The 57,671-nt window shown below is 47.4% G+C and carries 38 protein-coding genes (1 of these 38 cut by a window edge); 16 read left to right on the top strand and 22 right to left on the bottom strand.

Annotated elements, in window-relative coordinates; translation table 11 throughout:
• Positions 1 to 245 precede the first annotated feature (245 nt).
• Both queG and QUB33_RS03055 read left to right on the top strand, forming a co-directional pair.
• Entirely contained in the window at positions 246 to 1,181 is a 936-nt protein-coding gene (queG, locus tag QUB33_RS03060) for a tRNA epoxyqueuosine(34) reductase QueG (protein ID WP_333347050.1), read from the top strand.
• A 172-nt stretch (positions 1,182 to 1,353) separates the two neighbouring features.
• Positions 1,354 to 1,992, top strand: a complete 639-nt coding sequence (locus QUB33_RS03055) for an HAD-IA family hydrolase (protein ID WP_333347047.1) — start codon at positions 1,354 to 1,356, stop codon at positions 1,990 to 1,992.
• A 151-nt stretch (positions 1,993 to 2,143) separates the two neighbouring features.
• Here the strand turns inward: QUB33_RS03055 and QUB33_RS03050 are convergent, their stop codons facing one another.
• Both QUB33_RS03050 and QUB33_RS03045 read right to left on the bottom strand, forming a co-directional pair.
• Positions 2,144 to 2,971 (bottom strand): SWIM zinc finger family protein, encoded by an 828-nt coding sequence (locus QUB33_RS03050; RefSeq protein ID WP_333347044.1) that lies wholly within the window; start codon positions 2,969 to 2,971, stop codon positions 2,144 to 2,146.
• Between the two features lie 212 nt (positions 2,972 to 3,183).
• Positions 3,184 to 6,525: a DEAD/DEAH box helicase gene (locus QUB33_RS03045; protein WP_333347041.1), complete on the bottom strand. Its 3,342-nt coding sequence runs from the start codon at positions 6,523 to 6,525 to the stop codon at positions 3,184 to 3,186.
• 448 nt (positions 6,526 to 6,973) lie between these two features.
• Here QUB33_RS03045 and QUB33_RS03040 point away from each other — a divergent pair, with 448 nt between their 5' ends.
• Positions 6,974 to 9,127, top strand: coding sequence for a polyribonucleotide nucleotidyltransferase (locus QUB33_RS03040; protein WP_333347038.1), 2,154 nt, complete (start codon positions 6,974 to 6,976; stop codon positions 9,125 to 9,127).
• Positions 9,128 to 9,485: 358 nt separating this feature from the next.
• Here the strand turns inward: QUB33_RS03040 and QUB33_RS03035 are convergent, their stop codons facing one another.
• The 9 genes from QUB33_RS03035 to QUB33_RS02995 form a co-directional block, all read right to left on the bottom strand.
• Positions 9,486 to 10,739 (bottom strand): Rid family detoxifying hydrolase, encoded by a 1,254-nt coding sequence (locus tag QUB33_RS03035; protein WP_333347035.1) that lies wholly within the window; start codon positions 10,737 to 10,739, stop codon positions 9,486 to 9,488.
• A 266-nt stretch (positions 10,740 to 11,005) separates the two neighbouring features.
• Positions 11,006 to 16,315 (bottom strand): response regulator, encoded by a 5,310-nt coding sequence (locus tag QUB33_RS03030; protein ID WP_333347032.1) that lies wholly within the window; start codon positions 16,313 to 16,315, stop codon positions 11,006 to 11,008.
• 51 nt (positions 16,316 to 16,366) lie between these two features.
• A complete protein-coding gene (locus tag QUB33_RS03025; protein WP_333347028.1) occupies positions 16,367 to 17,185 on the bottom strand; it encodes an HNH endonuclease in 819 nt (272 codons plus the stop codon).
• 140 nt (positions 17,186 to 17,325) lie between these two features.
• The gene (locus tag QUB33_RS03020; protein ID WP_333347025.1) at positions 17,326 to 20,418 is read right to left on the bottom strand and encodes a methyl-accepting chemotaxis protein; all 3,093 of its coding nucleotides are present in this window, start codon (positions 20,416 to 20,418) and stop codon (positions 17,326 to 17,328) included.
• 150 nt (positions 20,419 to 20,568) lie between these two features.
• Positions 20,569 to 21,102, bottom strand: coding sequence for a chemotaxis protein CheW (locus QUB33_RS03015; RefSeq protein ID WP_190661936.1), 534 nt, complete (start codon positions 21,100 to 21,102; stop codon positions 20,569 to 20,571).
• Positions 21,102 to 21,266, bottom strand: a complete 165-nt coding sequence (locus tag QUB33_RS03010; protein WP_333347022.1) for a hypothetical protein — start codon at positions 21,264 to 21,266, stop codon at positions 21,102 to 21,104. The genes QUB33_RS03015 and QUB33_RS03010 overlap by 1 nt, the downstream gene beginning before the upstream one ends.
• A gap of 199 nt (positions 21,267 to 21,465) precedes the next feature.
• Positions 21,466 to 22,566 (bottom strand): RNA-guided endonuclease TnpB family protein, encoded by a 1,101-nt coding sequence (locus QUB33_RS03005; protein ID WP_333347019.1) that lies wholly within the window; start codon positions 22,564 to 22,566, stop codon positions 21,466 to 21,468.
• A 329-nt stretch (positions 22,567 to 22,895) separates the two neighbouring features.
• Positions 22,896 to 24,134 carry a response regulator gene (locus QUB33_RS03000; protein WP_333347017.1) on the bottom strand — a complete coding sequence of 413 codons (1,239 nt, stop codon included), beginning with the start codon at positions 24,132 to 24,134 and terminating at the stop codon, positions 22,896 to 22,898.
• 206 nt (positions 24,135 to 24,340) lie between these two features.
• Complete coding sequence (locus tag QUB33_RS02995; RefSeq protein ID WP_333347015.1) at positions 24,341 to 24,778, bottom strand: hypothetical protein; 438 nt, start codon at positions 24,776 to 24,778, stop codon at positions 24,341 to 24,343.
• Positions 24,779 to 25,336: 558 nt separating this feature from the next.
• Between QUB33_RS02995 and QUB33_RS02990 the strand changes: the two genes are divergently transcribed.
• Both QUB33_RS02990 and hmpF read left to right on the top strand, forming a co-directional pair.
• Positions 25,337 to 25,474 (top strand): hypothetical protein, encoded by a 138-nt coding sequence (locus tag QUB33_RS02990; RefSeq protein ID WP_333347012.1) that lies wholly within the window; start codon positions 25,337 to 25,339, stop codon positions 25,472 to 25,474.
• Between the two features lie 289 nt (positions 25,475 to 25,763).
• Positions 25,764 to 27,509: a pilus motility taxis protein HmpF gene (gene hmpF / locus QUB33_RS02985; protein WP_333347008.1), complete on the top strand. Its 1,746-nt coding sequence runs from the start codon at positions 25,764 to 25,766 to the stop codon at positions 27,507 to 27,509.
• Here the strand turns inward: hmpF and tilS are convergent.
• From tilS to QUB33_RS02925, 6 genes are all read right to left on the bottom strand, one after another.
• Positions 27,506 to 28,651, bottom strand: a complete 1,146-nt coding sequence (gene tilS / locus QUB33_RS02980) for a tRNA lysidine(34) synthetase TilS (RefSeq protein ID WP_333347005.1) — start codon at positions 28,649 to 28,651, stop codon at positions 27,506 to 27,508. The two genes, hmpF and tilS, sit on opposite strands and share 4 nt — an antisense overlap.
• Before the next feature lie 130 nt (positions 28,652 to 28,781).
• Positions 28,782 to 29,207 carry a KGK domain-containing protein gene (locus QUB33_RS02975; protein WP_190661800.1) on the bottom strand — a complete coding sequence of 142 codons (426 nt, stop codon included), beginning with the start codon at positions 29,205 to 29,207 and terminating at the stop codon, positions 28,782 to 28,784.
• Positions 29,208 to 30,263: 1,056 nt separating this feature from the next.
• The gene (ccsB, locus tag QUB33_RS02970; RefSeq protein ID WP_333347001.1) at positions 30,264 to 31,334 is read right to left on the bottom strand and encodes a c-type cytochrome biogenesis protein CcsB; all 1,071 of its coding nucleotides are present in this window, start codon (positions 31,332 to 31,334) and stop codon (positions 30,264 to 30,266) included.
• A 144-nt stretch (positions 31,335 to 31,478) separates the two neighbouring features.
• Positions 31,479 to 35,627, bottom strand: coding sequence for a CHAT domain-containing protein (locus QUB33_RS29615; RefSeq protein ID WP_445299498.1), 4,149 nt, complete (start codon positions 35,625 to 35,627; stop codon positions 31,479 to 31,481).
• Positions 35,628 to 36,845: 1,218 nt separating this feature from the next.
• Complete coding sequence (locus QUB33_RS02930; protein WP_333346998.1) at positions 36,846 to 38,615, bottom strand: DUF3352 domain-containing protein; 1,770 nt, start codon at positions 38,613 to 38,615, stop codon at positions 36,846 to 36,848.
• 370 nt (positions 38,616 to 38,985) lie between these two features.
• Entirely contained in the window at positions 38,986 to 40,077 is a 1,092-nt protein-coding gene (locus QUB33_RS02925; RefSeq protein ID WP_333346995.1) for a hypothetical protein, read from the bottom strand.
• Between the two features lie 263 nt (positions 40,078 to 40,340).
• Between QUB33_RS02925 and QUB33_RS02920 the strand changes: the two genes are divergently transcribed.
• The 3 genes from QUB33_RS02920 (at position 40,341) to QUB33_RS02910 (ending at position 43,951) form a co-directional block, all read left to right on the top strand.
• Positions 40,341 to 41,579, top strand: coding sequence for an LL-diaminopimelate aminotransferase (locus tag QUB33_RS02920; RefSeq protein ID WP_333346990.1), 1,239 nt, complete (start codon positions 40,341 to 40,343; stop codon positions 41,577 to 41,579).
• A 304-nt stretch (positions 41,580 to 41,883) separates the two neighbouring features.
• Complete coding sequence (locus QUB33_RS02915) at positions 41,884 to 43,020, top strand: AAA family ATPase (RefSeq protein WP_333346987.1); 1,137 nt, start codon at positions 41,884 to 41,886, stop codon at positions 43,018 to 43,020.
• Positions 43,010 to 43,951 (top strand): hypothetical protein, encoded by a 942-nt coding sequence (locus tag QUB33_RS02910; RefSeq protein ID WP_333346984.1) that lies wholly within the window; start codon positions 43,010 to 43,012, stop codon positions 43,949 to 43,951. Before QUB33_RS02915 ends, QUB33_RS02910 begins: the two co-directional genes overlap by 11 nt.
• A 31-nt stretch (positions 43,952 to 43,982) precedes the next feature.
• Here the strand turns inward: QUB33_RS02910 and QUB33_RS02905 are convergent, their stop codons facing one another.
• Positions 43,983 to 44,201, bottom strand: a complete 219-nt coding sequence (locus QUB33_RS02905; RefSeq protein ID WP_445299499.1) for a helix-turn-helix transcriptional regulator — start codon at positions 44,199 to 44,201, stop codon at positions 43,983 to 43,985.
• A 265-nt stretch (positions 44,202 to 44,466) separates the two neighbouring features.
• Between QUB33_RS02905 and QUB33_RS02900 the strand changes: the two genes are divergently transcribed.
• Together QUB33_RS02900 and QUB33_RS02895 are read left to right on the top strand one after the other, a co-directional pair.
• Positions 44,467 to 44,730, top strand: a complete 264-nt coding sequence (locus QUB33_RS02900) for a hypothetical protein (protein ID WP_190731698.1) — start codon at positions 44,467 to 44,469, stop codon at positions 44,728 to 44,730.
• 165 nt (positions 44,731 to 44,895) lie between these two features.
• Positions 44,896 to 45,537, top strand: coding sequence for a Uma2 family endonuclease (locus tag QUB33_RS02895; RefSeq protein ID WP_333346978.1), 642 nt, complete (start codon positions 44,896 to 44,898; stop codon positions 45,535 to 45,537).
• 44 nt (positions 45,538 to 45,581) lie between these two features.
• Here QUB33_RS02895 and cofH read toward each other — a convergent pair whose 3' ends face one another.
• A complete protein-coding gene (gene cofH / locus QUB33_RS02890; RefSeq protein WP_333346975.1) occupies positions 45,582 to 46,727 on the bottom strand; it encodes a 7,8-didemethyl-8-hydroxy-5-deazariboflavin synthase subunit CofH in 1,146 nt (381 codons plus the stop codon).
• Positions 46,728 to 46,867: 140 nt separating this feature from the next.
• Here cofH and QUB33_RS02885 point away from each other — a divergent pair, with 140 nt between their 5' ends.
• From QUB33_RS02885 to QUB33_RS02870, 4 genes are all read left to right on the top strand, one after another.
• On the top strand, positions 46,868 to 48,082 hold the full coding sequence (locus QUB33_RS02885; RefSeq protein WP_333346971.1) for a glycosyltransferase: 1,215 nt from the start codon (positions 46,868 to 46,870) through the stop codon (positions 48,080 to 48,082).
• Positions 48,083 to 48,195: 113 nt separating this feature from the next.
• On the top strand, positions 48,196 to 49,977 hold the full coding sequence (locus QUB33_RS02880) for a glycosyltransferase family 39 protein (protein ID WP_333346968.1): 1,782 nt from the start codon (positions 48,196 to 48,198) through the stop codon (positions 49,975 to 49,977).
• Between the two features lie 274 nt (positions 49,978 to 50,251).
• Positions 50,252 to 52,249 (top strand): NACHT domain-containing protein, encoded by a 1,998-nt coding sequence (locus tag QUB33_RS02875; protein WP_333346964.1) that lies wholly within the window; start codon positions 50,252 to 50,254, stop codon positions 52,247 to 52,249.
• Complete coding sequence (locus QUB33_RS02870; protein ID WP_333346961.1) at positions 52,246 to 53,385, top strand: SUMF1/EgtB/PvdO family nonheme iron enzyme; 1,140 nt, start codon at positions 52,246 to 52,248, stop codon at positions 53,383 to 53,385. Before QUB33_RS02875 ends, QUB33_RS02870 begins: the two co-directional genes overlap by 4 nt.
• An 85-nt stretch (positions 53,386 to 53,470) precedes the next feature.
• Here QUB33_RS02870 and QUB33_RS02865 read toward each other — a convergent pair whose 3' ends face one another.
• Positions 53,471 to 54,076: a DUF3318 domain-containing protein gene (locus tag QUB33_RS02865; protein ID WP_333346958.1), complete on the bottom strand. Its 606-nt coding sequence runs from the start codon at positions 54,074 to 54,076 to the stop codon at positions 53,471 to 53,473.
• Positions 54,077 to 54,337: 261 nt separating this feature from the next.
• Positions 54,338 to 55,912, bottom strand: coding sequence for a nucleoside transporter C-terminal domain-containing protein (locus QUB33_RS02860; RefSeq protein ID WP_333346953.1), 1,575 nt, complete (start codon positions 55,910 to 55,912; stop codon positions 54,338 to 54,340).
• A 219-nt stretch (positions 55,913 to 56,131) separates the two neighbouring features.
• Here QUB33_RS02860 and QUB33_RS02855 point away from each other — a divergent pair, with 219 nt between their 5' ends.
• Positions 56,132 to 56,422 carry a hypothetical protein gene (locus QUB33_RS02855; protein WP_190661770.1) on the top strand — a complete coding sequence of 97 codons (291 nt, stop codon included), beginning with the start codon at positions 56,132 to 56,134 and terminating at the stop codon, positions 56,420 to 56,422.
• A 105-nt stretch (positions 56,423 to 56,527) separates the two neighbouring features.
• Here QUB33_RS02855 and QUB33_RS02850 read toward each other — a convergent pair whose 3' ends face one another.
• A complete protein-coding gene (locus QUB33_RS02850; RefSeq protein ID WP_190661768.1) occupies positions 56,528 to 56,722 on the bottom strand; it encodes a hypothetical protein in 195 nt (64 codons plus the stop codon).
• Positions 56,723 to 57,284: 562 nt separating this feature from the next.
• Here QUB33_RS02850 and QUB33_RS02845 point away from each other — a divergent pair.
• Positions 57,285 to 57,671 carry the beginning of a CHAT domain-containing protein gene (locus tag QUB33_RS02845; RefSeq protein WP_333346950.1) on the top strand. 4,485 nt of this gene lie beyond the right edge of the window, so 387 of the gene's 4,872 nt are visible here — the first part of the coding sequence; the start codon lies at positions 57,285 to 57,287; the stop codon falls past the right edge of the window.

The following is a 57,671-nucleotide window of genomic DNA, read 5'->3' as shown; positions in this document are numbered from 1 at the left end:
GTACTGGAGTTAGGAAACGTCAAGCTCCCTTGATTAAATTATGTAACGTTTTGTTAAACTTTGCAAATATAAATTACATATAGCTGAGTTATAAAACTATGATCAATGGTTTGGTAAATTGCGATCGCCGTCACTAGACTGTGCGCCGAATTAGTTTATTTAGGAAACCAATCATTAAAATCGCTTTACATATCATATAAAATCAAAATAGTCAATAAAAAAGGTAAATATTTGCCTGGTGTCAAATGAAAGCGCCCATTAGCAGCATTTTGGTTAAGCAAAAATCCCTAGAGTTGGGATTTCACAAGGTTGGGATAGCCTTGGTAGACGAGGGCACTGACAAGGATGCACAAAGGTTGCAGGCATGGTTGGATAAAGGCTATCAGGCGGATATGGCATGGATGGCTAACCCGAAACGTCAGGATATTCGCGCTGCAATGCCAGAGGTGAAATCCTTAATATGTGTCGCAATCAATTACTACACGCCTCACCAACGCCCGGGCGGTTCCGAATATGCCAAAATCTCTCGTTACGGCTGGGGAAGGGATTATCACAAAATCCTGCACAAAAAACTGAAGGTTTTGGCAAATTGGGTGCGATCGCAAGGCGAGGGAATTGAAGCGCGGTATTATGCTGATACCGGGCCGATTCAAGATAAAATGTGGGCGCAGCGTGCAGGGATTGGCTGGATTGCCAAAAATGGTAATGTAATTTCGCGCGAATACGGTTCTTGGGTGTTTTTGGGAGAAATCTTGACTAATTTGGAGTTAGCGCCCGATGAACCCCATACGGAACATTGCGGTACTTGCACTCGCTGCATTGAGGCGTGTCCGACGGGGGCAATTACTGAGCCTTTTGTGGTGAATGCCGATCGATGTATAGCTTATCACACGATCGAGAATCGAGCCGAAAAATTGCCCGACGAAATTGCATCTAATTTACAAGGGTGGGTAGCAGGTTGCGATATTTGTCAGGATGTTTGTCCTTGGAATCAGCGATTTGCTAAACCAACTGGTGTTGCAGAGTTTGAGCCTTATCCTGAAAATATAGCGCCTACACTTGCAGAATTAGCCGACATTTCCGACGAAGAATGGAACCGCAGATTTACAGCTTCGGCGCTGCGGCGCATAAAACCCGAAATGCTGCGGCGAAATGCGAAAGCAAATCAAATTAACCCTTAAAAGTTGAGATATTCGCGCTCAGGGTGCTTAGGGGGCACATTACCTTATAGATAATAACCCTAGGGTGTGTACGGATCGCCAAGAGCCCATAGATTATGCAGTAAGTCATTCCCCATCTAAAATCTAAAATCTAAAATTGTATGCTCGCCCGTTCCTTATTTGCTATTGTCCAATGACCCAAGTAATTATTTTTGATTTTGACGGTACTTTAGCAGATACAATCGATATTCTTCTAAGCATCACCAACCGTTTGTCAGTAGAATTAGGCTTTAAGTCTGCCACCAAAGAGCAAATCGCTCAACTGAGCAATTTAACTTCTTGGCAAGTCCTTCAGTATTCGGGCATTTCTATCTTCAAATTCCCGCTGTTGATTAGAAGGTTGAAAGCAGAGTTACGCAGCGAAATTCCCAATATTCAGTTATTTCCGGGAATTAAAGAAGTTTTACTAGATTTAAAAAAACAGGGATTTCAACTGGGCATAATCACATCTAATTCCAGAGAAAACGTCTTGGCCTCGCTGGAAAAAAATGGTTTGCCAGACACTTTTACATTTATTTACTCTGGTTCAACTTTTGGCAAACATAAAGTTATTAATAGCTGGCTAAAAAGAGAACATATAAATCCTAAACAAGTCGTTTACGTGGGAGATGAGATTAGAGATATAGAAGCTGCTCGAAAAACCGGAATTAAGGTAATTGCTGTAGGTTGGGGTTTTAATTCTCAGGAGGCTTTGGTGGCACACAATCCCGATTTTTTTATTAAACGCCCCCAGGAATTGATAGAGATTATGAGTAATTTGCGGGAAGTGTAAACTGAAACTGCAAAAAGTAAGACTCGTCGGTTGAAATCTATTCTAGACAAACTCTCGTTGCACCAGAGAGGGACTAAAGAATAAAATGGGTATTAAAGCCTGATTTGTTATCAGCCATAGTCCCTATTATTCTATGTGCGATGAAATTAGGTTAATCTCCTTCGCCCCGTTTCAGTGCTGCTAAAACGGCTTGCTGGCTAACTGCTTGGTAGATTTTGCCAAAATGCTGCTTGAGGGCGTCTGATGCCGGGGAGGATTTGCTAGCGGTTCCTTTTCCGTCGGTTGCAAGGGGAATTGGGCCTAAGATATCTAATACTGTCTCGCTGCTGGGCGGCGGTACAATAACTACTAAAGATGATTCTAGCTGCTGATTGTATTCCCAAAAGCGATCGACCTTTGGCAATTTAGAATTCGTAGTGGGGGCATTTTCGCCCGAGTTGAGTTGGGAATTTTCCTCTCCTTGCGTACCTCGTCTTTGACGGAGTGCTGTCAAGATTTGCTCTTTGGTTCTCCCCCGCAGTTGAAAGAGTACGAAGGGGTCTTCACTGAAGCGATCGCCCAATAAGTAGTATACTGCACTGATGTGTTTGCAAGGGTTTTTGGGGTCAGGACAGCTACAGCGCGATCGAATATCAGATAAGCTTAACGGAAATAGTGTTTTGCCTGCTGCTGCAAATACATCTTCAATATTGTGCGGCATTTCTCCTGCTAAGAGTTTAGCTGAAAAAACTGCTCTTTGGGACATATTTTCAATCACATAATCCCAATCTTCATCAGTCAACGTATCGAGTCCTAAAGAAACTTGATAGGGTTTTGGATCTGTTCCTTGAACTACGGCGATTACTTCTTGATTGGGAAATTTAATGCTGAGAACTTTACCCTCGCGCGCGTACTGCCAGCCACGTTCTAAGCGCTTCTTGAAGCGGTAGGTATTGATTAAATCTAACCACTGTTGTGTCCACCATTCTCTGTCAATCATTTATTTGGGAATTGGGAATTGGGCATCGGGAATTGGGCATCGGGCATTGGTAATTGGGATGTTGACTTCAGAAATAAAAAAACAGCTATCCGTGTATTCTTGACTTCCGTGTCATGCTGTTGGGAATGGGTCATATAGCGGTTCTCAAGCGTGGTGAGGTATGCCCTATGCCCTATGACCGATAGCACCTAATTTTTCTGAGAAATGCTATATTATTCTTCTTCGTTTTCTATAATAGCATTGCGATCGAGAATTAGTAAATTGCGAAGTTGGTCTGTATCGAGTTCGGTGAGCCAGTTTTCGCCGGCGCTGACTACTTGTTCGGCTAGAGCTTTCTTACTTTCGATCATATCGTGTATTTTCTCCTCTAACGTACCAGTGCAGACAAATTTATGCACTTGCACGTTGCGAGTTTGACCGATGCGAAATACGCGGTCAGTTGCCTGATTTTCTACTGCGGGATTCCACCATCTGTCATAGTGGAAAACGTGGGTTGCTCTGGTTAAGTTCAAACCTGTGCCGCCTGCTTTTAAAGATAAAATCATAATCGGCGGGCCTTGGGGATCGTGCTGGAAGCGATCGATCATTTCTTCCCGCTGCTGCTGCCGAATTCCTCCGTACAAGAACAAAACTTCTCGCCCTAAATGCTGTTCTAGATGCGGTTTCAGGAGTTTTCCCCATTCGGCAAATTGAGTAAAAATTAAAGCCCGATCGCCCTCAGCAAGCACCTCTTCTAACATTTCCACCAACCGCTGCAATTTCCCCGATTCCTGGCTCTTAATCTCCAATTCTTTCGGCTTAGCTTCTGCTTTCACAAGAGCCGGATGGTTGCACAGTTGCTTGAGTTTTACCAGCAAAGCCAGAATCATTCCCCGGCGCTGAATGCCTTCTGCTGATTCTAATTCCGCTATTGACTCTTCGACTATTTTCTGATATAAAACCGCCTGTTGATTTGCCAGCCCACAAAATACAGTCATCTCCTGTTTTTCGGGCAAATCTTGGATGATTTCTTTGTCAGTTTTCAGGCGGCGGAGGATGAAAGGCCGAACGAGCGATCGCAAAGTCTGCAATGATTCCCTATCTCCGTATTTCTCGATCGGAATTGCAAATCGGCGCTGAAAGAAATTGCGCGGTCCCAAATAGCCAGGATTGAGAAACTCCAAAATAGACCACAATTCTTGCAGTCTATTTTCCACCGGAGTTCCCGTCAGCGCTATTCTAAAAGATGCCTCGATTTGCCGCACCGCTTGCGACTGCTTAGCCTCGGAATTTTTAATATTTTGCGCTTCATCTAGAACCACTCCTTGCCATTTAATGGCTTGAAATTCCTTGGCATCGCGAAACACTAGGGCGTAACTGGTAATAATTAAATCTTTTCCTTTAATTGCCGTCGCAAATGCTTTGCCTTTAGCGCGTTTGTCTCCGTGGTGAACTAATACTTTCAGCGTCGGGCCAAATTTCTTGACTTCGCGCTCCCAATTGCCCAATACCGATGTCGGACAAACCAGTAATGTTGGCGCTTCTAGAGAATCTTGTTCCTGTAAGTGGACGAGGAAAGCAATTAGCTCGATGGTCTTACCGAGCCCCATATCGTCCGCGAGACAAGCACCCAAACCCCAGCGTTCTAAGAATGCTAACCAGCCTGCTCCTAGCGCTTGATAAGGCCGCAATTGTCCTCGGAAACTAGCCGGAGTTGCGATCGCACTTACCGCTTGATTATCGCTCAAAGTATTCAACAATTCCTGAAGCTGACCCGTAGCCTCAAAATTCACCACAGGCAATTTCTCGATCATCTGAGAATCGCCCGACGCCAAACGCAAAGCATCCTCCAAAGAAAGAGTCATTTGCTCTTTACGGCTGGCAAAAAAAGTTTGAGCCGCTTTCACATCCGGCGCGCGCAACTCCACCCACTCGCCGTTAATTTCCACCAAAGGCGAATTCAACGCGATCAATCTGTCAAATTCTGCCTTAGAAAGGCGCTGTCCGCCGATCGTCAATTCCCACTTAAAATTTAGCAGACTTTGCAATCCCAACCCGCCTTTCGCCGGAGTCACTTTCGGAGTTTCCGCTTGAATACTCAAACCCAAACGACTCGCCCAACCATCTGTCTTTGTCAAACTCGGCGGCAAAACTACGCCCAACCCGCTATCAGCAAACCGCCAAGCTACAGACTTAATAAACTCGTAAGCTTGCAGGGGATTTAATTGGCAAGATTGAGGCCGCTGTGCTTGCAAACTCGGTTCAATTAATGGATAAAGTTTCGAGGCTAAACCCAAACCGCTGAGCAAAGTTTCTTGAGGCAATTCTATTGTCCGCCCCGCATAAGCCAAACGCTCGACAGAGTTGTTCCAAACAGTTGTCGCGTCCACCAAAAATTCGGTTTCATCTGCAGCTTGCAAGCAATAATTTAAATTCCAGTTGGCTTTACCAGGGGACGGCGGTATGAGTTGAAAGCAAGTGCGAAATTGGCTGTGTTGAGATAATTGGTTTTGCAGCGGTGCAGTCCAAGCAGTCAGCTTGGTTGCCAAGTTTTCCAATGCTGCTGTTTCTACTTGAACTATCCCAGATTCCTGCTGCAAAGCTTGCAGCCAGTCGCGCACAGGCGAAACTGCTTTGATGTCTAAGGTAGAGCTACCAGCCGATCGCACTTGACTATCTACAATACTGCTCAAAAAGCCTAACACTAATTCCTCAGCCCCCCTCGGCAAATCCACCGCTAAAGGCAATTGACTCGATTCTTCTTCCTTTTCCCCTCTTCCTTCTTCCTTCTTCCTTCTTCCTTCTTCTTCCTTTTCCCCTCTTCCTTCTTCCTTCTTCCTTCTTCCTTCTTCCTTCTTCTGATATGTTCGGCAAGCAGTTGGCATTTGCTTGACAAAAGTGCCGAGGCGGAGTATGTCTGTAGAACTATCTAACAGAGGTTGCCATTTGGCAATAGCAGAACCGTCGGACTGTTTCTCCAATCCCGGCAAAAATTTGCATCTTGCCAACAAATCCAAACTCCACCTAGCAATATGAGACCAAAAACGCAAATCTGAGCCGACAAAAGAGTCGGGTTCCGTACTGTTAAGCGGTAGTGATTGCAAGAACACAAAAGCTGCTTGAGGGTTGAGACAAAAACCCTCGACTTGCCAGGGATAAAGGTAAATATCCTCGGTTGTAGCGGGTTCCTCAAGTGCTGCGGCTGAGTGCTTCGGCATCAGATTTGCGTTCGATTCTGAGATTTGGGTGGGAAGTGCGATCGCCCGAATTTCCCTTTGAATTGAGGAGTTTGGGGCGGTAATTTCTGCGTTTTGAGTTTTGGGCGACCGCCGAGTTTTTTTGCTTTTTTCCGGTGGAGTTTCTGCGGTTTCCGGTAATTGCCAGTTGAGTTTTCCCGACTGGTGCAACGAATTTAGGAAATTCTTAAATTCCGATTCGGTCATTGCTAAGGGATGCGGTAAATTTATCCCCGATTCTATGGTTTCAATTGCCCCAATTTTTCGCCAAGTTTCTCCCCAAATAAATAAGCAACTCTTCTCATTTTCAAGTAGCCAACTGCCGTGTAAAATTGCCATCTTTTTTATTCTGATATTTGTATTTAAGTGCGAGATTGACTACAGAATTTATAGGGAATTTATGAAAATTTTATTTAAAACAAACCGAGGAAATTTTGAGCCAGATAGGAATTAGGTAGAACCTGTATATTTAGGTACTTATCGCACACCTTACGGCTTATTCCGTGACCTAGATACCTAAATCCCTCTTCCTTCTTCCTTCAACGTCCCAATTCCCAAACGAAAATTCATCGTACCATCTATTTCAGGCGTTTAGCGGACGATCGACCGGAGAATCGACCCCAGACTCCAAAAAATAATTATCGAGTATAAATGCTTATAAGCCAGACGCAGACAGTGGATCGCGAGGCGATTATCCCTGTCTTTTGGCGTCGGACTCTCAAACATCCTGTGGTAATGTTACGATCCCGACAGAGAAAGAATGTGGTAGATAAGGAAGCAGTGCTACATGGTAGAGATAGACAAGTCAATATCCTTCGATGGACGGGATATTAGACTGAAGATTGGTTTACTAGCGCCTCAAGCAGGCGGTGCAGTTTTGATTCAGTCGGGTGACACGGCGGTTTTGGTGACAGCGACTCGATCGCAGGGGAGAGAAGGAATTGATTTCCTGCCCCTGTTGGTGGATTACGAAGAGAGACTCTACGCTGGCGGTAAAATTCCCGGTGGATTTTTGCGAAGGGAAGGGCGTCCTCCAGAAAAAGTGACTTTGACTGGCCGTTTGATCGATCGACCGCTGCGTCCGCTATTTCCAAGCTGGCTGCGAGATGACATCCAAGTTGTAGCAACAACGGTTTCGATGGACGAACAAGTGCCACCGGACGTTTTGGCGGTGACTGGGGCTTCCGTAGCGATACTGCTGGCGAAAATGCCGTTTTACGGGCCGATGGCGGCGGTGCGAGTCGGTTTGGTAGGGGACGATTTCATCATCAACCCCACCTACAGCGAAATCAAAGAAGGCGAGTTGGATCTCGTGGTAGCTGGTTCTCCTGACGGAGTAATCATGGTAGAAGCCGGCGCCAACCAGTTGCCCGAACAGGATATCATCGAGGCGATCGACTTCGGCTATGAAGCAGCCTGTGACTTGATTCAAGCGCAGCGCGAAATTATGGCGGAATTGGGGATCGATTTGGTGGTAGAGGAACGGCCATCCCTAGACTCGGCCCTGGAAAACTTTATTCGCGATCGCGCCCAAGAACCCATCCGCATCATTTTGTCAAGATTTGAAAAAGACAAAACAATACGGAATGCAGCTTTGGACGAAGTTAAGGCAAATGAAGTTGAATCTGCGATCGCCGAACTCCCGGAAGACGATCCGGTAAAAGTAGCCGCCACCGCCAACACCAAGGCGATCGGCAACGTTTTCAAAGACGTTACCAAAAAAATGATGCGGAAGCAGATCCTCGAAGATGGCATCCGCGTAGACGGCCGCAAGCTAGACGAGGTGCGACCCGTTTCTTGTCGCGTAGGCGTGCTGCCGTCGCGAGTACACGGCACTGGGTTGTTTAATCGCGGGTTGACTCAAGTCTTGTCCGCAGCTACCCTGGGAACCCCAGGCGACGCCCAAGACTTAGGGGACGACTTGCACCCGCAGCAAGACAAACGCTACCTCCACCACTACAATTTCCCGCCGTTTTCGGTAGCAGAAACCAAGCCGATGCGATCGCCCGGACGCCGAGAAATCGGTCACGGAGCCCTCGCAGAACGCGCTTTACTGCCGGTTTTGCCATCCAAAGAAGATTTCCCCTACGTGATTCGCGTAGTTTCCGAAGTCCTTTCTTCCGACGGTTCGACCTCAATGGGTTCAGTTTGCGCCTCAACGCTAGCATTAATGGATGCAGGCGTTCCCCTTTCCCAACCCGTCAGCGGCGCGGCAATGGGCTTAATTAAAGAAGGCGATGAAGTCCGAATTTTGACTGACATTCAGGCAATTGAAGACTTTTTAGGCGACATGGACTTCAAAGTAGCCGGTACCGACACCGGCATTACTGCTTTGCAGATGGACATGAAAATCAAAGGTTTGCCCTTAGATGTAATTGCCAATGCCATCCGCCAAGCCAAACCAGCCAGACTGCACATTTTAGAAAGAATGCTGGCAACCATCGACACTCCCCGCAAGGAAATGTCGCCGTTTGCACCGCGTTTGCTAACCCTGAAAATCGATCCAGAATTTATCGGTTTGGTAATTGGGCCTGGTGGCAAAACGATCAAAGCCATCACCGAAGAAACCGGTGTCAAAATAGACATCGAAGACGACGGAACCGTGACAATTGCCGGCAACGACAGCGAAAAAGCTCAGCGGGCTTACAACATTGTCCAAGGCATGACGCGCAAGTTGAATGCAGGAGACGTGTATGTCGGCCGCGTAACTCGAATTATTCCGATCGGCGCTTTTGTGGAAATTTTGCCAGGAAAAGAAGGCATGATTCACATTTCGCAGTTAGCGGACTACCGCGTTGGCAAAGTGGAAGACGAGTTAGCTGTAAACGATGAAGTGATTGTCAAAGTGCGAGAAATTGACAATAAAGGTCGAATTAATTTGACCCGCTTGAATATTCATCCCGACGAAGCGGTAGCCGCCCGCGAAGCGTTGAATAAATAGTTTACAGTTGGTAATTGGTAATTACTTGTAGAGTAATTGCTAATTGCTAATTGGTAACTGGTAATTAGTAATTTCTAATTGCTAATTGAGATTAAATCTGATAGTTTCAGATTGATTTGGGAGTAGGTGCGCGACAGCGACAGATCGACAAAAGTGCGATCGGCTGTAGAAGTTAATACACTCGCGCACTTTACCCTCGGCGGTTGCTATAAATAAACGTTCAAATTATTCATCTCTCTCCCCTCTTTCTCAGCGCCCTCTGCGCCATCTGCGGTTAAATCACTCAGAAACATAAAAAAAACCAAATATCCACAAACCAGGCTTATTGAAAAAGCCTGGTTTCTCAAAGAAGATGAAATCAAATCACAGCAATACAGTCAATCTCTACTAACACATCTTTCGGCAAACGCGAAACCTCTACACAAGCGCGCGCCGGTGCAGTTTCCGCATCAAAATATTTCGCATAAACCGCATTCACAGCGGCAAAATCATTCATATCTTTGAGGAAAACCGTAGTTTTTACGACATCCAACCAAGTAGCGCCGGCTTCTGTGAGAATGGCTTCGAGATTTGCCATAACTTGTTCGGTTTGTTTTGCCACGTCGTCGGTATAGACAATATCGTTTAGTCTAATGTCGATCGCAATTTGACCAGCTACAAACAGCATAGTGCCCGTAGCGGCGATCGCTTGATTGTAAGGGCCCACGGGTGCCGGTGCTTTGTCAGTACGAATAATTTTGCGTGTCATAGATGTCACTTTGTGGGATTCTTGTTGAGAGGTTTCCGGTTTGTAGTCGATTTCTGGTTCTGAGGTTTCAGCCTCATAGATTTCTCCATCTGGCATTATCGCATCAGTGAAGTCGGCATTGTTAATATTCCAACCATAGGTTTGAGCATCAGTCAAGTCTGCTTTCTTAAGGTTGGCTCCCTCCAGCCTTGCTAGCATCAAATTTGCTTGTTTTAGACTAGCTTTTTCTATATTTGTTCTTCTCAGACAAACTTTTTTCAAATTAGTTCCTGTGAGGTTTGCTGCACTAATATCAGCCTCAGTTAGATTCACGCCTGATAAGTTAAATGCAGACAGATTGACACCTCGGAGTTTGGCTCTCTGAAAATTGACACTTTCAAGGTTAGCACCTGCTAAGTTCACTTGAATCAATTCTGCTCCTGTCAAGTTGGCCATCGTCAAATTAGAATTGCTCAGATTTGCTCTATTTAAATTTGCGTTCTTCAAGGAGGCTTTAGTTAACGATACAGAGCTTAATTGGGCTTCACTCAGGTTTGCACTGTCCAGCTTAGTATTACTCAAATTTGCCCCACTGAGGTTTGCCATACTCAAGTCAGCACTGCTGAGGTCTGCAAAACTGAAGTTGACGCTATTACCTACCACCCCGATTAAGTTTGTGCCTAGCAGGGATGCTCTACTGAAGTCTGCTCCATAGAGGCTTGCTTTGTTCAGAGTTGCCTCATTCAACTCCGCTCCCGTCAAATTTGCACCGCGTAGGTCTATTCCACTCAAGTCTGCACCTTTGAGGTCTATCCCGCTTAACTGTGCGTTCGTAAAGCTTCGTTCGCCTTTGGCATATTTTTCTAAAAGTTCTTCAGCTTTCATAAATAAGCGATCGCCCTTCCGCTACACCCCACTTCCCCAGCCTACCACCAAAACCTAAAGCGCGAGCTAAAATCTGCCTCAATCCGCGTGAATCCATTTTCATCTGCGGTTAACAAATTCCCATTTTTTAACCGCAGATGAGGGCAGATAAACACAGATTAACGCAGATAAATTAGACATTATCTGCGTTAATCCGCGTGAATCTATTTTCATCTGCGGTTAAGAAATTCCCATTTTTCAACCGCAGATAAACGCAGATAAAAACATTACACAGCAACCGGAGCACCAACAACCTCACCTTTCAACATCCGAGAAGCAGCATCAAGCAATTGCTCCTCCAAATAAGGCTTAGTGAAATAACCTTTCGCGCCCAAACTGTAAGCCATTTGGCGGTGTCTGTCAGCACCGCGAGAAGTTAGCATCGCAATCGGCAATTCACACAAAACCGCATCCTTTTGCATCCGAGAAAGTAGTTCCAAACCATCCATTCTCGGCATTTCAATATCGCAGAAAACGATATCGCAAGGCAGACCAGATTTCATCTTTTCCCAAGCTTCCTTACCGTCGCGAGCTTCTTCCACACGATAGCCAGACTTCTCGAAAGTAATCGACAATAGCGATCGCACCGTAATCGAGTCATCCACAATCAGCACAGTCGGCTCAGTCTTCTCGATTTCCGCCTCCTTAGTAGCCTTCTCGCCCTCATCCCAAAGCGTACCGCCAGTGTCCTTACGCAGCCTTCCGGTAGCCAAATCGATCAGTTCCAGAACGTCCGCAATTGCCACGATCCGACCGTCCCCGAGCACCGTAGCACCCGCAATCCCGATCGGCTTCGGCACCGGCCCCTCTAACGGCTTGATCACAATTTCCTGTTCCGTCGAAACCTGATCCACCTGCACCGCCAAGAAATTGCCGGCAGACCGCAGCACAATCACCGAAATCATGTCATCGTCAGTATTAAACCCGTAAACACTGCCCCGACCCAAATGGCGGCTGTAAGCCAGCAAATCCCGCAGCGGTCGGAACGGCAAGCTTTGACCCCGCCACTCAATGCAAGGCAAACCATCCGCCCCCGTCGTCACCTGATCGCGAGGCACATCGATCATGTCCTCGACCCCATCCATCGGGAAAGCAATGCGAGCGCGATCGCTAATGCAAGTCAGAGCCTTAGAAATGCTCAACACTAGAGGCAAACGGATCGTAAACACAGTCCCCTTGCCGATGGTTGAATCGATCGACACAGTACCGCGAATCTCCTGCAAGGAAGTCTGCACCACATTCATACCGACTCCCCGGCCGGCATACTCTGTAGCCTGTTCCTGAGTGCTGAAACCCGGCATAAACAGCAAATCGTAAACTTCCGAGCGAGACATCCTCTGAGCCTGAGCCGCCGTCAGCATACCCTGCTTAATCGCCTTCGCCTTCACCCTTTGCGGGTCAATTCCCGCCCCGTCGTCCGAAACCGAAACGACGGTTTGGTTCCCTTGGTGGAAAGCGCGAATGGTAATTCTGCCGACTGCTGGCTTCCCAGCCGCCAGACGCACCTCCGGCGCTTCGATCCCGTGAGTAATCGCATTGTTCACCAAATGAGTCATCGGGTCATACAGTTGATCCACAATCATCTTGTCGATCAAAATATCCTTACCCTCAACCTGCAACTGAGCCTGCTTCCCGCACTTAATCGCAATTTCCCGCACCGCCCGGAACAGCCTGTCCGTCGTCTCCGCAAACGGCTTCATCCGGGCGCGAGTCAAACCTTCTTGCAGTTGAGTAGTAACTTGCCGCAGTTGGCGAGTCACCTGATCCGCCTCATCCACCAAAAACTCAATGTCCGCCGCCGACTCCCGCACCCGCACGATCAGCTCAATAATCTCCTGAGCCAAACTGTGGAAAGGAGTAAACCTGTCCATTTCCTCCGGTCTCCAGGCACTTTCCCGAGTGTGGGCCGAATCCTCAGAGCGCCAGGCCGATCGGTGTCCCTGACGGTTTGCCAGCAAAGCAATCTCCAAAAGACTCCGCTCGTAGAAATCCTGAGTCCGCTGGCTCACATCGCTCAGCAGCGCTACCTGGTGCAGCAAATTGTCCAAAAACTGCCGCATCCGTTCTTGGTCTTGCTCCAAACTGTTGCGGTTCACCACCAGTTCCCCCATCAAATTGCTGAGGTTATCCAGTTGCTTGACCGGCACCCGCATCGTTTGGTCGCCGAACCCGCCCGCCCGCATATTGCGCCTGGGTCTGTTGATCGCCGACTGCCCCATATTGCCTTCCCCTTGGCGGCCGCTCTCCTTGGGATCTTCCAACAGTTTTTCCAAATCGCCAAATTCGTCGTCGCTCTCCTCGGCGGCAGCGCGCGAAGCTTTACTAGAAGTTGTCGTCGGTGCAGGAATTTCCGGCATAGTTGCGCTCTCGCTGAGGAGCTCTTCGAGATCCGAGAAAACTTCTGTATTTACCGGACTCTGATTTGTGCTCCCAGAAGCTGCTATGACAGCTCCAGCACCCCCTGCAATTAACAGTGCTTCTAAATCGTCAAAATTGCCTTCGTCATCCTCATCGCCTGATTCGCCCTCGGCAAAAAAGTCTGCCAGCGACCCCTCTTCCAACTCCGAGGAATCAGCCTGGGCCGACTCGTCCTCAGCGTCCCAAAAACCCGTCGTCAGTTCCGAAGTCACCAGAACCTCAGCATCGATGGAATCCAACAAATCGTCAAAACCCTCCAACTCTTCGTTGTTGAGAGTAGCCCCGGTTTCCATCGCCGAGAGCAAGTCAGCATCGCCCTCAAACATACCATCAAGAGATTCTGTCGGCAGCGCCTCTAAATCCGCACTCGAAAAATCCGTTTCTAGGGCATCAAACAAATCATCTTCGCCCTCAGACTCCCCGGCGCCATCTGTTTCGGCTCGATCGAACAAATCCCCACTCACCTCGTCGGACAAACCATCGGGAAGTTGGGCCGACAATTCCTCAACATCAAGAGCCTCGCCCCCATCTAGCGCCGCTCCAGCATCGCCGTCCTGCACCATGCCTTCCCCAAACATATCCTCCAACAAATCGAAAACTGCGCCCTCATCAGATTCGACATTTGAAATTTCTGAATCAGGACCATCGGACAAAGCCCCAAGTTCAACCGCTGCCGAATTTGCCAAGCCTTGGTCGGAAACAGCCGCACCATTGTTCTCGAACAAACTCCCCAAGTCGCCCTCATCAACTCCCACATCCGCACTCAGCAATTCTGAATGCCCATCATTGGGCCAAGTCCCACGGGCTTGCCCCGAAGCTTCTCCGTCATACTCGGTACCCGTAGGTACAGAACCGAACAGCTCAGTCAAATCTGCGGCTTCTCGGGAAGTAGCCACTCCTTGCCGATCCCGCACAGTCTGTTCATCCTCAGAAATCGCACCCGAGGTCATATCCCCAAACAGCGCATCTAAATCGGTATCGTCCAGCTCCAGGTTGAGCGATTGCACAGACTCGTCTTCCAGGCCGAAAGCATCTTCTAGCCAGTTTTCATCCGCAGAGATATCTAAATCAGAATTTGATGTCATGTTAAGAACGTTGCCCATTTCCTCATTTTGTGGGATGCCAGCAGCTCGATCTCGATCGCCCCCGTTCTCCCCACCTTCGTCTTCTGAAGAAAGGAAATTAGAAGTAATCCCTAACAGCTCGCTCAAATCCGAGTCCTCGCCAAGCTCAGAGAACAACTCGAAATCATCCATTTCAGGGAGACCAAGCGCTTCGGCATCCGCTGAATCATTATTGCCCCCCCCTGCTGCAGGCTCCTTCGATTCTCCGTCTAAAGCCTCCGACTTCAGGGAATACTCCGAAGAAACTGCCGGCACACCCGTTGCTTCAGATAAGCCTAAATCGCCGAACAAGTTATCGAAATCAGCATTGTCTGTAACACCAGCAGAAGTTTGGGCGGCCACTTCGTCCAAAAGCGTACCGAGAGCATCTTCGTCTGCTTGTCCCCTGGCTGGGGCCACCGTGTTGTCTCGCCGCTCCAAACCGCCCTTACCGTTACCCGTTTTAAGCTTTTTGCCAGTTAACCGCTGGCTCGAACCCCCATTTTTCTGACCGGCAGCTACTGCCGAGCCCTCTGCCTCCTCTCCAAATAGTAAATCCTCCCCAAACAAACTCGTCAGGTCATCAATCGGAGGCTTTGTGTTCGTTTCGGAACTTTCCGAATCGTATTCGTCAAACAACAAATCAGTAAAATCGCCGGAATTGTCATCGTCTGACCCCAGCATTCCCGCCGCCGATATCCCAGAAGACTGTGCATAGTCGAGGTCTTCTTCTTCTTCCCAAGCGCCGTCGAGATCCGGCGACTCGCCGTCAAACAAGTCAGCTAAAGTGTTGAGTTCTGCCGCGCCCACTTCCGGGCCGGTGCGGGTCGAGCCTCTAAAAGCACCAGTTTCCATATCCGATTCTGTGAAGGCGGCATCGTCGTCGAACTGGGCGGATCGAAGGCCGCTGTCATCGTTGCTGTCGCCGCTGTCGAGTTGATCGAACAGCTCGTCTATACTCAGCCCAGAAATAGTCGGCAGCAACTTGTTCAATCCATCCGGGGAATCGCCCGAACCCACCAGATCCCAGGCCTCATCCTCAACAGAAACCACATTTTTCCCGGATTTACTCGGTTGAGCGAAGGCCAGCAAATCTTCAAAATCCGTTTCGGGAACCAGAACAGCCGGCTGCAGCGCCAGAAGTTTTGCGCTTGGTGCGATCGACGATTCTAGACCAGAAATTACAAGTTCTTGCGCTTGTTTGATGTCTTTGATCACCGTTGGGGCTAAGGTGCGGTAAGTATTTTCTGGGTTGGCGATCGCCTTGGATACAGCTTGAATCAATTCTATCCAGCAAGGCAGTCCAAATTCTTCCCCCGCCCTGAGCAAATTCCGACAAATGTTCTTGAGTTGCCGCCTGCTTTCTGGCCCCTCGGGCTGTTTGAACTCTTGCAGGAGTTCCCGCATCCTCGCGGGCACGTCCGAGTCAAATACTAGCTGCAGCGCGCTGTCTTCTGTTGCTCTGGCATCAGGTGCGTAAACTGACCGCGAATCCGGAATACTCCTTGATGAGGCAAACGCCCCGACTCCCATCCCCGCCATAACTGGTTCGGGTACTGACATCGCGTAGCTCTCGTCTCCATGGTGTTCTCCGTGTCCGACGAGTCCTCCCAAGTGCCCGTTGAGCTCTTCAAATACTGGTTCTAATTCTCGAACCATCTGTTCTCCCAATTCTTCTGTCAGTCCAAAAGGCCCCGACAGTTGCTCTAACAGCCCTTGCAATGTGTCAAAAATTCGCAGAAAAAGGGACTCTAGCTGTTGGTCTACTTTAACGCTGCACTCTTTTAAAACTTTAAAACTATCTTCTAGTCGGTGAGCTGTTTGTTGAATGCTGGTCAGCCCCAGCATTGCTGCTCCTCCTTTGACAGAGTGAGCGGCCCTAAATACTTCGTTGACCAGTTCTGGGTCTTCGATCGTGGTTTGCAGATTCAGCAAGCCTTGTTCGATCGTATTGAGGTGGTCTTTTGCCTCCTCAATAAAGTAGCCCATTATCCTCTGTTGTTGCTCCGGCAGCATAGTTTTATTCCTGATTTTAAGCGTTATTGTATTGGGTCTATGTTAGTAGTTCTAGAGAAGCTCTTTGTAGATCTCGCCCTTTGCCAAGAGAATAATCTGACTGCGAGATATCGCAAATGTCCTGGCTATTTTTGCTTTCGATATGCCCTCACTTAAAAGATAGCGAATCTGCTGCACTTGTTCGGGTTTGAGTTTGCGGTTAGGACATATCTTGCCTGGAACGAAAGGAAAGCGGTTTTTTTCTATAGCATCGCGGGAGTTATCTGCGGGAGTTCCTTCCCACAAATGGTCAGGATTGATACAACCGCGATCGTCACAACTGTGACACGCAAAATAACCGGGTTTGACAGGCCTTCCCAGTTTGTGTTCCAGTACCAGTCTGTGAGCGTAGAAACTTTTTGTTTTACCATTAATTTTAGTACCCTTAATGGCGTAACCATCACTTCTTTTAGCCAAGGTACAAACCATGCAGCCGTTCGGCTGTATTTGGGCCCGAATACCGGGAATTATTTCTATGCCTCGCAGTTGTTTTTGAGGTTTCGGCGCCGATGTACTTCCGACATTTTTAATACGTCCTTTTTTAAACCTATCTTGAGAATTTTCCAGCCTAGAGCCTTCCCACAAATGGTTAGGATTAATGCAGTTTCGGACATCGCAAGTATGGCAAGCAAAGTATTCGGATCTGAGCTGCCGACCTAATGAATGTTCTAATACTAAACGGTGGACAGTAAAGGTTTTCCATTTACCGTTAATGCGAAGTCTTTTATTGGCATAGCCACTGCTAGATTTGGTTAGGATAGAGATAATACAGCCCGTCGGGTGAATTTCACCAAAGATGCCCGGTATTACCTCTACTATGTTATCGTCCATCTGTGCAACTCCTACTTTGTTTAGGTGTTGAATTAGCAGCCCCGCAGAGGTTTCAAGACTGCGAGGTTGCTTTTTTTATGCCATCATTGCCACACTAAGGTGCTAGTAAATCAGCCGATAAAAAAGCAGTAGACACTTAATTATTGTCTTTCTGCTGTTTCTACTCGGAATCTTTCCACCGATGTCAAAAGGTCACGAGCAACGCCTACCAAATTTTGCAAAGCACCGGAAACTCGCTGCGCTTCTTGGGATGTTTCCTGAGCGGTCAGCTCAACAGCTTGCATCACAGAAGCTACGGCGCGAGCGGTTTCGTTTTGCTCTACAGTGTCGGCAGTAATCGATCGCACTAACACGTCAATTCGGTTAGTTACTTGAATGATATCTTCAAGCGATCGCTTGGCCTGTTCTGCCAATCTTGTCCCCTCAATAACCTGCTGCGTCCCTTCTTCCATGGCCGTCATTACCGCGCCGGTTTCGCTTTGAATTTGCATCACGATCTGTTCGATTTCTTTCAAAGACTTAGCCGATCGGTCGGCCAATTGTCGCACCTCGTCTGCCACGATCGCGAAACCCCTGCCCGCTTCCCCAGCTCTCGCCGCCTCAATACTGGCGTTGAGGGCCAACAAATTCGTCCGGGAGGCGATCGTCGCAATTAAAGCCACAATCTTAGAAATTTCTTGAGAAGCTTCTGCCAACCGCTTGACTTTTCTCGTGGTTTCTGCTACTGTTTCTCGAATTTCTAAAATCCCAGCCACCGTCCGCTCCACAGCCTCGCCCCCTTTCAGAGCCGTTGCCGCCGCGCCCCGGGCCACTTCTTCCGCCTCTCTAGCGCTCTCTGCGACCCGCTGAATCGCGTCGGTGAGGACTTGCACCGAATTCAGCGTTGCCGCCAGTTCCTCAGCTTGCCGCAGCGCGTCGGAAGACAAATCGCCCGCAAACTTAGCACTATCCGTAGCGCCTTTGCTGACCTCCCGAGCCGCCTGCTTCACCTGATGGACAATTTCGCGCAGATTTTGAATTGTCAAGTTAAACGAGTCAGCAACAGCACCCAAAACGTCTGCGGTCACTTCCGCAGTCACCGTCAAGTCACCCCGGGCCGCTCCTTCCACGTCGTCTAGCAAGCGAATCACTTGGCGCTGCAAGTCTTCTTTTGCCTGTTCCTGCTCGTCAGACTTGCGCCTGGTATCGCTAATCGTGGTTTGGATGACCTTCGCCATGTGGTTGAATTTAGCTGCCATTTTGCCAAATTCATCTTCCGAGTAAACCGTAGCTCGAGCATCCAAAGTTCCTTGAGATACGGCATCGAACTGAGCTTGCAAATTATCCGACGACTTGCGTACCTGCTTGGCGATCAACTGGCCGATGCCCCAAGAAGTTAAAAAGCTCGTAAAGCCTGCTGCTGCGGTCATTACCCAGCCTGTTTGGCGCAGGTAAACGATCGCCTCGGGTTTGTCTTGCCGCAGAGCTTGATAGGAGGCAATGTTGGTGACGAAAGCCACAGCTACCAGAGAAACCAGTCCCGCCCCGATTGCCGTGTACAACTGTTTTGTAAACAAAGGGGCATTTTCCAAGAAAGCCAGTCCCCCCTGTTCTACCGTGACCGAAGTATCGACCGCTTCTGTTTCTGTGGGAGCAAAACTCGGCACAGACGCATCAGCCGGGCCGCTTATGCTAAATATTTCGTCATCCCGAATTGCTGAGCCATCGCTGTTGTCAAAGTCCAGGCTGCTGCCCGTCGTTCCCATCATGCCGCTGGTCGAGTTGCCGAAATTGGTGTTACCTCTAGTCAAGATCGAACTGGTGGCATCTTCTGAGATATCAAAGTCCGGCAAATTGCCCAAATCGTCAAACTCGTCAAATTCGTCTAAAAAGTCGCTGTGTTCTTGAACGTTCCCAGCTTTTGACGACCAGCCGCTGTTGTTCTTGTCGGACGCTCCAAAAGCTGTCGCTTGTTCGTTTTCGTCGAAAGAGAAAGAATCGCTAAAAGCATCATCATCAAAAGCATCTAACTCGAAGTTGTCTCTAGAGCCAAATGCCGGGGGCTCCGAGTCGCTGTAACCGTTGCTGTTGGCGGAAGATCGATCGACTGAATTAAATTGTCCCCGGCTCGACCTTTGACTTTGAGAGTTAGGGACAGCACCTCCCATCAACAGCGTTTCGTCTTCCGCCAGCGAATAGTTTGATGAGTAGTCCGACCCGTTATTCGGCTGCTTGTTTTGAGGCCGAGAAGACCCGAAACCCGACGAGGGCATCGCCTCGGCAAACGGGTCTTCCTCTTCGACCGGAGGTGCGTTATGACCGTAATTTTGGCCGCTCTGGGGCGGGGATTGATAGTCGTAGTCGGAGTTATCGTCGAATTCGTCTGGCAAATCGAGCCCAGCAAAAGGTTCGCCAAAATTGTCCGAGGGCCCGATGGGGGAGTCGAGTTGGTTCGAGTCGAAGGAATTCCCGGTTTCTGAAGAGGCAAAACTTTGACCGTTGAGCATCTGAGTCGGAGCTTCTGAAAACGAATCTCCTGAGTAAGGTGCGCTTTTCCCAGACACTTTGCTGCTAGACACGTCAGCAGCATCAAACCCTCCATCATCTAAGGCAAAAGGGTCTCCAAAGTCCGAGTCGGGAAACTCGTCTATGTCTAGCGACTCGGAGGTCTCAGCATAAGCTGCCATTCCGCCGCTGTCGCCACCAAACGGGTTAGAATGTGAGGTTAAATCTGGGACAGGGTCGGCGCGATCGTCGTCTTCTGCTTCCCACCCCAAGCCGCTCATGCCCAAGTCGGCCAAGTCCTCGTTTTCCATGTCGTCTGAGGATTGACTTCTATAGGAAAGGGATGGGGAATTTCCTTGGAAAAGTCCCAAATCCGGGTCTTCTAACCCTTCATCAAGCGATAAGTCTGGGTAGAATTCTAATTCAGTTTCAGCAGACAAAGCCTCGAAATTTTCCGTTTGCAGCTCTCCAGATAAAAATTGGTCTGTGTAGGTAATTCCGTTGTGAGCGTGTTCCACCAAACTCGGGTCGTCACTCAGGCCTAGCACAACCGTGTACTGTTCCCGCGCCACCTCATACTGTTGCAGCCCGTAGCAGTAAATGTGTCCGCACAGCAGGCGAGCGCTGGGGTCTTCGGGAAAATCTTCTACTAATTGATAAACTAGGGCTGCGGCTTCGGAATAATTGCCATCCATGTAGGCCGCTTCTGCCCGTTGGTAGTCCTGCTGAAAGTTGGTACTTGTTGCCATTTGCCGCCCTCTTTGGATTTTAGATTTTAGATTTGAGATTTTTGATTTTTATTATCTTGAATTGAATGTTTAGATGCGCGCCTCAAGTCGTGTGACTGTTGATGGTTAGACCCCAATCGAAAATCGCAAATCGCAAATCTAAAATCGATTTCACGCTGCCCACCGCGCCGAGCGCAGAATTTTCACTTGATCTAGCAGTCGGAGCACTTTCTGAGCTTGTGCACCTAACATCCATTCTCCCCTCAGAAATGGAATCATGCCGTCTGGTGCATTGTTCTGAGAGTGCAGTTGCTCTACGTCGAGCCAGTCCATCCCCACGATTCGATCGACTGCCAGCCCCAAAATCGTGTCTTGGTCTTCCACAGCCACGATCGGGATTTCGGGTCTATCTGTGTTCAGAGGTGTTTGGTCTCCCAGAAATTGACCGAGGTCTGCCACCCAAATCACTCGTCCTCTCATATTTAGCGTACCTAAAAGCAAAGAGGAAACGTTGGGGATCGGTGTCATGCGGTCTGGGGACGGGGAGAGTACCTCTCTAATCCCTGTCGCTGGCAGTGCGAACTCGTTCCCCGAAGGAACGTAGAACCGCAGGTGCAGCTCACCTTCGGGAGTTTCTAGTTCTTGGAATTCCGGAGCCGGATCTACCCCTAGTCCTGGTAATATAAAGTCTGGGCTACCGCTAATCATAATTCTGACACCTGCATTTCTAGCAAATTGTTGAGATTTCCCGCCAAGAAGAACCCGATCGAACTTCGATGGTCGAAACTTGACACAGCCAAGCTTGACACAGCCAAGGGGTGAATGGCGCGACTGCCGGAGGTGCTTGGCAATAAATTTGCTCCGTCCATAATTGACTGCAATCAATAATTCGCGCGACTTTTGCTGATAAATTAGCTCAAATCGACTACGAACAATTAATTGGGAACCCCTAAAACTTCACTTTGTACTGCTTTGTAAAACTTACCTAAAATTATCTAAAGCCATCTTTAGAGCATCCGAGTTTACTTCCTACGCTATTGGGTAGTCGGCTATCCCAAGATCAGTAGGCTATCCCCCTCCAGCCGAGGGTTCCCAGTTCAAAATGTTAACGCTGGCATTCCAATCACGATCAATAGATATGCCACAAGCAGGACAATCATAAGTCCGAAAACCCAATGGCATATCTTTTTTGCTGCCACAATTAGAGCAAGTTTTAGAACTAGGAAACCATTGGTCTACCAGCACTAAATTCGCTCCATACATCAGGCATTTGTAATCGAGTTGACGCTTGAACTCGTAAAAGCCCAGGTCGGATATCGCCCCCGCCAGCTTGTGATTTGCCATCATGCCTTTTATATTCAAGTCTTCTATTTTGATGAGCTTGAAAGTCTTGGCTAAGTAAGTTGTTAACTTGTGCAAGAAATCTTTACGAATACAAGCTATTTGCGCGTGAAGTCGCCTGATTTTGTTGTAAGTTTTACGCTGGTTATTGGAACCTTTTACCTGTCTCGAAGCTTGACTTTGTAAAGTGGCAAGTTTGGTTTTCGCTTGCTTCAACGGTTTTGGTGCTTCAAAAACTTGCTGGTTTGACAGCATGGCAAAAGATTTAATACCTACATCGATTCCTACAGAGCTTTTGGGCTGTTGAACTGGTAAACGTTCTGCATCAACACAGAATGAAACAAACCAGCGACTTCCTTCTTTTGAGATAGTAAAAGTTTGAGACACGTAACCGCATTCTAGGGCTTCGTGAAGCCGAAACGTTCCCAAGGAAGGAATCTTAATTGTGTTGCCAGCACTTAGAAGAACTTTCCCATTGGATGAATCTACCCTAAAAGATTGACCATCCCGGCGACTGGCGAATTTGGGATGACCTGCTTTCCCGGCACGATATCGACTAAACGCATCTTTCAAGTCAATTAATGCGTTTTGGTAGACTCGGCTAGACAACTGGTTCATCCAAGCGAATTCAGGCTGTTTCTTGACGTGGTTAGTGAGAACTTTTTTAACTTCGTCGATCACCTTCGAGTCCGAAAGCTTGCCCTCACTATACATTTGAGTCCGCAAGCTTAACCCGAAATTGAAGACGAGCCGCCTCCATCCTGCGTGTTTTGCCATCAAGGTCGCTTCGTTGTTATTCAATTTTAGCGATCGTTTGACGGCAAACATAGTTAAGCTTACCTAGAGTTGCGGGTTTGCTCAATTATAGACAAGTTTAGAAAACTATTTGGCAATTTAGTCTAACTCTGTGCATCAGTTTTTCGGAGCGCTGCAAGTGGAGAACAAGTATATTATATTTGCACTTTGAGCGTGTTAGACCCACTTGGGTCTAGAAATTGAACAGAGTTTTACCGACGCCCTCATGCCAGCGCGCGGATTTATACATTCTAGTTTATGGTGCGATCGCCCATCCTGTCCCCAAGCTTTCTCTTTGCCGCGGCCGAGACTCGCTCTAACTGCAGGTACAAAAAAGCTCCAATAATGCCATCGGTGCAAATTTATTTTTCTTCTAATTGGTCTTCTAGCGAGCGGTCTAATAATCTTTCCGAGACATTGACCCGAGGGTAGCCCGGGCCCACATATTTTTCTACCAGCATCAATAACTCGCTTTCACCAAAAGGTTTTGTGTAGAAGTCTGTAGCTCCGGCCATGCGGGCTTTAACGCGATCGATAAATCCGTCTATGCCCGTCAGCATAACGATCGGCGTCTGGCGGAAAGCGCTAGAACTACGCAGCATAGCGCAAATTTCGTAGCCGTCGAGTTCGGGCATGGCGATGTCACACAGAATTAAATCGGGTTTGAGTGGAAACACCAAACTCAGGGCTTGGAGGGGATTGCCGATCGTAGTAGCTTCGTAACCGTGTTCATTTAAAATTGACTCGACTGTTTTGCGAATAGTATTGTCGTCGTCTATACAGACAACTCTGGGAACCTTGGTTTCTGGGGACGACCATTCTTTTTTGTTGTTGGTCGGGGCAACAGAGGGTTCGTAAAATACTTGGACCAATCCCTGCTGCACAAATGGGTAAATCGCCTTAGCGACAGTGAGCACGTCTCGGTTGAGGTAGCGCGCCATTTGGCGGATCGAAGTGTGCCCGTCGGCCCAGCGTCTGAGAGTATTAAAGGTATTGACAGGCAACGCGACTCGCAGCTCGGAGGGGTCTGAAATCACCGGGCATTGGTTGGGCGACTGAATGTGAGGGTGAAACTGCTTCCACTGCTGCACCTGTTTGACAATCTTGGCCAGCAGCGAGCTAATTTCTAAGCTGGTCAGTTGAGGAGCCAAAGCTGGGCCCATTTCAAAAGTGAAGGAACCCTGGTGGAGACTGAGCAAGTCAAATAGGGTTTCGTGGATCATGCTCTGGATGATGTTGCGTCCTTGAGCTGGGGTGAGGATGTGATTTTCTAGCAGGGCCCATAGATAGCCGTATTCTGGGGCATTGGTAGATGCCATATAGGGAACTTGGATTTTGTCGAGGGCGGTATCTGCTTTGTAGCGGCGCAGGTAGTCGCGCAACCGAAACAAACTGCCCGCACTTTGGGTAGCGTAAATAATTTGACCGTTGAAGCAGAAGACATACCAGGATTGTCCTGCAAGGGAGCGCGGGGTAGGTTGAGTACCCGTGCTGCTGCCGGTGGAGGTGTAGGCCTCTACGAACAGTTCTCCGGTTCGCTGACCTAACTCAATCAATTGCAGGATGCTGCGGATGTCTATTTCACTCAAATTTCCCTGCATGCAGCTAAAGTGTCCTCCTTAAAACCGTTGGCGTCTGAGCTCGGAAAGACTGTGTGCTGGCGAAAAGATTGACTTTAGTTTCCGTCAATAATTTACGCGCTGATGCCGATCTCACAATTGGGAATTGACGAAAGGGCGATACTTACTGCAGCTCCTCGGCCGCGCTACCAGTCCACAAGCTGAAACCGCGAAACTCGCGGCATTCTCTAAGTGTAGAGTTTCACCTTGTATTCCCACTGTTGCCTAAACTCGTAGAATCCACACCGCACGATTGCACGGGTTCTTCGAGTGTGCAACGCGGGCATTCCCGACTGGTTCAAGTCTTCGATGGCTAAAGTTTTGAAGTTTTTGGCTGAGTATGCCGTCAGTTTATCCAACACATCTTGGCGTAGGTCAACTTCAAAATACCGAGGATTCTCTGGTTTTACCGCTGCTACCAGCAGCAAGTGCCGATCGAGGCCCGATGGGAACTTGAGGCTAGTCTGTTGGGTTGGATGAGTTGCGATCGAGGTTTTTTTTGGGTTTGCCACAGCCCTAAAATCAGGTGCAGTCAAAATGAACCTTTGTTGGCAATTGTCAGGAAAACCCTCAGTGCCGATCGACCTTTTTGCTCGCCCGCGGCGAGCGTCACAGGCTCGCGTCATTACCTTATTCTAAGGCAGCGCGGTTCAAATCCCTAGTCCGCCGGAGCAGGGCGCAGGCTTGGGGGCTGCAACGGCTTTTCTCACGATCGACCCATAACTAAAGCGTTGTAAAATCAATAGAAAGTTTTTGATGGAAACCCCAGAGCCAAGCCCAGGGCTAACGACATGGGGATTTAGACCGGGGGATCAGTCGGTAGGGACTTTTAAGTCTCGCGAAACAATTGTGTTGCTAAAACCAGAGTGGTATAATTGGCAGAGAGCGATTTGCCCGAGTAAGAATAACTTTCAACCCATTGAAATATCCTAGACGGCGAGCAACCCCGGCAACGCACTAATCTGATTAATTCGGAATAGTTAAAGGGCAAATAATTGCAGCATAGGTCACGTTCAACCTTAAAAATATGAAGAACTCAGCAAGTCAGCGCTCCGGGAGAAGTAAAGTTCTTTGAGTGAATAGAGCTATATTTGAATGTCCCGTTGTCGTCTTGAAGGTGGGCAAGAATCCCCCGGCTTTAGACGTGGGGAAGTTCAAGGACTGACCTTTTTCAGGTTTGGGCTATGGCAGTCTCCGCAGTTTTGCTAGTCTTTAATCAAGCGGCATTGATACTGCTCTCTCATTCCTCCAGACAACTGGCGGCGGCTGTACTTTCTGGAAGTTCTCCCGTGAGGCAGTGCTATGCGTTAGTGCTGCTATAGTTAGGAAAAAATGCTATCCCCCGATTGGGCAAACGATACCAGAAAGTAAGACTTAAGTGGCAAAAAGTTATCCTTACTTGCCTATACTTGTTTACTTTAGGTAAGTTGACTAAAGATCGCACGCAGTGTTATGTTTAGTCAAGAACCTTTGGCTTAAGGGGGATAGCCTACTTATGTTGGGATTAGCCGTCTACCCAACAGCGTAGGAAGTAAACACCACTTATCTTTTAGGCCTTTAAGTAACTTAAAGTAAGTTGGGATAGGTTTTACGAAGCAGAGGACTATTAGTGTGCTGTATCTAGCGGAAGTACAAAAACAGAGAAGCGGCTTTGGTCTCGGTGGCGGTAAGGCTGAACTGAAGCTGCTAGCTTGTCAGCGGGGCGAACATAACTGGAGCGCCGTACCAGGCGATGACGCGATCCCAGTTGAGGAAGCTAATAAGTTTAACGACGGCACGCTGGTGCTGGTTGAGTTGAGCGCTAGCAAGCAAGTGCAGCGGATTCAGGAGGCGGCCCGCCAGTTGGTGAGCATTCTGCAAAATTTCTCGCGATTGCAGGACAAGTTTAAGGATAAGGAAGAGGAAATTGAACAGTGGAAGGCTTCTCTGACGTTTTCGAGTCAGGAACTCAATCGCCGGGAAATGGAAATGCAAGCCCGCGAAGAGCAGTTAGCTCAAATGGAAGAGGAGTTGGAGCGGCTGGAGGCTCAGCGCTCGGAAATTGAAAATACTAGAGATGAAGCTAACCGACTGCGAGAAGAAGTGGATCGCAGTCGCGTGGAAATTGAGACAGCTTGGGAACAGTTGCGGGGCGAGCAGCAACGGGTGGCCCAGCAGCAGTCTGAGGTTCCGCAGGGGGCAGTAGTTGATGAGCAGCAGACCCAGAGGATTCAGGAGTTGATGCAGAAGCTGGGAGGGGCAATTGCTTCTGCCCAAGGGGTGCGGGAACAACTGAATCAGTCTTTCGGTGCGGTGGGCGCTCAGCAGGCAATTCTGGATCAGCACTGGCAGCAGTTGGAGCAAAAACAGAGCATAGCTCAACAGCAACAAGAAGAGGTCGATCGACAAAATCAGACCCTCCAAAACCGCTGGCAAGAGTGGTACCAATCTCAAGAAGCTTTGGCCCAAGCTCGGGCGGAGCTTAAAGGCCAGCAAAGTACCCTCAGCGCTAAGCAGGACCAGGCTCAGTCCGTGTCTTTGCAGGTGCGGGCTGTTGAGGAGCTTTATCAGCAAGTTTCCAGGTTAGCATCTGCTTCGGGTGCTGCGCCTACGGAGCAAAAAGTAGATGTGTCAGCTTTAGAGAAGATGCCTGTTGATGAGTTACAGGGACTGGTGCAACACCTGCAAGAGGATTTGGAAAAGGTGTTCCGGTTTGTTAACGATCAAGAGGAGGAGTTGACTCTGCAGCGGGAGACAATCGAGGAGCTGCAAGGGAAAATTCAAGCTGCTAGCGAGTACGATCGCATGGCTTTGGAAAATGAAATGGCAGATGAACTCGAAAGTTATCAGATGTTAAACGAAACTCTGGTGGGACAGCGCCTCCGGTTGCAGGAACGGGAAGATGTTTTAAAGCAGCATCAGGCGGTTCTGTGGCGGCGACTGGGTACTGCTAATGCTCCAAAACAAGACCGAGGAGATATTGATTTGGGGCCGATTGTCGCACAGCTAAATACTCAGCGGCAGCAGCAAAGCCAAGAATTGCAAAGACTGGAAAATGAAATTCAGCAGGTGCGGGAAGCAGTATCTCAAATTGAGGCAAATGTCAACCGCCAAAATGGGGAAAGTGAGGCGAAACGCTACGAACTCAAGCAGTTAGAGCAGAATTTGTTCAACCAGAAAGGTGCAGTGGCGCAACTCTGGGGCAGGCTGAATGTTTATCAAGAAATGTTGCAGCCGGTGCAGGACAATTTGAATGCGCTACGCCAAAAGCTCGAAGCGGTGGCGGGGGAACTCGATCGGGTGCAGCAGACTGGAGAGGAGCAAGATCGGGTAGTTTCCGATTTGCGGCAAGTCCTTTCTGCTTTGATCGCAGCTTAAAATTTAATATCTAAAATTATCGAAGGGTGTTCGACTCGACCGATCGCTCCTCCAGGAAATGGATCGGTTTGCGATCGGTTGGGCGCTACGATTAAGCTGGTTAGTTTTTCTACGCTTTCAAAACTCGGCGCCGAGGGCAATATTTGTTGCAGTAGTTGCCGCATGGCCCGCCGCTGCAATGCCAGGGGTGCTTCCCGCAAAATCGGGCGATTTAACTTGACGGGAAGTTGAAAATTTACCTGCGGGCTGTCTGCAATTGGAGACATTGCTTGCTGTAGCAAGTCGCTGGCTGCAAGTTCGAGATATTCTACGTCGGCGCGGAGGAGTTCGGCTGTTTGAGCTAGCGCTTGTTGGGCTTTTGGGTTGAAATGAGTTTCCAAATAAGGCAATAATTCCGATCGAATCCGGTTGCGCGTATATTGTAAGTCTTGATTTGTAGAATCTTCCCAAATTGGTAGTTCTTGCTCTTGACAAAATTGACCTGTTTGCAGTCGAGTTATTTCGAGCAAGGGACGAACTAAATAGATTTGAGATTTTAGATTTTGGATTTTCGATTGGGAATTTTCATCGTGATTTTCCAATCTAAAATCTGCCGATATTTGGGAGTTGGGATTTTCGCCGGAATTCCCCAATCTAAAATCTAAAATCGGCAATTGAAAATCGAGCAGGGGCCGCGTCCAGGTGAGGGCAGAAAGTCCGTCGGCGCCGCTGCCGCGAATCAGGTTGTAGAGGAGTGTTTCGGCGCGATCGCTGGCTGTGTGGCCTGTAACAATGTAGAGGTAGTGGTGGGCGATCGCAATTTCGGTTAAAGCTTGATATCGCCACTTTCTGGCGGCTGCTTCTGTTTTGGGGATGTCCGAGGCTGTTTCCAAATAGTAGGATATTCCCCAGTTTTTAGCTAATTGTGCTACATGATTAGCCGACGCTTGCGAATCAGAACGCCAACGATGATCGCAGTGAACAATCGCTAGATCCCACCCCCATTTTGGCTGCAAATCTAGCAGTAATTTAATTAAACACAGAGAATCTTGTCCGCCGGATACTGCTACTAGCAAGCGCTGAGTTGATGGCAATATCTGTCTGTACAGCAGCGTCCTGTGAACTTGAGCGTGCAGGTGCGTCCAATTGGAAGATTCAGCCATGAGAGCAGTTTTTAATTAAGCAAAAATAAGGAAGTTAGACAACGAGCAGTGTACGGGATTTAACCGAGGGATTTTGAGCAAAAAAGGGGAAGCATCCCCCTCTCCCAATAATCTCTCAGTCTTTGCCTTCCTAGCTCCACATTCCTATACTTTGGGGGTCGCGGTCTGGATACCTAGAAATAGGAAAGTGATTACTTATTTCTGTTGAGTCACATTGATTTAATGACTCATCTATATCGGTTTGAGGTGAGCTATCTACGGCGTAGTTTTGCACGGTGTCCGATCTTTCAGCAGCGGCAGGAAGGGCTTTTTGTTCCTTGATTTCAGGTTCTAGCGGAATAAACTCCAGACGCATTCTAAGTTTTCCTTTAGTCCAGTCTTTACCAGCACTTAATAGCTCGCAATCGAGACCGTCTGAAAATAATTTTTCGTCTACCAATTTTGACTGCATAATGGCCATAAATTCGCTGACTTTGAATGTACATTGATACATTAAAGCGCTGGTAGGGGCAGACACAACATCGTCGTCTTGGGGAAATATTTTCGATTCGTCCATATTAATTGTCGTTATTTTAATGAATGAAGGAAGTTCGGCAACGAGCAATGTACGGGATGTAACGGATGTAACGGAGGTGAGGAAGACCGAAGTTATAAGAAGAAAGAAGGCCCTTCCACTTCGCCATGGGTAAAAAAAGGGAAGAAGGAAGAGGGAGTTAATTATTAGAATTTCGCTGGTTGAGTAAGGTGGGAATTGCCCACCCTACAGTTAGAGAGTCGATGGCAGAGTGTCCCCTACCATCTCTCCTACAAAACCGTGCTTGCGACTTTCACCGCACACGGCTCCTGAGTGATGTAATCCTGGTTATGGATACAGTATGATCGCATAATGATCTGATTTCTACCGCTTGATAGTTTTCCTTTTACCCCTACATCCCACCATCAGATTTTTCTGTGGCATTAGGCTTTTAAAGGGCTACTTAGTCTCTATCTTTTACACCACCCGGCGCTGTCAGCATATCTCTGCCATTACAGCAGAGCTTTGGCTTCTGCAACCATCCCTCACACTCACAGTTTACGGTTAGCAACCTACTTAATTATTTAAGGGCTGTGAGTGCTTTACTTCGTTCCGATTACACATTGGTTGAACATGACAGCGTAATGCTTTCCACCGGGTTTATGGGCAGTGCTTGTAAGTCAATCCGATAATTGCTTATGCCCTATCCTTGCCTTTTGGCTTGGTCTTTCAGCCGTTTGACCATCTATCATAACGGTGGTTCAGACACATTTTTGCTTTCGCTACGCATAAGTTCTTGCTCGACAGCTACCCCATTCGGCTAGGAGTCTTCTGCCTTTTATCCCCGCTTTATCCTGTTAGTTGCTATTTAACATTGATAGGGGATATGCTTTTACCGCTGCACCTGCGGACTGGGACTTGACTTAATGTCTCACCCAGAAGTGTAATCAGTTATCATTGACTCATCTGAGTCAGGCTAACCGTCCCTGAATAGGAGTACCTATCCATTTAGGCTAAACGAATCGCACACCGGAGATGATATTAATCCCGAGTCTTTGACTTATCCTGTTCTTCTGTGGCCCATTGGTGGATCGGGAATTAGAAAAACCAACCGTAGGAATGCAAACCTTTGCCTAACAGATTAACGCCTAGATAGCAAATCCAAACTACCACAAAACCTGTGGCTGCTAAAATTGCTGGGCGTCTTCCCTGCCAGCCACGAGTAATGCGGGCGTGCAGGTAGGCAGCAAATACCAACCAAGTAATTAGCGCCCAAGTTTCTTTCGGGTCCCAACTCCAGTACGATCCCCAAGCTTCGTTAGCCCAAACCGCACCGGCAATAATGCCAACTGTCAGTAATGGGAATCCTAAACCGATGATGCGATAGCTAATGTTATCAAGAGTTTCTGCTAGATTCAATCGCTGGGGCGAGAGAAGTTCTGCGGTTTGAGTTGGGGGGGTTGATGGGCTTTGAACGGTTGCTAATTCGAGCACTGCGGTGGTGCCCAAACCGTTATTGTTGGAGTTGAAAGAGGGCTCGCTGAAAACTAATGCGCTGTCGGCGCTGGTTTCTGCATTTTGAGGTTCGGGGTTTTGAGGGCGTTGGAGGCGGTAGTTGCCGTTGCGGTTGCTGTTGGTGCCGAAGGAACTACCGGTGAGTTCGATTTTTTGGCCGCGGGTGACGATTAAAAAGGCGATCGCCAGTAGCGCTCCTACCATTAAAGTTGAGTAACTGAGCATCATGACGCTAACGTGCATCATCAGCCAGTTTGATTTGAGCGCGGGTACTAGGGGCTCTGCAGATTGCATGGTTGCGGGCAGAGTCAGGGCTGCAAAGGCGGATATTGCCATTGCGACGGGGGATGTGGCTACTCCTACTAAGCGGGAACGGCTCATGTTTTCCGCGACTAGGTGGATGGCGGTGATTCCCCAAACTAGGAAAAATAGGGATTCGTAGAGATTGCTTAAGGGGAAGTAGCCGGCTTCTATCCATCGAGAACCGAGTAAAGCGGCGATGGATAGGTTGGCGACGGCCATTCCTGCGGTTCCTAGGGCCCCCAGGTAGGGAATGCCGGGGAATGCTGCGCCAACCCAGTAAATGAGCATTGTTGAGAACAAAACGGCAAAGGAGATGTTGTCCAGCCAGTTCTGGAGTACGACCAGATCCATAAAAATTACTCCGGTAGTGTTTTTACTTATTTTTGCTAACTAGATCGATCGTACTGGGGTTGGGCAGTTTTGGGTTTGGGATTTTGAATTTTTGTGGCAATTATGAGTGGTTGGCGGTTGTTGAGGTGCGAGTGGGCGATCGACTCACCAAGGATTGCCAATCATTCTAAAAGCAGACCAATAATAAGGATGAGAGAAATTCTGACTCGTCGTGTTTGCCAATTCCGGGGGTAGCGGCAGATTGCCACCAGAAGTGTGCAGCATCCCCCCTTCAATTCGCACCTCTTGGCGCAACATCGCTAATTGCGCTTGCCGCAGTGCTTCTGCTTTAATCGGAGCAGTTTTTAACTGCCCGTAAAACTCCGTCATCAACCCCAAACTGCCCTCGTCGCTGACATACCAGAGAGTCGCCATAGCCGATTTAACCCCGGCTTGCACGGCTAACCCGCCAAAGCCCAACTCGGCCTCTCGATCGCCCACAGCAGTTCTGCAAGCGCTCAAAACTAACATTTCAACTTGCGGGCTGTGCCAATTCATTTGCCGCAACTGATCCAAACGCAATTTAGTATCCCACAACTGAATAAAGGATTCGCTGGGCTCTCCCGATCGAAATTCGGCGTGAGTAGCCAAGTGAATCATCCCAAAAGGCTGCTGCTGGCGCTGCGATTTCAAATTGGCCAGGGTGAAAGCTTCATTCAAGAAAGACTTACCCGGCCACTGCTGCGGCGTGATTGTGGATACTTCTATTTCCACCGCAGGTAAAGGACTCATATCTGGAAATTGCGACGCCCCCATGGCCAGAACTTGGGTATTTTTGAAATTGGCGGGGCTGCTATCTGTCAAACTGAGACTCGGCATCGAGCCAACACTGTAACGCTCTACCAGAAAGCCTTTGCCGTCGTGTAGGGCGCCCATCGGTATCGATCGCAACCCCATATCTGAGATAAAAGATAAATTCTCAATGCCTTTGGCTTGGAGTTCTGCTTCGAGCGGCGCTACCATCCACTGGTAGAGTTGCTGAGCCAAGGGCAAATAACTTTTAGTGTTGCGCTTTACCGGATTAGTCAGTTCATCGCGAAATTTCCGAACAGCTTCCATTACCTGGGCGCGAGAGGTTCCAGGGATGCGCTGGCGAACGGGTACACCTTCCGGGGTAATAACCATCATTTCCAGTTCGTCGGAGGCTTGAATTTGCTGTTCTACGCGCAAGATGGGGGAACTGCTGTAAGGCCGAGCGACTGTAGAGCCCGTGGGTACAAAGCTGATATAAATGAGAGCTGGTTTGATGCCTGTGGCTTGTTGGACACTGCGAAGGGTATTTTGGGCATCTTCTAAGGTGGCGATCGCAGTTGTTGATGGCAAATTTAGGTAATCGACAAACTCGCTGGTAAATCTCTCCTCGACGGGAAAAATAACGGCGTCGAGGTTGGTGGGCAACTTGGAAGCGTCAAGATTCCCAGACGCGGGAGGTGAATTGCGCTGTTGCAAGGAATTAGATATCTGGTTTTGCTCTTGCAAGCTGGGGGAAAATAAACGATTTGTGCTGGGCGGCTGGTTGGCTGCGATCTCCGGTGTCGGTATCGGTGCGAGATTTATGGGCGCAGCAGCAGGCGCAACCGCTGGATTTTGAGAAATTGTCGGTGCGATCGGCAAATTTGATACCGGCGCTGGCGCTGGCGCTGGTGCTGGTGCTGGCGCTGGCGCTGGTGCTGGTGCTGGCGCTGGCGCTGGTGCTGGCGCTGGTGCTGGCGCTGGTGCGGGTGCTGGCGCTGGCGCTGGTGCGGGTGCTGGTGCCGGCGCTGGTGCTGGTTCCGGTGCTGGCGCTGGTGCTGGCGCTGGTGCTGGTGCTGGTGCTGGTGCGGGCGCTGGCGCTGGTGCTGGTGCTGGTGCCGGCGCTGGTGCTGGCGCTGGCGCTGGTGCTGGCGTTAGTGTTTGTAAAGGCGCTGGTGCTGGTGCTGGTGCCGGCGCTGGTGCTGGTTCCGGTGCTGGCGCTGGTGCTGGCGCTGGCGCTGGCGCTGGTGCTGGTTCCGGTGCTGGTGCTGGTGCTGGTGCTGGCGCTGGTGCTGGTGCTGGTGCTGGTGCTGGTGCTGGTTCCGGTGCGGGTGCCGGCGTTAGTGTTTGTAAAGGTGCGGGTGCGGGTGCTGGTGCTGGTGCGGGTGCGGGTGCTGGTGCTGGTGCTGGTGCTGGTGTCGGCGGGGGTACAGGTGCAAATATAGGTGCGGGTGCGGGTGCGGGTGCGGGTGCGGGTGCGGGTGCTGGTGCGGGTGCTGGTGCTGGCGCTGGAACTGGTGCGGGTGCTGGTGCTGGTGCGGGCGCTGGTGCGGGCGCTGGTGCTGGTGCGGGTGCTGGTGTCGGCGCTGGCGCTGGCGCTGGTGCTGGTGCTGGCGCTGGCGCTGGCGCTGGTGCTGGTGCTGGCGCTGGTGCGGGCGCTGGTGCTGGTGCTGGCGCTGGTGCGGGTGCGGGTGCTGGTGCTGGTGCGGGTGTCGGTGCTGGTGTCGGTGCTGGTGTCGGTGCTGGTTCTGGCGTTGGTGCTGGTGTCGGTGTTGGTGTCGGTGTTGGTGTTGGTGTTGGTGTTGCTGCTGGTGTTGGTGTCGGTGCTGGTGTTGGTGTTGGCGATACTGAAGAAGCCGTAATGCTAATTTGGGTCGGCTGTACTATCTGAGGGTCGGGGCTGAAATAACTTCCCTGTGTAATCACATTTTCCTTCTTCGGACCCCCAGTGGCAATGCTGCCAGCAGTACCGTTGAGTTTGTTATAGTCGGGCCCGACGCTGAAAGGAGTGTTCGAGGCTTTGCCACCGTGGCGAAGGGTGATATCTCCACCATTAGCGCTACCAGTAGTGGATGCGGAAATGCTGCAAGGTTGGGACAAGCAGTTGTTATCGTTGGTGAAAGTGCCTGTAGCTCGGAAATTACCGCCGGCTGTAATGTAAATCTCTCCTCCGCCTGTTCGGCCTTCGGTGTTGATATGGGTTACTTCGATGTCGTTGCGGGCGTTGAGGGTGACTGCGCCGCCTTGTTTTTCTTCGGAGTTGGCGTCTATGGACCCTGTTTGAATGCTGCTTGAGGGTGCTGCAATACTAACGTTTCCGGCGTTGCTGGTTTTGTCGATCGACTCTGCGTTGATATTGCCTGTTTCTACTTTTCCTGTACGGCTGGTGACGGTGATGTTGCCGCCTGCGGTGGTGTCGGAGTGGGAGTCGAGATCGACAGTGCTAATATCACCACTAGCTTCTAGGGCGATCGCACCGCCTTGGGAACTTGTCAGGTTTCCGCTGACTGCAATGCTGTTAGCGGCTTGAATTTCGATCGCCCGAGCGTTTGCATCTTTTAGTGCAACGTCCCCGGCAGCTACGGCTCGGTTAGACCCCGTGAGTACCACTTCACCACTGGCATTGACGCTGATGCCTGTAGCGTTTGTTTCACCGATGCCTGTGAGCAGTTCGGGCAAGGATGCGATCGGCAATGCCGAAGCTGTTACCGTTGTTCCAGTGCTGCTCGTCGCTGAGGGCGGCTCGATTTCCAAACTCAGCAAATTGTCTCCCTGGCTGACGCGCACTAAATTTGTCCCGGAGACTGATGCTACGGTAAGTTGACCGCCTGGGGCAGAAAGGCTGCCTGTGCTGACAACGGTGCCGCCGAGCAAGGTTAAGTTCTGCCCTGACTTGACTGCTAAGTCTGCCGTGCTGATAATTGCCCCTGCTCGATCGGCTCCAAAAGCAAAGGAACTGGGCGCGCCTGTCAGAGATGTGTAAGTGCTACTACCGTTGGCGTTAAACGAGTTTGAACCAAATCCAATACCGGTGGCGGTGGTTGCTGTGAAAGAAGCCGGCACGTTTAAACTAGCACTGTTGCCAAATATGATGCCGGATGGATTCATCAGAAACAAGTTAGAATTGCCGCCGGTTACTTGAATTAAGCCGTTAATAATCGAGGGGTTGCCGCCGCCTATGCCCGCTAAAATGTTGCGAATGTTGGGGTTTGATATAAAGTTGGCAATCTGATTTTCCGACAAGCCGAATTCTTTAAAGCTGTGGAAAAGATTTTGTTGATCGCTCGATAATTTTCCGCCTTGAATATCGAAGCGACTTGGCTGCCCAGGAGTTCCGTTTTGGGCTGCGGGAGTGACGGTAGTGCCTGTTGCGTCCGCCGCTGGAACAATTGTTTGACCTTCGGCTTTTGCTTGCAAAAAGTAAATATTTATTAAGACTATTTGCAGAGCAAGTGTCAGTTTGCTTATTCTTGCTTTTGAGATAAATTTAGACTTTTTTTGAATATTTTTGGCGTTTTTCATGGGTTTTTAATGGGTAAAATAAATATAAATCACAGAAATTAGGTAAAGAAACCGGCTTTGTAGAAAAAAGTTGGTTGACTGCTATATCACTAAATATCTGCACCTGTGCTGTGTCGGGTCAATTTGCGTAGAAGATTGGAAATCTACCCCTCATTTTTACAGGGGGTATTTGTGAGGTATTCTGGTAGTCTTATTGCTAAGTAAGGTTTGCGTCGTTAATGTTCACGTTCCCTTGTTAGGAAAGCGATACGCTTAGCTAAAAACCTGTCCATTCGTTCCTTAATCGCCTTCGACAGTGCATAATGCTGACGTTTAGATCACCGTGTCATCGATGAACTTAGTCAGTTAAGACACTTGACTGCACGTTCCGATGTTGTACAGGTGCTGACTAGGAATGCCAAGCTCTGGATAGATTATTCGGAACGGTTGAAGACGCTATATCTAGGAAGCAACCGGGTTTCTGACTGCCAGTGCATTCAGGAGTCAATGGGTAGAATTTGCCTCTGCTTTTACAATTTTTTCAGCGTAGCTTTTCCACAATCTAAATATAACTCGCAAGGCCTAGGAGCTGTATCTTCCGCATGACATATTATTAAAAAAAACAAAAACGGTACTTTTAGAGGCACTCCCCCCCCCTAGAAACCGGGTTGTTTAACTATTATTCAGAGTTTGAAGGAAGTATCGGGGTTCAAAAACTAGGTTTCTGCGTCCAAGACTGACCGGGAAATATCCCCAAATATTTTATAGAAAATAAAAAATACTCTACACTTGCCAAAAATTAAAATTATGAAAAGAAGAAATGAGAAGGAGTCAGAAGACAGAATTCTGACTTATGAAGACCTCATGCCTGAAGCGAGGGTTAACGGTCACGGAAATATTTTTTTGTGACCCACGATTAAAATCGGGGGCTTTAAACCTCGATTTTCCATCCTTTCGCACATAATTCCTTCTGGATGCTGGCTCCTGAATCCTGAATTTTTTTTCAAAAATTTAAATTGTTAGGGTGTTCAGGAACCCGGTTTATTTAAATAAAAAACCGGGTTTTGGGTTTTTTTTGTCTGAGCTTTTGTGAAGTAAAGCTACTTAAATCCGGCTCTATTTCCCTCTTATAGTCAAGTCCACTATTGCCGATTTCGAGCGGCTGCTTTTCGATTTTAATCGATCGCCCTGTTGGTACTTAAGGGGGTGGGCAGGCGGATTTGTGGAAGGATTTAAGAGTTAATTGGGTGAAGTTTGGACAGTGGGCGAGGGACTGGGTGAAACAGGGCGCGGTGAAGCAGGACTCGGTGAAGCAAGACTGCGTGAAGGATTTGCAGAAGGAGTGGATTGGGTGGATTTTTTGAGACCGACAAAAGCGTCGTAACGGGTGGTACGATCGCCAATGACGGCCGCTGTAACGCCGATCGACCGCATGGCGTCTATCCACATTTTTTGGTTGGGAGGAAACTCCGGCAAAGCTAGGTTTTTCGGGTTAAACGCACTCTCGATGTCGATGAAGAAATTGCCGTTGTGGGGTTTAAGTTGCGATCGTACAGTTTTCTGGAACAGTTCGCTGCTTAAAAGCGGACTTTTGGGTGCCGGAACGATCGCATCAACTACGGGAGCTCCTACTGTCATAAACGCTACATCGTTCATCCAACCGCGAGTTACCGTAATCCCTCCAAACGGCGATGTCCATTTAATCGCCGGTTTGCCGCCGACTTGAATTTCCTCCACTCTAAACCCTTTCATTTTCATCGTTTCATCAAGCTGTTTCAGGGATTTGTTGGCAGCGCCCCGGTTGTTTGTTTCCACCATAAATACAAATCCGGCAGCAAATTTGTCTCTGGAATTCTGGGCGGGCGCTGGTATTAATGATAGAGAAAATTCTCCCGCCATCCAGTTCATCAAGTCTTTATCTAAATCCATGCCGGTAGTGGATTTTAAACCTGTGCGTAAAACTTGGGGATTAATTGGGGAAATCGGGTTCGCATCGGCTCCCAATACGTAGTCTTGCCACAAACGCTGCAAGTTGCCGCCTGATACCATCATTATTGTATTGCTTGGCAGGCGGTCAACCATTTTTAGAGCATTGTTTTCTACTGCTATCCTTCTGGTAGAATCTGGTTTTAGCCAAGAGACTGATTTGAATCCAATTCCTTCTGCTTCCAGCGTCGCTGTGGTGGCAAATCCCTGATTTTGTTGCAGTTTTTCGAGGTTTTCTGGCGAAATTTCACGGACTGAGTTGGCGGCGGAATAGGCGGCGGCAACGGGCATATTGACGTAGATTTGACCGAAGGCGCCCGGACTTTTTATTTTATCTATGGCGTCTGCATAGCCGGGGGTTTTTGCTAGGGAAGGTTCGCCTTTGTAGGTGTCGATTATTCTGTCTGTAGCGCTAGGATCTGTGGTGACTGCTAGATAGTTGGTGCCGAGTACCGCGACTGAGAAATTGCGATCGGGTACGCCTTGAGTTTCTGTGACTTGCACGCCTTTATAATTACGCTCAACTATTTTTCCTTGGCTGAGAGGCCTGGGTTTTGCTAATAATTCTTTGGCTTTGAGCGGGTTGGCAATTGGCAGGATAATTGCCACTGACTGTTGAATTGGGGGAGATGGGGGCGTATTGGGTGGGGGCGGGGGGGCTGGTATAGCTATTTTGTTGCGAAGAAAAGCCACCATTGCTGTGTTACCCACCCAGGGTTGAATGTCTTGCTCGTAGGCGTAGCCGTTACTTGTGAGGAGGCGATCGCGCATTTCGCTTAAAAACCTCTCAAACGAAGCTTTTGACTCCGGCGTGCCAAACTCTCGCAGTCTATTCCACTGCGATTGATCGGTGCTGATGGATAGGGCCATCATCGTATCTTGCGGGACAACGGTTGCCCCCGCCGGCAAATCTTTGGCGGGCCCACGGGAAATGACGAGGTAGTAGGTGACAAAGCCTAAACCGATCAGAAGTGTGGCGGCTCCGATCGTAAACAGCAGGGAAGATTTATCTTTCTTAAACATTATTCGTAAGGTTCGGGTGCTCGCAACATCATAAATTATATTGGGCATGGGGCATGGGGCATGGGGAATTGGGCATGGGGCATGGGGCATGGGGCATTGGTAATTTGTTGTTTTTTATTTGTTATTAGAAAAACTACTAACCAGTAACCACTAACCACTATAGTCCTAGACGCAGAAACCCTTTTTTTACTAAATACTGGATTTGAGCGTTGAATCCTGGTAAAAAACCTGGTTTCTTTGGTATTTAGGCATAAGTCCTACACTAACTACTCCCGCTCCCCAATTCCCAATTCCCGATGCCCAATTCCCAATTCCCGATGCCCGAGCCCCAATTCCCGATGCCCGATGCCCAATTCCCAATTCCCCGATGTTAGTTTCTGGCCTTAAAGTCTTTAAAGATAGTTTGAAACGAGTACATCAGTCGGTGGACATCGTTTGTGGCTCTAGGAAAAATGTTGAGTTCCCATTTTTTGCGAGCAGTAGTTAGCAGTTTCGCTATGGGTTGGGAGTAACTGTTAGAAATGAAATAGCTGCCGCCTTCGTAGCGAATATCTGACGCTAAGCCGATAAAAGCACCAGCCATTTCTAGTTTAAGTTCTGAGGTGCTGTGTTCGGATTTTACTGCTAAAATTACCTGCGAGTGGCGGGGTTCGCGGTTGAGCAAGCGGCAGATATTTGCTTCTTTTTGGTACAAAATTAACACGTTGCAGTTGTGCAGAACTCCGGCTCTACCTTGGACTTTTACTCCTAGGTGAACTTCCAGGGCTGGTTTGTCGGGAAATTCCACAACAGCATGAGTGTATGGATGTGCACTTCCGTGGATTTTTCCCGCCGTTTTTCTAAATGTTAAATATTTCGGTGTTTCGTCGTCTAAAACATTGTTGTAATAAATAGTACCGCCTTCATTAGCAACTGCTTTTAGCAAGATGGTGAAGAGGTAAGTGTCAAAAATTCTGGATTGTTCTGCCGCTGTGTTAAATTCGGGATCGATCGAGCTTTTTAATTTGCTTTTAATTTCGGAATTGATGGCGTAGTTGCTGGGCCCGGAGGGCAGTTTTTCTAGCAAGTGCTTGAGGGCGATCGCCTGTTTGTGGCGGGGGGCTGTGACGCTGGAAGTAAACTCGATTGTTTTGGCAGATTCTGCACCTGAATTGGCAAATGTAATTTTTGTGCCGAGGGGAGAGGTTTCTGATTCTACTTTCAAGAAATAAGCAATTTCGTCTTCCATTTCGGAAGTGTTCACAGTCGCTTGCTCGACAGCATCAATTAATAGCAAAAGTTGTTCTTTTGCGGTATAATCTTCTATCTTGAGCAGAGGTGTTTTTCTTTTGAGCGATCGCTCTTCTATTACTTTGCCTATCTCTACAGTATCGGCTACTTGTTGAACTACCCAACCTAAATTAAACTCATTCAGAATTGCCGCCAGTTCCTGATAGAGTTTGGCGTACTCGATCTCGTCCATAATTGTTTCTGCGCTGCACACTATTTTGATTATACAAGCAGATTTGATTTTTTGGTCAATGGCTGTTGAGCAAGTACGCAGATTGCCTGTAATGGCGGATTGGCGGAGTGTTCGAGTGTTCGAGTGGGGAAAATCTTTGTCTTGGCCCAACATCCATCGGTTACATCCGTTAAATACCGTACACTGCTGGTTGCCGAACTTGCTGCTGCCTGAGAGAGACAATTGGGAGTAAGCTATTTTACGACATTTGTAGCGATCGAACTATGGCAACTATCAACGACAACTACCTCAAACTCAAAGCTGGCTACCTGTTTCCCGAGATTGGGCGCAGGGTGAAAGCCTTTGCAGAGGCGAATCCCGAAGCGCCTATCATTCGGCTGGGGATTGGCGACGTGACTGAACCACTACCGGAAGCTTGTCGCCAAGCGATGGTGAAGGCGGTGGAAGACATGGGCTCGCGGGATAGCTTTAAAGGATACGGCCCGGAACAAGGTTATGAGTGGCTGCGGGAGAAAATTGCCGAGCACGATTTCAAGTCGCGGGGATGCGATGTTGATGCTTCGGAAATCTTTATTTCGGATGGTTCTAAGTGCGATTGTGGCAATATTCTCGATATCTTTGGCAACAATAACACGATCGCAGTTACCGATCCTGTTTATCCGGTGTATGTAGACACTAACGTGATGGCTGGACACACGGGAGATGTGAACGAAAATGGCGAATACGGCGGCTTAGTTTACTTGCCAATTACAGCGGAAAACAATTTTACTGCGGAAATTCCCACAGACAAAAAAGTCGATTTAATTTACTTGTGTTTTCCGAATAACCCGACGGGGGCAACTGCAACTAAGGAACACTTGCAAGCTTGGGTAAATTATGCTAAAGCTAACGGTTCGATTATTTTCTTCGATGCGGCTTACGAAGCGTATATTACCGATCCGAGTTTACCGCATTCTATCTACGAAATTGAAGGGGCGCGGGATTGTGCGATCGAATTTCGTTCTTTTTCCAAAAATGCTGGTTTTACGGGTACTCGCTGTGCGCTAACAGTTGTACCGAAGACTTTGACTGGAAAAGCAGCAGATGGTTCCGATGTCGAAATTTGGAAGCTGTGGAACCGCCGCCAATCTACTAAGTTTAACGGTGTTTCTTACATCGTGCAGCGCGGTGCTGAGGCGGTTTATTCTGAGGCAGGCAAGGCACAAATTCAGGCTTTAGTCAATTTTTACATGGAAAATGCTGCGATTATTCGCGAGAAATTGACAGCGGCGGGAATCCAGGTTTTTGGTGGCGAAAATGCGCCTTATGTGTGGGTAAAAACGCCTCACGGTTTGTCGAGTTGGGATTTCTTTCAGAAGTTGCTGGAAACTTGCAATGTGGTGGGAACTCCGGGTTCTGGTTTTGGTGCGGCGGGTGAGAGTTATTTCCGCATTTCGGCGTTTAATAGTCGGGAGAATGTGGAAGAAGCGATGAGACGGATTGTGGAGAAGTTTAAGGTTTAATCTCATCTCTTGCTTAAACGGAAAGCCGGCCAGCCCGCCAGGGAATGAATTCCCTGGCTAATAGCTAAAGTCCTCTGAAGAGGACTAATGAGTTCTTCAGTCCTCTTCAGAGGACTTTAGCTTTGAGACAGGGGTTTCAACCCCTGGCGGACTGCCGGAATCAGCGAAAAAGCATTAATTTAATATGTTGTGGTACAGGCCGGAAAGCCTGTTCATGAAAATAGTAAAAGATGTGAGTTATAATCTAAAATGATTGTGGCTCAGGGTTTAAATAAAAAATGCAACCCAACACCAGGAGTTTATTATGCACTTGCTACGAGTTCAAGTTCCTGATTTTCGCGGTTTAAAGGACATTGACATCACTTTTGAAAAGGATTTTGTTCCTAAGATTTTTCCCCTGGGTAGTCAAAATGGTGGCGGTAAAAGTACGCTGTTGCAGTTGATTTTTGTATTGTTACACTGTTCGGTTGATGACGCTAAAAAACCGTTTTTACAAAATCTGCTTCAGGGCTTTAAAGTTGCTGATGGGGAAGAAAAAAGAGTCTTAGCCCTCATTGACATTTTGGAGGGAGAAAAAATAGTTAAACTTGAATTCTATTGTGGGAAATATTCTGTTATTGAAGATTTTTTATTGGAAGAGATACAACCAGAAAACTTGATACATATATGTAGTTATTCAAGCGCTAAACAATCTAATAATAATCAAGAACCAAATACAGAGTTACTATGTTGTTTTAATATTCTAAAAAAGGATGAAGCAAAATTATTTTTAGACAAACTGTCGCATAAAATTTTTCTAGCAGCTCCATCAACCCAAGTTTTTCTATTTCTTCCGCTGGCTTCTAGAAAACTATTATTTAGCAACTCAAGTAAGGAAGATAAGAATTATTACGCGATCCTCGAATCTGCAAGATCTAAATTAAATGGCTTGTTTACCTATGACTTCCTTGCTGTAAAGCTACTTATTAAATCATTTAAAGATGCTCGCGATCGCGACTTCAGAGAAGCGATTAAAACAGGTAACTACGGGAAGAGCTATCAAACTCTAATTAGTGATTTAAATTTGATGTTATCAAATAAAAGGATAAATTTAAATGAAGATTTTTCGGGAGTCAACTTTCAATTGTATAAGAATGGTGAAACTATAGAACTATATCCAGAAGATTTAAGTCACGGCGAACTAAAAAGACTTAGCATTTATATATGGCTCAAGTCCCGCAACATAAAAAATGCTATTGTGTTGATGGATGAAGTTGAAATTGCTTTTCATCCAGATTGGCAATATCAAATTATATCAGACCTCAAAGAGTGGGTTCCCAGCAATCAATATATTCTGGCAACTCACTCCTACGCATTGTGTGAAGCTCTGACACCCGCTCATGTTAAAGAAATAGAGCCAAAACTGATTAAACAAGAATATAATATTACAAATGAGTCTTAATCCAGAACAGCTAAAAAAACATTGTGAGGCAATTCTTCAATCTCGCCGAATTAAAAACAAAATTGTGGTATTGTGCGAAGGTGATATTCGGGAGACGCAGGGTAGAGAGTCACCTCAAGCTTATAAAGCAATGGAGCAAATGCCAGATGCAAACTTTTATAAGGCTTGCGTTCCGACATGGTGGAGACAGAAGTTACCGGAATTTTTCAACTGTGGCGATCGCAAAGATGTATTAGACACCTACTTTACTCTTTTAACATTACATAAACAGGATAGTGCTAACTCATATTTAGATCCCGATCGACTTTTTGCAATGATAGATTTAGATTTGCAACTCCAAACGATCGACAATTATATTTTTACAGACACAGAAGCAATTTTTCGGAATCTTTACGAAAAATCGGAGGTGAAAGAGCAAAACGCAGCACAGCACCGGATCTGGATTACAGGTTTGATTCATAAAGAAGCATATTTTCTGACACCTGAACTTCAACCAATATTTGACAATTGTTGTAACGAGCCGATTTATCAGGGAAATCCTGCGGTACTCGCAAATATTTATCTGGATATGGCTGAGGCAATTTGTACTGACTTGGATTTACAGAATAACCTACAGAGAGCCTTCGAGCGCATTAGTTACTATTCGGGATTGAATTGTACTGAAGTTCAAGCATTTCAGGCTTCGTGGAAAGAGCGGTTTCAAAATGCTGTAGATGAAACGCATAGGAATCAGTCGATCGCAGTTTTGCTGACAATTAAAAAAGCTAAGGATTATTGGCATCAAATTAAGCCATCCGGTGACTTTAGCCGGGAAGATTGGGTATTTAGAGAGCAACTCTCGTTAGAAATTGGGAGATTTTATTCAGAGCAAAGTAGCGATGTTAAGTCTCATATTCCTTTTTTTTTCAAAACATTGTATGAGTTCGTTTAAATAAAACGCCTCAATTATAATATTCCATTTTCTATTTATCAGCATCGCTAGGAAAACCAAATTGATCTGGTAATTCAGCAGAGGTAATTTGCAGAATCTCTAGCAACTTCTTGTATTGAACAGGCGTTAGCTTCGGTACCGATCGCCCGGATTCCCAGTTGCTTACCGTCATTTCCGTAACTCCAAGTGCTTTTCCTAGCTGTTTTTGAGTCATAAACCGCTTAACTCGGAGTCTCTTTAGTGGCGCGATCGCTCGAATTTTTTAAACATTTCCATAAGCTAATTGACCCTGACCGTAAATTGATTTACGCTTACCCTAAATTGATTTACGCTTACCCTAAATTGATTTACGCTTACCCTAAATTGATTTGCTCTAGGCAAATACAGAAACCTCAGATAGTATTGTTTTAACAAATTGTGCTTTACGGGAATAGCGGTCTTTTTTTTAATTAGAAATTGTACGCGGTTTTACCGTTACAAAGCATCAAACCTATCCAAAATTATTAGTCAAAGCTATGTTGCAAGATTCATCATCGAACCAAACATCGCCCAATGTTTTAACCAACCAAACCTTTGAGGCAGATCGCGAAGCAGTCCGTCACGTGATCATCGGTTCGCCGCTGGGGGTACGGCGAACTATCCACCAACTGCACGCATTGCGCTACGAGGAAGCTGTTCGTTGGACTCATCCGATCGCCATTCCCGACAATCGCATCATTATTACACCGGATCAGGGAGAAATCATGAGTTTGTTAGTCAAATTAATCCGGTTGCAATGAAGTCTAAATGTGCGATCGCTCTTTCTAGAATTGAGTCAAAAGTGCGATCGCGAATCTCTTCTCGTTGCCCGTGCTAAACTCAACAGATATATCCAAAAACTCTTGTGGGGTAGGCATCCTGCCTGCCCTTGGCACAAACTTAACAACTAGCTCGCAATTCAGCTTATGATTGTTATCACCCCCGTGCTCAAACCTGTTAGTCAGATCGAGCTTACTCCCGGTAGTGTCATAACTATTCCCAATATAACTTGGCTGGAATTCGAGTCGATTTTGCAGGAATTAGGGGAAAAACGAAGAACTAGAATTGCCTACAGCAACAGTACCTTAGAAATTATGGTTCCCTTACTAGATCGGGAAATTCCGAAAGATTTAATTTCCGATATGGTAAAAAAATTACTCAAGTCAGCGGGCAGAAGATATGAACCCTTTGGTTCTACTACTTTCAAGCGGGAAGGTGCAGCAGGAGTTGAACCTGATGCTTGTTTTTATATTCTAAATTATCAGCGGATGATTGGCCGCCGCCGACTTTTATCGGACGATCCGCCGCCCGATTTAGCAATTGAGACGGACGTTACTTCTAAAACTAAGATCGATGCCTATAAAATTATTGGAGTTCCAGAAGTATGGGTTTATGACAGCGGCAGACTTCGCATTTATTTGCTGCAAGATGGAGAGTATGTAGAATCCGATATGAGTCCGAATTTTCCAGAAATCGCGATCGCCCAACTGATTCCGGCTACAGTGGAACGTGCTTTGCAGGTAGGAAGTTGCCAAGCGCTAGAAGAATTTGAAAGTGCGATCGGCTAAACTCGTAGGACACGTTACGCACTTCGCACTTCGCATCCCAAAAATCACACATTTACTGCCAAATTGTCAACCCCTAAAGGTCGATAAATTGTATCTCTTTGTTGATAATCCCGCCCCAAAGAACTAATCGCATTTTGCAAATCTTCGACAGATTGACAACTGCCGCCAACCGCACCGGCCATCGTTGTAATGTGCTCTTCCATCAATGTACCGCCGATGTCGTTGCAGCCCCATTTCAGCGCTTCTATAGCTCCATCTAAACCTAATTTCACCCAACTCGGCTGGTGATTGGAAATCAAATTTCCCAAGAAGATTCTCGATACAGCGGTGAGTAACAATGTATCTGCTAAAACTGGTTGGTCGCGGCCGACTCGACTCCGCAAAGGAGCAGGTGCTTCCTGTCCGACAAATGGTAGTAAAATAAATTCTGTGATGCGTGCCCGATAGTTTTGGTCGATCGCAGTTTGTTGGAGCGATCGCACTTTTTCTAAATGCAAAACCTGCTGTTGGGCCGTCTCAATATGCCCGCAAAGCATCGTACTCGTTGTCGGCAAACCCAGACGGTGAGCCGTTCCCACAATTTCCAGCCAAGTTGCCGAATTTAGTTTTTCCGGGCAAATTACCCGTCGCACAGAATCGTCGAGAACTTCCGCCGCGGTTCCCGGCATCGAATCCACTCCCGCATCCTGCAAAGCCGAAATTACATAGCTGAAACTAAGATTATCTCCTCTGGCAATAAATTCTATTTCTTGCGGCGAAAAAGCGTGCAAGTGCAAGTGAGGAAACTTATCCTTAATAGTTTTCACCAATTGCAGATAATAAGGTAAAAATGCGCCGTTGAGCTTAGCTTGAAGATTTAAGCCCCCCTGCATACAAATTTCCGTTGCACCCCGCTGCACTGCATCAGTTGCCTTTTCCTGAATTTGAGCTGCATCTAACCAAAAAGCGCCCTCATCTCCCTCGTCGCGGCGGAATGCACAAAAACTGCAATGCTGCTCGCAAATGTTAGTAAAGTTAATATTCCGATTGATAACGTAGGTGACAGTATCCCCTGATTGTTGGCGGCGGAGCAAGTCAGCGGTTGTTTGAATAGAAGCTCGCGCGTCTGGATATCTTTGCTGCAAAAGTACCAAGGCTTCTGCAGCAGAGATGTTATAACCTTGTAAAGCTCGATCGAGAATTGCATCCACAGTTTTCTTTTTAACTCAATTACAGAATTACTAACTAGAATTAAGACATTTTTATATCTTAACTAATCAATTATGGAGGAACGATATTTTACAATCTCAAGTGCTAGCAAAATATTCTTGACTTTCTGAACACTGAAATTATGGGCAGCTACCAACCAAATCAGGTCTTGCCAGTGCCGTCGGGGTCTTTGCAGATTCCTGCTATACAGACTTTCGGTTCAACTTTTGTACACGCACGCACACCGCCAATTTATTTTTCCCTGGTAATTCCCACCTACAACGAGCGCACGAATATCCAGAGTATTGTGGAAAAATTGAGCCAATTGCTCGATGGTATCCTTCCCGGCAACTACGAATTAATTGTAGTCGATGACGACAGCCCCGATCGCACCTGGGAAGTCGCCCTGTCCCTGACACCGGAATATCCGCAATTGCGGGTGATGCGCCGGGAAGACGAGCGGGGACTTTCCACAGCGGTAATTCGCGGGTGGCAGGCCGCTCGGGGCGAGGTTTTGGGCGTCATCGATGCCGACTTGCAGCATCCCCCGGAGACGCTGTTGCAGCTTTTAGCAGAAATTCAGCGGGGAGCCGATTTGGCCGCTGCGAGCCGCCACGTTGGCGAGGGTGGCGTGAGCGACTGGAGCCTTGTCAGGCGATTTTTATCACGGGGCGCTCAAACCGTGGGGTTAGTGATCCTGCCGGGAGTGGTGGGCAGAGTTTCCGATCCGATGAGCGGGTATTTTATGGTGCGTCGCAGTTGCATAGCGGGCAAAACCATGAATCCTGCTGGTTACAAAATATTGATTGAAGTGCTCGGCAGAGGCGATATCCGCTGGATTGGAGAAGTTGGTTACGTGTTTCAGGAGCGGCAAGAAGGTGATAGCAAAGTTACTTGGAAACAGTATATTGAGTATTTGCAACATTTGCTGAGGTTGCGGTTTGCCCGGTGGCCGATGGGTAAGTTTCTGCGGTTTGGCATCGTGGGTTTCAGCGGCGTGTTTGTGAATATGGGGGTTTTGTATGTCCTGTTCGATATCCTCGGTTTGGGGCTGACTCGCAGTCTGATCGTTGCTGGTGAATTGGCAATTATCAGTAACTTTTTGTGGAATGATTTGTGGACTTTTGGGGATATTTCTAAGCGGCAGCCCGGATCGCGCCAGCGATTGAAACGCCTGTTGAAATTTAATACGATTTGCTTGATGGGTTTGATTTTGAATGTGCTGCTGGTTAATTTGATGTTTAATATTTTGGGAATGAATAAATATTTGGCTAACTTAATTGCGATCGCGACTGTGACTCTGTGGAATTTCTGGATCAATATGAAGCTGAGTTGGCGGGTGACGGACGTGAAGTAGGTAATGCGTAATTGGTAATTGGTAATTGGTGATTGGTAATTAATAAAATGAGTGATGGCTAATGACTAATGACTAATGGATCTTCTTCGCTAGGCCTTTAAATTACTGAATTAATGATTAAGAATAAACAACTGTTATTGCTATTTCTGTGGACGGCGATCGCTTTTATTTTGCGCTTTGCCAATTTGGACTCGAAACCGCTGTGGACGGATGAGTTTTCCACTCTAGTGTTTAGTTTGGGCAACAGTTTTCGCGGTGTACCTATCGATCGCGCGATCGACCTTTCTACATTATTAGAACCGCTACAATTGGGTTCCGGTGCTGGCATTGCAGATGTCCTAAACCATTTGCTGCTAGAAAGCAATCATCCACCAGTGTATTTTATGCTCGCCCACTGGTGGATGCGACTGTTTGGGCCGACCGAGGATAGTTTAGTTTGGATTGGGCGAGCTCTTCCTGCATTATTGGGCGTGATTTCAGTTCCAGCTATTTACTTTTTGGGCAAATTTGCTTTTAGTTCTCGTTTAGTCGGTCAATGTGCGGCCGCGATGATGGCAGTTTCTCCCTACGGCATTTATCTGGCTCAAGAAGCTCGCCATTATACTTTAGGAATCTTATTAGTTATTGCCTCTCTTTTTTGCCTCGCATTAGCTGCAAAAAAGCTACAACAGCGCGCTCCCCTGCCTATTTGGGCGGTGCTGCTTTGGGTAGTTGTTAACTGTTTGGGAATTGCTGCTCACTACTTTTTTGCACTGACTTTGTGTGCGGAAGCAATAGCATTAATTGCTGTAATTTGGCAGCAGTTTAATGGAAAGTTGCCAATTGACAACAGCCAGCAGCCTAATATTTGGCAATTTCAAATCCTCTGGCGGCTTTTCGCAGTAGCGATCGGCACTTTAGCAGGCGGTTTAGTTTGGCTGCCGGTATTTTTGTCAAATAAATACGGCAGCGAACTAACTAATTGGATTGTCAGTGGCGATCGCACATTCTTAGATTGGATCGCGCCGATTTTTCAAGCTTTAGCTGGATGGATCACAGTCATGTCTCTGCTGCCGGTGGAATCGCCAAATTTGGCAGTAGTAGTTGCATCGGCGATCGCCATGACAATATTTTTTATATTGGTGCTTCCCATCTTGTTTAGCGCTCTTAAAAATTCCTTAACAACGCCAGATACTCGTTTAGGTACTGTTATTTTCGGCGGATTTGTGCTAGGAGCAATTTTCCTATTTTTCAGCTTTGCATATATTCTAGGGATTGACCTAACTCGCGGCGCACGATACAATTTCGTCTACTTTCCGGGGGTGATATTGCTTTTAGGAGCAATCTTGGCGGTTATTTCTAACACACCTACAGCAAAAAGTCAATGGTTTAATTTACGGGCGATCGAAGTTCCGGGCAAAAAAGCAGTGGTGCTAATTTTAGCAATGGGTTTTTTTAGCGGTGTCACAGTAAATTCCAATCTCGGCTATCGCAAATATTACAAACCAGACCTTTTAATTCCGATTATCAGCCAAGTATCGAAAGTTCCCGTGTTAATTGCCACTACTCAAAAGACTCATGTAGAAATAGGAGAGTTGATGGGGATAGGGTGGGAATGGGAAAGAAGTTCGACCACGGATTTTGTAGCGGATGTAACGGATGTTAGGAAGAAAGAAGAAGTTAAAGCCTTTGATTCTCCGCTGTTTCTTTTGGCTAATCAGAGAAGGGATGCGCCGGAAATTGCTGCAGGAACACTTGACAAAACACTCAGTCAATTAGAACGTCCGCTTGATTTGTGGTTGGTTAATTTTCGCGCACCTGTCAATCTAGAAGCACAAAAATGTCAGGTTGAATCGCGCGATTTGCCTGCGGTGGATGGGTATGAATATCAAGTTTATCATTGTTCTAGCTCATAGGTAAGTTTTAGGGGATGGATGGGCCGATCGCACTTTCGATTGAAATCAGTGCATTAACGAAGCTTCCTGATAATCACCGATCAGATGCGTAAAATGGGAAACAACAGGCTTTTAAATGCGATCGCGTATGTCCAGATTTATACAAAATTGGCTGATACCATTGCTATTGATACTCAGTAATGGTTTCTTGGGTTGGCTGATCAACCAACTGCCCGGTAAACAGGACTTAAAAATTGAAGACCCTATAATAATCTTACTGACAGTAGGGTGTCTATTGGCACTTTTTATCCTCGGTGCTATATCCAGTCAGTCTCAGCCGAGTGCACCGCCTGCAAATCAAAATTGGCTTGTTGGTTTTTTACCCCTGCTGGGAGGTGGCATCCTTTTCGGACTCTTGAAGGGGAACCAGGTAGCCGCCGAATTCAACTCAGCAGTTTTTTATACATCTCTCATTCTCTTTGGTTTGGGGGCTGTGCTCCCGCCTGTACTGTTTTTACCGAGACAATGGCAGAACAGGTTGGTATGGTTGCCGCCCGGTTTGGGACTGGCGGTAATGTTGTATTTCATACAGAGGCGCGAATGGACAGCAGCGTTTTTGGCTTTGGTTGTGACTGTAATTTTGATGTTGTTTATCCAGGCAATCAAGTTTCTCATCCCAGTTACTAACCAACTTGCACCGAATTTTAGGGGAAAGAGACAGCAACTTGCACATAGTTTTGCAAACTGGATTTGGAATAAAATTGAAGATTCAACCTCACCTTTTCAGCGGCAATATTACCAGGGTTTGACTTATATATGTCGGGACTATCAAACACAGGGATTGGATAGAGACCGAACCCTGAAGTTGCAAAAGGTATTTGTGCCACTCAAAATTGCTGCAACAGAGGCAGCGAATATAAGGCCCGAAATGGTTCAGCCACTCAAGGATGAAAGAAATAACTCAAATGAAATACAAATTTGGAATTTTTTAGCAGAAATAGATAAGCATCCGGCATTTCGGCGCATGGCAGTTTTGGGCGCACCCGGTTGCGGGAAAACTACCCTTTTGAGATATTTAACGCAGAGTTATGCCACAAAGCAACAGCGGAAAGCGCATCCGAAAGCGCCGAAACTGATTCCGATATTGTTGTATCTCGGAGATGTGCGTCAGGAAATTGTGAATAATAATCAACTCACTCTGGCAGAGTTAATTACTCAGCAGGTACAGCAGCAGCAGCAAAAATATCAACTGGAGAATCCACCGCCTAAGTGGTTTGCCGAAAAAATACGTCAAAACCAATGTTTGGTAATGTTAGATGGATTGGATGAAGTGGCAGATGAAACCCAGCGCCAGCAAGTAAGTCGTTGGGTAGACGAACAGATGCAGACCTACCCGGATACGGCTTTTATCTTAACCTCTCGACCTTTTGGCTATAAAACTGCGCGGTTGCAACAATATGTGACTGTCTTAGAAGTGCAACCATTTAGCCTGAAACAGATGCAACTGTTTATTCATAGCTGGTATTTGGAAACAGAGGTGATAAGTCACGCTGGACAAGATGATGCGGGAGTGCAGGCAGACGCTAAACAACAAGCAGATGATTTAATTGAGCGGATTAAAAATAGCAAACCTCTGGCGGACATGGCGGTGAATCCTTTGCTGCTAACAATGATTGCCACAGTTCACCGTCGCGGTAGTGCCTTGCCAGGAAAACGGGTAGAACTTTACAAAGAAATTTGCCAGGTTTTACTAGAAAGGCGACAAAGAGCTAAAAATATTGCGGATGCGCTAACAGCGACGCAAAAGCAATCTGTTCTGCAAGTGCTGGCATTTGAATTAATGCAGCAGAAAACTCGTGAGTTCAACCTATCCGATGGAATTGATTGGATTACAGACAAATTGGCAGATGTAGCAGGCAGTGGGGCGAATCCAGAGGAATTTATTCAGCAAGTTCGGGATGTGAGTGGGTTGTTAGTGGAAAAAGAAGTAGGCGTTTATGAATTTGCTCACTTGAGTTTCCAGGAATATTTAGCAGCGGTTCAGATTAAGGAATCGAACCAAGAGAATTTGTTAATCGGAAATATTAACCAATCATGGTGGGCGGAAACTATCCGCCTTTATGCAGCGCAGAGTAATGCTAGCAATCTGATTCGTGCAGTCTTGATGATGCCATCTCCATCGGTTGAGGTAGTGGCACTCGCCTATGATTGTTTGGACGAGGGGTTGAGTGTAAATCCAGACGTTCGGCAACAACTGGAGCAAAGGTTAAACGCAGATTTGGAAAGTCGATGACAGAAAGATTCACCTTAGCAGCTAATGTTTTGTTATCCAGGCGTCTGCAAAATCTACTGCAGATTGATGAGAATGTCGAAATTGACAGGAGTTACATCACCTGCGCCGAATATCAGCTTTTTATTGATGAAAAGCTGAAAGCGGGTGAACATCGCCAACCTGGCTATTGGACAAGTTACAGATTTCCGCCAGGAGATGCTCAAAAACCCATTACTGGAGTAAGGTCGATCGATGCAAAGGAGTTTTGTGAATGGTTAACTCAGCAGCAATCTGTATTGGGATTTAAGTACAGACTGCCCACTTTAGCTGAAGTAGAGGAGTATCCAGTGACAGAAAAACAAGTAGGATGCTGGTGTTTTGATGGAGAACAGCGAATCCTTGCAGGAATAGAAACTGGACAGCAGCAAACTTGGGAACAGAAATTAGCTGAGGTTTTGGTTCTCAACCGCGACCTCAACCTCGACCTCAACAGCGACCTCAACCTCGACGACGGCGACCTCAACCTCGACGACGGCGACCTCTACCGCGACCTCTACCGCGACCTCTACCGCAACCTCTACCGCGACCTCAACCTCGACGACGGCGACCTCTACCGCGACCTCTACCTCGACCTCTACCGCGACCTCTACCGCGACCTCAACCTCGACCTCAACCGCGTCCTCAACCGCGACCTCAACCGTGACCTCTACCGCGTCCTCAACCGCGTCTTCTACGGCGACCTCTACCTCGACCTCTACCGCGTCCTCAACCGCGTCGTCAACCTCGACCTCTACCGCGTCGTCAACCGCGTCGTCAAGCGCGACCTCCGCGACCTCAATCGCGTCCTCGAAGGTCAATTTAAAGCAATTGAAGCAGGCAAAGCTAGTGATTTCCTACTTTTATACTTCTCTCTGCTTCCTGTTATTGTTATCTATCATTTCTTGTCAGCAGCTTATGAGGCAATACCCAAAAATAAAACGGCGCTCAATACAATTAATTTAAGCCGTCAAGAAAGTGAAGCTATTAGCCGTAAGTATCTACAGAAGCTCAATGAAATATACCCACTTTATGTTTACTTGGTATTACTAGATGAGCGACAAGCGGGTCGGATACCAGCATGGGAGAGTATTCGGATTGTCAGGGAAAGAGTTGAGTAGCAGATATAGCGCCTGGATAGTAGGGACACAACACTGTTGTGTCCTTTGGCTGCCGGACACAGGATTGTTTGTGAAATAGTATTTTCTAATCTTGCCTGACACTATCGGGTACGCCCACGGCCGAAATACCCGATATCGCCCTTAAATTTTGACACCGAATCAACTCATTAAAATCCAAACTGCGCCCTTCAATTTGCGCCACAGCATCGATCGCCCCCAGCAAATGTCCGGCCGCTTCGGCTTCGTTGTAACCGCGCCTTCCCGCTACTCTAATCGCTCCTTCGTCAGCATCTAACTCTACTTGGGAACTGCGGTTGTCGCGCCAAATTCGAGTCATGGCGAGTCCCGTCAAACCGCCCGCGATCGCAGTGCCGATCGCATCTCCCTGCAACAATTCTACAACAGTCCCCACAATTCCCGCCAGAGCGGCACCTTGATAAATATCCGGTTTAAACCACTTAAAACTGCACAGAAAACTTACATTCCGCAATAGCAGTAAATCCCGCTGCGGCTTAGATAGCAGGCGCCACAAATCAAAATTAATATAAATCGGGCGAGATTGATTCCAAGGAAAAGGAAAATCGCAGTCAATTACCGTTGATTGTTGTGGCTTATTAATAATTTTACACGTCATGCGGCCGGAAGCGGGCATCACATCTAACAGGCGGCGAATTTCTGGATCGGGATTCATAAATTTTGGGGTAATTAGTAACTGGTAATTGCATCTAGATAAAAAACAATAATATTGGTCAGGGCCTTGTAGCGGCTGGTTTTACCGAAAATAATTGTCTAAAACCTACAATCTCGTAAACCCACCCCCACCCAAGAGCTGATGCGATCGAAATCAAAGTTGATGTAGGTTATTGGTTCTGTGGGGGCGGGTTTCTGTAGATTTTTGACGCTAGTTAAATATTGTTCGTAAAACCCGCCCCTACAAGTCCGTAGAAGATAATTAAGGGTTTTTCTTGGATGCGGGAGAGGGAGATTCTTGATCTCTGGGAGAAGCTTTTTGGGTATTAGCCGAAGGCTTCGGACTGACAATCGCTGGGGCAACTGACGGCTTTGAATTAGCGGTTGGGGATGGCAGTGGTTTTGGAGAATCAGGGGCTGTTAGCGGGGCAGCAGGGGCTGTTTTAGCGCCTAAAATGCTGGCGTCTCCGGTGTCGAAGGTGCCCGCGATGCAAGCGATCATCATTGTCGCTAAAGTGCCGACAAATAATGCTTTCCAACCGAGTTCGGAAATGTCTTTGCGGCGGGATGGAATTAGGGCGATCGTACCGCCGACAAATATGCCGACGGAGGCTAAGTGGGCAAAGCCGGAAAGGGCGTAACTGACAATTAAAACTGTACGATCGCTCACCAGTTTGTTTGCCGATGCTTCTGCTAGAGTTTGATAGGGAGGAATCGCCGTTTCTAACAACCTGCGACCGATAATTACTGACGCTTGCCAAGAGTCCTCTAATGGAACTCCTGTTAATAGCGTCAGGGGATAAAATAAGACTCCCATAATGTTGGCTAAGGTGACAACTTTGAACAAGTCACCAATTGGGCCGGGCAAAATTGCCAGCCAACCAAAGAATTGATTGATTAAGGAAACTAAGCCCAAGATTAAAATCAAAACAGCGGCGATCGCCACAGCCATTTTTACACCGTCCAATGCACCAATAATCGCTGCATCGAGAGGGCTAACTCGCTCGATGGGTTCTCCCCCAACAGTCTCTTGTTTGAATTCTTCGCGCTCCGTGTCCGAAATTTCTTCGCCCACAAATTCGCGGCCTTGAGGCTTCGGTTCTTCCTTGGGAATGCCACCCATTGTCAGGGGCACGCCTGTTTCTGGTACTAAGATTTTCGACAGAACAAAACAAGCGGGAATGGCGATAATTGAGGCTGAAACTAAATGCCCTAAAATATTGGGAAAAACTGGCTTTAGAAAACTAACGTAAATTGCTAAAGTTGAAGAAGCGGCCGTCCCAAAACAGCAAGAGAGGATGGCACAAAGTTCCGAACGAGTCATTTTCGGCAAATAAGGCTTGACGACAATTGCTGCTTCAATTCCTACGAAGATATTAGCAGCGCCGCTGAGGGCTTCTGCGCCGCTCAACCGCATTGTCATATAAAAGATTTTGGCAAAAAGTTCGGTGATAATTTGAATCACGCCGATGTTGTATAGCAAGGCCATGAGGCCAGAAAAAAAGATGACTGTCGGTAAAGCTCTAAAGGCAAAAATATATCCTAAATTAACTGCCGGAGTTTTACCAGGTATCGGTACAACATTGCTCCCGAATACAAATCTCGCTCCAGCGTCAGCAGCGGTGAATACTCCATCCAGTAAGCCAGTAAACCACTCTAGGGCGATGCGAGTTGGGGGGAACAGGAATACTAAAAATCCTAAGACTAATTGCAGTCCAATGCCCCAGATGATGACGCGCCAGGGAATATACTTGGACTGTCGGTTTTCTGAAAAAATCCAGGCGATCGCACACAGGCCAAAGATGCCCAGAAACGAGATAAGATTGTAGATAGACATGAGCCTAGTCCTTGAAATATTTGAGAATGCCGATCGGCGGTTTGCACCACATCAGTTATACTATTCATCGGACGGCAAATGCTAAAAAAATAACGGGCAGATGAATTACGCACTCAACAGCGTACTGATGTCATTGCTTAGGTCATTCCGAACTCTGCGGATCTTTAGCAAGCCTTGATTTGCCGTAATTACCAGCAGTTTAGATAGAAACTCTAACACATGGAAGCTTTTGCTCCACATCCTCCTGAATGGACTGCGACGGCGGTTCACGCTAATGAGTTTTGCTGTCCCAAGTGCGGCGCTAGCTGCACGGATGCCGCTGAGGTCTGGATTAATCGCCGATCGCCAGTATACACCGAGTTCAACCGCCGCAAGTGGCAAGAATTTTATCGCTGCCAGTGCGATGGCGTGTGGTGGGCCTGGAGTAACGATAGGCCTCCTTCTGAACTTGTGCGTCGCGATCAGAGTTCGGATGACAGCCCGGATGACGGCCCGGATGATGATTTTTAGAACGGTGACAGAATTTTCGATTTTTGATTTTCGATTTTATTTAAAATTAGGCTAAGGTGCGCCTCGGCGCACCCTACATTTAGATATGTTAGCGCCAGTTATCAACTAATTCATCACGTCAAGTATTCCCTTGACTACGCCTTCCATCACTTTTTCAATTAAGCTCAATTCATTTTCGCCGATCGACTCATTTAAGAGCATTGACTGAATTCGCTGTCTGTCATCCCGAGTCAGTTCGCCTGACGAAAATATCCGCTCTACTATTTGTTCAGTTAGAAATGGGAAAGCTGGGGTTTGCATGGTTGGTCTCTAAAAGCATCAATATTTTGTTTTTAACTTTATTAGAGGAGCCAGTTATGGTGTGGGTTTTTGCTGTCCCACCAAATCAGTGCTCCAATCCTAGGACTCTGGGGGGATTTTGTCAATACACTGGCGACAGATAAATACCAAATTTGCGTTAAATTTCCGACATTCTGGCAACGGGTGGTTTTGGAGTGCGATCGACCCCCGGCGGTGGCGGTGTGCGATCGACCTTTTTAAGTTTATTGGCACTTTGGCGGAACATTACAGCTCAAAAAAAATCACAACGAGAAGAGATTAGAATTAGTAATGGAGAATTGGTAATCGGGAATTGGTAATTGGTAATGGGAAAGTGGCTTTTCCTTGTTTGCTGGGACTAATGACTAATGACTAAGTAGGTGGTTACAAATAAACATTACATGGGAGGGTGGGTGAGTGCAGCAATAAACTGCTTACAAGTAAAGATACTGGCTCCACCCGCCCCGCCAAGATATTCTTGCTTTTTTGTGCCGATCTACTTAATGACTAATGAATAATGACTAATGACTAATAGCTTCCTCCAATGACCTATTTTCGTTCTGCTCTAATTTTGACATTAGGTTTTGGGCTGCTACCGCTAGCAGTGCGATCGCAACCTGTAGTTCCTGCGACTGACGGCACGAATACTGTTGTTAAGTCCGAGCAAAATCGCACAGACATTAGCGGCGGGCAACTGTCAGGAAACGGGGCCAATCTTTTTCACAGCTTCAGCCAATTTAATCTCAGCGAAGGTCAAATAGCTAATTTTTTAACTAATCCAAATATTCAAAATATTTTAGGGCGGATTTCCGGCGACAATGTTTCCATAATTAACGGTCTGATTTCTGTAAGCGGTGGCAACTCAAATTTATTCTTAATGAATCCGGCGGGAATTATCTTCGGTCAAAATGCTAGATTAAACGTGCCGGGG

The sequence above is a fragment of the Microcoleus sp. B3-A4 genome (assembly GCF_036705385.1).
In the GTDB taxonomy this organism is placed as follows: Bacteria; Cyanobacteriota; Cyanobacteriia; order Cyanobacteriales; family Microcoleaceae; genus Microcoleus.
This window is presented reverse-complemented; position numbering and strand designations above follow the sequence as displayed.

Excerpts from the sequence above, each read along its gene's own strand:
- ccsB (WP_333347001.1), bottom strand. The coding sequence starts at position 31,334 with ATGGATCTGGTCGTACTCCAGAACTGGCTGGACAACATCTCCTTTGCC.
- QUB33_RS02870 (WP_333346961.1), top strand. The coding sequence starts at position 52,246 with ATGACAGAAAGATTCACCTTAGCAGCTAATGTTTTGTTATCCAGGCGT.
- QUB33_RS02910 (WP_333346984.1), top strand. The coding sequence starts at position 43,010 with ATGAGTCTTAATCCAGAACAGCTAAAAAAACATTGTGAGGCAATTCTT.
- QUB33_RS02865 (WP_333346958.1), bottom strand. The coding sequence starts at position 54,076 with ATGAATCCCGATCCAGAAATTCGCCGCCTGTTAGATGTGATGCCCGCT.
- QUB33_RS02925 (WP_333346995.1), bottom strand. The coding sequence starts at position 40,077 with ATGGACGAGATCGAGTACGCCAAACTCTATCAGGAACTGGCGGCAATT.
- QUB33_RS03030 (WP_333347032.1), bottom strand. The coding sequence starts at position 16,315 with ATGCTGCCGGAGCAACAACAGAGGATAATGGGCTACTTTATTGAGGAG.
- QUB33_RS02895 (WP_333346978.1), top strand. The coding sequence starts at position 44,896 with ATGATTGTTATCACCCCCGTGCTCAAACCTGTTAGTCAGATCGAGCTT.
- QUB33_RS29615 (WP_445299498.1), bottom strand. The coding sequence starts at position 35,627 with ATGAAAAACGCCAAAAATATTCAAAAAAAGTCTAAATTTATCTCAAAA.
- QUB33_RS02900 (WP_190731698.1), top strand. The coding sequence starts at position 44,467 with ATGTTGCAAGATTCATCATCGAACCAAACATCGCCCAATGTTTTAACC.
- QUB33_RS02995 (WP_333347015.1), bottom strand. The coding sequence starts at position 24,778 with ATGACGCGAGCCTGTGACGCTCGCCGCGGGCGAGCAAAAAGGTCGATC.
- QUB33_RS03005 (WP_333347019.1), bottom strand. The coding sequence starts at position 22,566 with ATGTTTGCCGTCAAACGATCGCTAAAATTGAATAACAACGAAGCGACC.
- QUB33_RS02860 (WP_333346953.1), bottom strand. The coding sequence starts at position 55,912 with ATGTCTATCTACAATCTTATCTCGTTTCTGGGCATCTTTGGCCTGTGT.
- QUB33_RS03050 (WP_333347044.1), bottom strand. The coding sequence starts at position 2,971 with ATGATTGACAGAGAATGGTGGACACAACAGTGGTTAGATTTAATCAAT.
- QUB33_RS02990 (WP_333347012.1), top strand. The coding sequence starts at position 25,337 with ATGGCAGTCTCCGCAGTTTTGCTAGTCTTTAATCAAGCGGCATTGATA.
- queG (WP_333347050.1), top strand. The coding sequence starts at position 246 with ATGAAAGCGCCCATTAGCAGCATTTTGGTTAAGCAAAAATCCCTAGAG.
- QUB33_RS02975 (WP_190661800.1), bottom strand. The coding sequence starts at position 29,207 with ATGGACGAATCGAAAATATTTCCCCAAGACGACGATGTTGTGTCTGCC.
- QUB33_RS03040 (WP_333347038.1), top strand. The coding sequence starts at position 6,974 with ATGGTAGAGATAGACAAGTCAATATCCTTCGATGGACGGGATATTAGA.
- QUB33_RS03055 (WP_333347047.1), top strand. The coding sequence starts at position 1,354 with ATGACCCAAGTAATTATTTTTGATTTTGACGGTACTTTAGCAGATACA.
- tilS (WP_333347005.1), bottom strand. The coding sequence starts at position 28,651 with ATGGCTGAATCTTCCAATTGGACGCACCTGCACGCTCAAGTTCACAGG.
- QUB33_RS02915 (WP_333346987.1), top strand. The coding sequence starts at position 41,884 with ATGCACTTGCTACGAGTTCAAGTTCCTGATTTTCGCGGTTTAAAGGAC.
- QUB33_RS03020 (WP_333347025.1), bottom strand. The coding sequence starts at position 20,418 with ATGGCAACAAGTACCAACTTTCAGCAGGACTACCAACGGGCAGAAGCG.
- QUB33_RS02850 (WP_190661768.1), bottom strand. The coding sequence starts at position 56,722 with ATGCAAACCCCAGCTTTCCCATTTCTAACTGAACAAATAGTAGAGCGG.
- QUB33_RS03010 (WP_333347022.1), bottom strand. The coding sequence starts at position 21,266 with ATGGACGGAGCAAATTTATTGCCAAGCACCTCCGGCAGTCGCGCCATT.
- QUB33_RS02920 (WP_333346990.1), top strand. The coding sequence starts at position 40,341 with ATGGCAACTATCAACGACAACTACCTCAAACTCAAAGCTGGCTACCTG.
- QUB33_RS03000 (WP_333347017.1), bottom strand. The coding sequence starts at position 24,134 with ATGCAGGGAAATTTGAGTGAAATAGACATCCGCAGCATCCTGCAATTG.
- QUB33_RS02855 (WP_190661770.1), top strand. The coding sequence starts at position 56,132 with ATGGAAGCTTTTGCTCCACATCCTCCTGAATGGACTGCGACGGCGGTT.
- QUB33_RS03035 (WP_333347035.1), bottom strand. The coding sequence starts at position 10,739 with ATGAAAGCTGAAGAACTTTTAGAAAAATATGCCAAAGGCGAACGAAGC.
- QUB33_RS02930 (WP_333346998.1), bottom strand. The coding sequence starts at position 38,615 with ATGTTTAAGAAAGATAAATCTTCCCTGCTGTTTACGATCGGAGCCGCC.
- QUB33_RS02880 (WP_333346968.1), top strand. The coding sequence starts at position 48,196 with ATGATTAAGAATAAACAACTGTTATTGCTATTTCTGTGGACGGCGATC.
- QUB33_RS03045 (WP_333347041.1), bottom strand. The coding sequence starts at position 6,525 with ATGGCAATTTTACACGGCAGTTGGCTACTTGAAAATGAGAAGAGTTGC.
- QUB33_RS02885 (WP_333346971.1), top strand. The coding sequence starts at position 46,868 with ATGGGCAGCTACCAACCAAATCAGGTCTTGCCAGTGCCGTCGGGGTCT.
- QUB33_RS03025 (WP_333347028.1), bottom strand. The coding sequence starts at position 17,185 with ATGGACGATAACATAGTAGAGGTAATACCGGGCATCTTTGGTGAAATT.